This window comes from Nocardia sp. NPDC088792, from assembly GCF_044750615.1.
Classification (GTDB): domain Bacteria; phylum Actinomycetota; class Actinomycetes; order Mycobacteriales; family Mycobacteriaceae; genus Nocardia.
This window is the reverse complement of the sequence record NZ_JBIVKC010000006.1, coordinates 628,274-684,437: the sequence shown is the minus strand read 5'-3', so window position 1 is coordinate 684,437 and position 56,164 is coordinate 628,274. Positions and strand designations below refer to the sequence as shown.

At 66.5% G+C, this 56,164-nt stretch carries 57 protein-coding genes and 1 pseudogene (2 of these 58 cut by a window edge); 28 read left to right on the top strand and 30 right to left on the bottom strand.

Going from position 1 to position 56,164, the window contains the following annotated elements:
- The 10 genes from ACIP5Y_RS39435 to ACIP5Y_RS39390 all read left to right on the top strand — a co-directional run.
- Positions 1-1,079: the 3' portion of a lipopolysaccharide biosynthesis protein gene (locus tag ACIP5Y_RS39435; protein WP_400358081.1), read on the top strand. Its footprint begins 205 nt before the window's first position; only the last 1,079 of its 1,284 coding nucleotides appear in the window; the start codon falls outside the window, past its left edge; it ends in the stop codon at positions 1,077-1,079.
- Positions 1,076-2,080 carry a glycosyltransferase gene (locus ACIP5Y_RS39430; protein ID WP_400357896.1) on the top strand — a complete coding sequence of 335 codons (1,005 nt, stop codon included), beginning with the start codon at positions 1,076-1,078 and terminating at the stop codon, positions 2,078-2,080. The genes ACIP5Y_RS39435 and ACIP5Y_RS39430 overlap by 4 nt, the downstream gene beginning before the upstream one ends.
- 88 nt (positions 2,081-2,168) lie before the next feature.
- Positions 2,169-3,545 (top strand): hypothetical protein, encoded by a 1,377-nt coding sequence (locus ACIP5Y_RS39425; RefSeq protein ID WP_400357894.1) that lies wholly within the window; start codon positions 2,169-2,171, stop codon positions 3,543-3,545.
- Positions 3,536-4,837, top strand: a complete 1,302-nt coding sequence (locus ACIP5Y_RS39420; protein WP_400357892.1) for a Wzz/FepE/Etk N-terminal domain-containing protein — start codon at positions 3,536-3,538, stop codon at positions 4,835-4,837. The genes ACIP5Y_RS39425 and ACIP5Y_RS39420 overlap by 10 nt, the downstream gene beginning before the upstream one ends.
- Before the next feature lie 2 nt (positions 4,838-4,839).
- Positions 4,840-6,225, top strand: a complete 1,386-nt coding sequence (locus ACIP5Y_RS39415; protein WP_400358080.1) for a glycosyl hydrolase family 28-related protein — start codon at positions 4,840-4,842, stop codon at positions 6,223-6,225.
- A complete protein-coding gene (locus ACIP5Y_RS39410) occupies positions 6,222-7,409 on the top strand; it encodes a GNAT family N-acetyltransferase (protein ID WP_400357890.1) in 1,188 nt (395 codons plus the stop codon). Before ACIP5Y_RS39415 ends, ACIP5Y_RS39410 begins: the two co-directional genes overlap by 4 nt.
- On the top strand, positions 7,402-8,733 hold the full coding sequence (locus tag ACIP5Y_RS39405) for a glutamate-1-semialdehyde 2,1-aminomutase (RefSeq protein WP_400357888.1): 1,332 nt from the start codon (positions 7,402-7,404) through the stop codon (positions 8,731-8,733). The genes ACIP5Y_RS39410 and ACIP5Y_RS39405 overlap by 8 nt, the downstream gene beginning before the upstream one ends.
- Complete coding sequence (locus tag ACIP5Y_RS39400) at positions 8,730-9,875, top strand: glycosyltransferase (RefSeq protein ID WP_400357886.1); 1,146 nt, start codon at positions 8,730-8,732, stop codon at positions 9,873-9,875. Before ACIP5Y_RS39405 ends, ACIP5Y_RS39400 begins: the two co-directional genes overlap by 4 nt.
- Positions 9,876-9,945: 70 nt before the next feature.
- Positions 9,946-10,689, top strand: coding sequence for an SDR family NAD(P)-dependent oxidoreductase (locus ACIP5Y_RS39395; protein ID WP_400357884.1), 744 nt, complete (start codon positions 9,946-9,948; stop codon positions 10,687-10,689).
- 12 nt (positions 10,690-10,701) lie between these two features.
- Positions 10,702-11,550 (top strand): amidohydrolase family protein, encoded by an 849-nt coding sequence (locus ACIP5Y_RS39390; RefSeq protein ID WP_400357882.1) that lies wholly within the window; start codon positions 10,702-10,704, stop codon positions 11,548-11,550.
- Here the strand turns inward: ACIP5Y_RS39390 and ACIP5Y_RS39385 are convergent.
- Positions 11,511-11,999, bottom strand: a complete 489-nt coding sequence (locus ACIP5Y_RS39385) for a hypothetical protein (protein WP_400357880.1) — start codon at positions 11,997-11,999, stop codon at positions 11,511-11,513. The genes ACIP5Y_RS39390 and ACIP5Y_RS39385 overlap by 40 nt on opposite strands.
- A gap of 86 nt (positions 12,000-12,085) precedes the next feature.
- Positions 12,086-12,637 (bottom strand): Uma2 family endonuclease, encoded by a 552-nt coding sequence (locus tag ACIP5Y_RS39380; RefSeq protein ID WP_400357878.1) that lies wholly within the window; start codon positions 12,635-12,637, stop codon positions 12,086-12,088.
- Positions 12,638-13,103: 466 nt separating this feature from the next.
- On the opposite strand from ACIP5Y_RS39380, the gene ACIP5Y_RS39375 reads away from it, so the two are divergent.
- Complete coding sequence (locus tag ACIP5Y_RS39375) at positions 13,104-15,164, top strand: SDR family oxidoreductase (protein ID WP_400357876.1); 2,061 nt, start codon at positions 13,104-13,106, stop codon at positions 15,162-15,164.
- Between the two features lie 107 nt (positions 15,165-15,271).
- Here the strand turns inward: ACIP5Y_RS39375 and ACIP5Y_RS39370 are convergent, their stop codons facing one another.
- Positions 15,272-15,925, bottom strand: coding sequence for a cutinase family protein (locus ACIP5Y_RS39370; protein ID WP_400357874.1), 654 nt, complete (start codon positions 15,923-15,925; stop codon positions 15,272-15,274).
- Between the two features lie 269 nt (positions 15,926-16,194).
- Here ACIP5Y_RS39370 and ACIP5Y_RS39365 point away from each other — a divergent pair, with 269 nt between their 5' ends.
- Positions 16,195-17,613, top strand: coding sequence for a wax ester/triacylglycerol synthase family O-acyltransferase (locus ACIP5Y_RS39365; protein WP_400357872.1), 1,419 nt, complete (start codon positions 16,195-16,197; stop codon positions 17,611-17,613).
- Position 17,614: 1 nt separating this feature from the next.
- Here the strand turns inward: ACIP5Y_RS39365 and ACIP5Y_RS39360 are convergent, their stop codons facing one another.
- Positions 17,615-18,556, bottom strand: coding sequence for an alpha/beta fold hydrolase (locus ACIP5Y_RS39360; protein ID WP_400357870.1), 942 nt, complete (start codon positions 18,554-18,556; stop codon positions 17,615-17,617).
- A gap of 94 nt (positions 18,557-18,650) precedes the next feature.
- Complete coding sequence (locus ACIP5Y_RS39355; protein WP_400357867.1) at positions 18,651-19,460, bottom strand: expansin EXLX1 family cellulose-binding protein; 810 nt, start codon at positions 19,458-19,460, stop codon at positions 18,651-18,653.
- A gap of 298 nt (positions 19,461-19,758) precedes the next feature.
- On the opposite strand from ACIP5Y_RS39355, the gene ACIP5Y_RS39350 reads away from it, so the two are divergent.
- Positions 19,759-20,637: a cyclopropane mycolic acid synthase family methyltransferase gene (locus ACIP5Y_RS39350; protein ID WP_400357865.1), complete on the top strand. Its 879-nt coding sequence runs from the start codon at positions 19,759-19,761 to the stop codon at positions 20,635-20,637.
- An 82-nt stretch (positions 20,638-20,719) separates the two neighbouring features.
- Here ACIP5Y_RS39350 and ACIP5Y_RS39345 read toward each other — a convergent pair whose 3' ends face one another.
- Positions 20,720-21,736 carry a zinc-binding alcohol dehydrogenase family protein gene (locus tag ACIP5Y_RS39345; RefSeq protein WP_400358078.1) on the bottom strand — a complete coding sequence of 339 codons (1,017 nt, stop codon included), beginning with the start codon at positions 21,734-21,736 and terminating at the stop codon, positions 20,720-20,722.
- Between the two features lie 93 nt (positions 21,737-21,829).
- Between ACIP5Y_RS39345 and ACIP5Y_RS39340 the strand changes: the two are divergent.
- A pseudogene (locus ACIP5Y_RS39340) lies at positions 21,830-22,549 on the top strand (cupin domain-containing protein); the annotation flags it as partial.
- Here ACIP5Y_RS39340 and ACIP5Y_RS39335 read toward each other — a convergent pair.
- On the bottom strand, positions 22,546-23,652 hold the full coding sequence (locus ACIP5Y_RS39335) for an Lrp/AsnC family transcriptional regulator (RefSeq protein WP_400358076.1): 1,107 nt from the start codon (positions 23,650-23,652) through the stop codon (positions 22,546-22,548). The pseudogene ACIP5Y_RS39340 and the gene ACIP5Y_RS39335 sit on opposite strands and share 4 nt — an antisense overlap.
- A 101-nt stretch (positions 23,653-23,753) precedes the next feature.
- On the opposite strand from ACIP5Y_RS39335, the gene ACIP5Y_RS39330 reads away from it, so the two are divergent.
- From ACIP5Y_RS39330 to ACIP5Y_RS39310, 5 genes are read left to right on the top strand one after another with little or no spacing between them, the layout of a single operon-like run.
- Positions 23,754-25,184, top strand: a complete 1,431-nt coding sequence (locus tag ACIP5Y_RS39330) for an MmgE/PrpD family protein (RefSeq protein WP_400357863.1) — start codon at positions 23,754-23,756, stop codon at positions 25,182-25,184.
- Complete coding sequence (locus ACIP5Y_RS39325) at positions 25,181-26,044, top strand: oxaloacetate decarboxylase (protein ID WP_400357861.1); 864 nt, start codon at positions 25,181-25,183, stop codon at positions 26,042-26,044. Before ACIP5Y_RS39330 ends, ACIP5Y_RS39325 begins: the two co-directional genes overlap by 4 nt.
- A gap of 6 nt (positions 26,045-26,050) precedes the next feature.
- A complete protein-coding gene (locus ACIP5Y_RS39320) occupies positions 26,051-27,298 on the top strand; it encodes an aconitase/3-isopropylmalate dehydratase large subunit family protein (RefSeq protein WP_400357860.1) in 1,248 nt (415 codons plus the stop codon).
- An 8-nt stretch (positions 27,299-27,306) separates the two neighbouring features.
- Positions 27,307-27,849: a 3-isopropylmalate dehydratase gene (locus ACIP5Y_RS39315; RefSeq protein WP_400358075.1), complete on the top strand. Its 543-nt coding sequence runs from the start codon at positions 27,307-27,309 to the stop codon at positions 27,847-27,849.
- Between the two features lie 2 nt (positions 27,850-27,851).
- A complete protein-coding gene (locus ACIP5Y_RS39310) occupies positions 27,852-28,412 on the top strand; it encodes a YbhB/YbcL family Raf kinase inhibitor-like protein (protein WP_400357858.1) in 561 nt (186 codons plus the stop codon).
- A gap of 28 nt (positions 28,413-28,440) precedes the next feature.
- Here the strand turns inward: ACIP5Y_RS39310 and ACIP5Y_RS39305 are convergent, their stop codons facing one another.
- Both ACIP5Y_RS39305 and ACIP5Y_RS39300 read right to left on the bottom strand, forming a co-directional pair.
- Positions 28,441-29,079, bottom strand: a complete 639-nt coding sequence (locus ACIP5Y_RS39305) for a LysE family translocator (RefSeq protein ID WP_400357856.1) — start codon at positions 29,077-29,079, stop codon at positions 28,441-28,443.
- Positions 29,080-29,466: 387 nt separating this feature from the next.
- A complete protein-coding gene (locus ACIP5Y_RS39300; protein ID WP_400357854.1) occupies positions 29,467-29,784 on the bottom strand; it encodes a hypothetical protein in 318 nt (105 codons plus the stop codon).
- A gap of 107 nt (positions 29,785-29,891) precedes the next feature.
- Between ACIP5Y_RS39300 and ACIP5Y_RS39295 the strand changes: the two genes are divergently transcribed.
- The 5 genes from ACIP5Y_RS39295 (at position 29,892) to ACIP5Y_RS39275 (ending at position 34,860) form a co-directional block, all read left to right on the top strand.
- On the top strand, positions 29,892-30,896 hold the full coding sequence (locus ACIP5Y_RS39295; protein ID WP_400357852.1) for a helix-turn-helix domain-containing protein: 1,005 nt from the start codon (positions 29,892-29,894) through the stop codon (positions 30,894-30,896).
- A gap of 97 nt (positions 30,897-30,993) precedes the next feature.
- A complete protein-coding gene (locus ACIP5Y_RS39290; protein ID WP_400357850.1) occupies positions 30,994-32,373 on the top strand; it encodes a hypothetical protein in 1,380 nt (459 codons plus the stop codon).
- 221 nt (positions 32,374-32,594) lie between these two features.
- Entirely contained in the window at positions 32,595-33,350 is a 756-nt protein-coding gene (locus ACIP5Y_RS39285; RefSeq protein WP_400357848.1) for an alpha/beta fold hydrolase, read from the top strand.
- Positions 33,351-33,372: 22 nt separating this feature from the next.
- Positions 33,373-34,125, top strand: a complete 753-nt coding sequence (locus ACIP5Y_RS39280; RefSeq protein WP_400357846.1) for a MerR family transcriptional regulator — start codon at positions 33,373-33,375, stop codon at positions 34,123-34,125.
- Positions 34,126-34,197: 72 nt separating this feature from the next.
- Complete coding sequence (locus ACIP5Y_RS39275) at positions 34,198-34,860, top strand: lysophospholipid acyltransferase family protein (RefSeq protein WP_400357845.1); 663 nt, start codon at positions 34,198-34,200, stop codon at positions 34,858-34,860.
- Between the two features lie 300 nt (positions 34,861-35,160).
- Here ACIP5Y_RS39275 and ACIP5Y_RS39270 read toward each other — a convergent pair whose 3' ends face one another.
- The 15 genes from ACIP5Y_RS39270 to ACIP5Y_RS39200 form a co-directional block, all read right to left on the bottom strand.
- Positions 35,161-35,796, bottom strand: coding sequence for a TetR/AcrR family transcriptional regulator (locus ACIP5Y_RS39270; protein WP_400357843.1), 636 nt, complete (start codon positions 35,794-35,796; stop codon positions 35,161-35,163).
- Positions 35,793-36,374, bottom strand: a complete 582-nt coding sequence (locus ACIP5Y_RS39265; protein ID WP_400358073.1) for a TetR/AcrR family transcriptional regulator — start codon at positions 36,372-36,374, stop codon at positions 35,793-35,795. The genes ACIP5Y_RS39270 and ACIP5Y_RS39265 overlap by 4 nt, the downstream gene beginning before the upstream one ends.
- A gap of 59 nt (positions 36,375-36,433) precedes the next feature.
- Positions 36,434-37,198 (bottom strand): hypothetical protein, encoded by a 765-nt coding sequence (locus ACIP5Y_RS39260; protein WP_400357841.1) that lies wholly within the window; start codon positions 37,196-37,198, stop codon positions 36,434-36,436.
- Positions 37,199-37,208: 10 nt separating this feature from the next.
- Complete coding sequence (locus tag ACIP5Y_RS39255; RefSeq protein ID WP_400357839.1) at positions 37,209-38,159, bottom strand: MlaD family protein; 951 nt, start codon at positions 38,157-38,159, stop codon at positions 37,209-37,211.
- On the bottom strand, positions 38,156-39,163 hold the full coding sequence (locus tag ACIP5Y_RS39250) for an MlaD family protein (RefSeq protein WP_400357837.1): 1,008 nt from the start codon (positions 39,161-39,163) through the stop codon (positions 38,156-38,158). The genes ACIP5Y_RS39255 and ACIP5Y_RS39250 overlap by 4 nt, the downstream gene beginning before the upstream one ends.
- Positions 39,160-40,080 (bottom strand): MCE family protein, encoded by a 921-nt coding sequence (locus tag ACIP5Y_RS39245; protein WP_400357835.1) that lies wholly within the window; start codon positions 40,078-40,080, stop codon positions 39,160-39,162. The genes ACIP5Y_RS39250 and ACIP5Y_RS39245 overlap by 4 nt, the downstream gene beginning before the upstream one ends.
- A gap of 20 nt (positions 40,081-40,100) precedes the next feature.
- Positions 40,101-41,114, bottom strand: coding sequence for an MCE family protein (locus tag ACIP5Y_RS39240; RefSeq protein WP_400357833.1), 1,014 nt, complete (start codon positions 41,112-41,114; stop codon positions 40,101-40,103).
- Positions 41,111-42,118, bottom strand: coding sequence for an MlaD family protein (locus tag ACIP5Y_RS39235; RefSeq protein ID WP_400357831.1), 1,008 nt, complete (start codon positions 42,116-42,118; stop codon positions 41,111-41,113). Before ACIP5Y_RS39235 ends, ACIP5Y_RS39240 begins: the two co-directional genes overlap by 4 nt.
- A complete protein-coding gene (locus tag ACIP5Y_RS39230; protein WP_400357830.1) occupies positions 42,115-43,143 on the bottom strand; it encodes an MlaD family protein in 1,029 nt (342 codons plus the stop codon). Before ACIP5Y_RS39230 ends, ACIP5Y_RS39235 begins: the two co-directional genes overlap by 4 nt.
- A gap of 2 nt (positions 43,144-43,145) precedes the next feature.
- The gene (locus ACIP5Y_RS39225; protein ID WP_397004570.1) at positions 43,146-44,015 is read right to left on the bottom strand and encodes an MlaE family ABC transporter permease; all 870 of its coding nucleotides are present in this window, start codon (positions 44,013-44,015) and stop codon (positions 43,146-43,148) included.
- Entirely contained in the window at positions 44,015-44,845 is an 831-nt protein-coding gene (locus ACIP5Y_RS39220) for an MlaE family ABC transporter permease (protein WP_400357827.1), read from the bottom strand. Before ACIP5Y_RS39220 ends, ACIP5Y_RS39225 begins: the two co-directional genes overlap by 1 nt.
- Before the next feature lie 301 nt (positions 44,846-45,146).
- Positions 45,147-46,391 carry an NAD(P)/FAD-dependent oxidoreductase gene (locus tag ACIP5Y_RS39215; RefSeq protein WP_400357826.1) on the bottom strand — a complete coding sequence of 415 codons (1,245 nt, stop codon included), beginning with the start codon at positions 46,389-46,391 and terminating at the stop codon, positions 45,147-45,149.
- Positions 46,388-46,570, bottom strand: coding sequence for a rubredoxin (locus ACIP5Y_RS39210; RefSeq protein ID WP_400357824.1), 183 nt, complete (start codon positions 46,568-46,570; stop codon positions 46,388-46,390). Before ACIP5Y_RS39210 ends, ACIP5Y_RS39215 begins: the two co-directional genes overlap by 4 nt.
- Positions 46,563-46,751: a rubredoxin gene (locus tag ACIP5Y_RS39205; RefSeq protein WP_400357822.1), complete on the bottom strand. Its 189-nt coding sequence runs from the start codon at positions 46,749-46,751 to the stop codon at positions 46,563-46,565. The genes ACIP5Y_RS39210 and ACIP5Y_RS39205 overlap by 8 nt, the downstream gene beginning before the upstream one ends.
- On the bottom strand, positions 46,751-47,974 hold the full coding sequence (locus ACIP5Y_RS39200) for an alkane 1-monooxygenase (RefSeq protein WP_400357821.1): 1,224 nt from the start codon (positions 47,972-47,974) through the stop codon (positions 46,751-46,753). Before ACIP5Y_RS39200 ends, ACIP5Y_RS39205 begins: the two co-directional genes overlap by 1 nt.
- 124 nt (positions 47,975-48,098) lie before the next feature.
- Here ACIP5Y_RS39200 and ACIP5Y_RS39195 point away from each other — a divergent pair, with 124 nt between their 5' ends.
- On the top strand, positions 48,099-48,710 hold the full coding sequence (locus tag ACIP5Y_RS39195; protein ID WP_400357819.1) for a TetR family transcriptional regulator: 612 nt from the start codon (positions 48,099-48,101) through the stop codon (positions 48,708-48,710).
- A 26-nt stretch (positions 48,711-48,736) separates the two neighbouring features.
- Here the strand turns inward: ACIP5Y_RS39195 and ACIP5Y_RS39190 are convergent, their stop codons facing one another.
- From ACIP5Y_RS39190 to ACIP5Y_RS39180, 3 genes are all read right to left on the bottom strand, one after another.
- Complete coding sequence (locus ACIP5Y_RS39190; RefSeq protein WP_400357817.1) at positions 48,737-50,686, bottom strand: GMC family oxidoreductase; 1,950 nt, start codon at positions 50,684-50,686, stop codon at positions 48,737-48,739.
- A gap of 36 nt (positions 50,687-50,722) precedes the next feature.
- Complete coding sequence (locus tag ACIP5Y_RS39185; RefSeq protein ID WP_400357816.1) at positions 50,723-51,151, bottom strand: nuclear transport factor 2 family protein; 429 nt, start codon at positions 51,149-51,151, stop codon at positions 50,723-50,725.
- Between the two features lie 98 nt (positions 51,152-51,249).
- On the bottom strand, positions 51,250-51,864 hold the full coding sequence (locus ACIP5Y_RS39180; protein WP_400357815.1) for a TetR/AcrR family transcriptional regulator: 615 nt from the start codon (positions 51,862-51,864) through the stop codon (positions 51,250-51,252).
- A gap of 103 nt (positions 51,865-51,967) precedes the next feature.
- Here ACIP5Y_RS39180 and ACIP5Y_RS39175 point away from each other — a divergent pair, with 103 nt between their 5' ends.
- Positions 51,968-52,732 (top strand): acyl-CoA thioesterase domain-containing protein, encoded by a 765-nt coding sequence (locus tag ACIP5Y_RS39175; RefSeq protein WP_400357813.1) that lies wholly within the window; start codon positions 51,968-51,970, stop codon positions 52,730-52,732.
- A 6-nt stretch (positions 52,733-52,738) separates the two neighbouring features.
- Here ACIP5Y_RS39175 and ACIP5Y_RS39170 read toward each other — a convergent pair whose 3' ends face one another.
- Positions 52,739-53,653: a class I SAM-dependent methyltransferase gene (locus ACIP5Y_RS39170; RefSeq protein ID WP_400357812.1), complete on the bottom strand. Its 915-nt coding sequence runs from the start codon at positions 53,651-53,653 to the stop codon at positions 52,739-52,741.
- 8 nt (positions 53,654-53,661) lie between these two features.
- Positions 53,662-54,243 (bottom strand): hypothetical protein, encoded by a 582-nt coding sequence (locus ACIP5Y_RS39165; RefSeq protein WP_400357811.1) that lies wholly within the window; start codon positions 54,241-54,243, stop codon positions 53,662-53,664.
- A gap of 163 nt (positions 54,244-54,406) precedes the next feature.
- On the opposite strand from ACIP5Y_RS39165, the gene ACIP5Y_RS39160 reads away from it, so the two are divergent.
- Both ACIP5Y_RS39160 and fabG read left to right on the top strand, forming a co-directional pair.
- Positions 54,407-55,093 carry a hypothetical protein gene (locus ACIP5Y_RS39160; RefSeq protein ID WP_400357810.1) on the top strand — a complete coding sequence of 229 codons (687 nt, stop codon included), beginning with the start codon at positions 54,407-54,409 and terminating at the stop codon, positions 55,091-55,093.
- 164 nt (positions 55,094-55,257) lie between these two features.
- Complete coding sequence (gene fabG / locus ACIP5Y_RS39155; protein WP_400357808.1) at positions 55,258-55,977, top strand: 3-oxoacyl-ACP reductase FabG; 720 nt, start codon at positions 55,258-55,260, stop codon at positions 55,975-55,977.
- 72 nt (positions 55,978-56,049) lie between these two features.
- On the opposite strand, the gene ACIP5Y_RS39150 is transcribed toward fabG, so the two are convergent.
- Positions 56,050-56,164: the 3' end of an SDR family NAD(P)-dependent oxidoreductase gene (locus ACIP5Y_RS39150; RefSeq protein ID WP_400357806.1), read on the bottom strand. 650 nt of this gene lie beyond the right edge of the window; only the last 115 of its 765 coding nucleotides appear in the window; the start codon falls outside the window, past its right edge; its stop codon occupies positions 56,050-56,052.

Sequence of the window (56,164 nt, the reverse complement as noted above, 5' to 3'; positions counted from 1 at the left end):
GGGTGCACGCCGACGACGCCAGCGATGCCGAGATCAACGGCCTGCGCGGCACCTATCTCGTCATCCGGGCCACCACCCTGTGCCTCATCGGCGCGGCCTTGCTGGCGAGTCTGGCATTCGGGGTGTCACCGAAGCTGCATATGGTGCTGCTGGGCCTGTTCGCCGGCGGCTTCTGGTCGATCTCGGAGGACTGGCTGCTCATCGGCCAGGGCCGGTTCGGGTCCTCGACCATGTATCAGGGTGTGGGCCGCATTCTGTATCTGATCCTGCTGGTCGCCCTGTTGCCGCGCTTCCCGAGCGCCTCGCTGGCCGTCCTCTGCCTGCTCGTCTCGTCGATCGCCACGGTCGCCCTGACTTGGTGGGATTCCTTCCGCCACTACGGCAGACCCGCCAGACCGCACGGGTTGAAGGCGGTATTGCGCATGGCCGCACCGGTCTTCACCTCGCGGCTGCTGGTCACCGGCTACGGCCAGGGCTCGGCCGCGGTGTACGGCGCGGTGCTGGAGGCGGCCTCGCTGGGCCTCTATTCGGCCGGGGACCGCCTCGTGCGGGCGATCCAGGCGACGCTCGATCCCATCGGCTTCGCCCTGCTGCCGCGCATGGCGCGCCGCGGCACCCATGATCAATTCTGGCGCAATTCGATTCAGGCGCTGGCGGCCTGCGTGACGCTGGCAAGCCTGGCGGTGATCTCGGTGTGGACGCTGGCGCCCGTGCTCATCCACCTCATCTACACCCGCGATTTCGACGGGGCCATCCCGTTGCTGCGGGTGGAGGTGCTGATCCTGCCCGCCACCACCGTGACCTCCTATGTCACCACCGCGATTCTGCCGGTCAAACGGGACACCATCGGGGTGCTCGTCGGCGCGATCATCGGTACCTGTGTCGCGCTGTGCGGACTGGCCATGGCGGTGCGCACGCAGTCGGTGTGGGCGCTGGTCTACGGCACCGTTTCGGCGGAAATCAGTGTCGCGCTGTGGTACATCATCCGGATGCGGTGGCTCGTCGTGCGCGAACGTGCGCAGCGCCGCAGGGCGGTCGAACCGGCCGCCGTTCTGATCACCAAGGGGGACTTGGCGTGAAGATGCTCTTCGTCGGCGACGATTGGGTGGGCAGCAATGCCCGCTCCCTCGCCGATGGGTTCCGGCAGGCCGGGCACGAGGTGGTGGTGATCGATACGACACCGGTCACCCTGCCCGCGCGGCTGTCGCCGCCGTGGGTGTACACCAAGGTCGCGAAGCAGCGGGCGCCCTGGAATGTGGCGGCCCTGCATCGCGATATCGACAGCGCCGCTGCCGCATTCGCCCCGGATGTACTGTTCGCCTTCAAGGCGGTGCATCTGGATCAGCAACGGCTGCTGGACACTCCGGCCCGGCTGCACGTGCACTACAGCCCCGATGACGTATCCAACCCGTACAACACCAGCCCCGCTTATCTCGCGCACGAATCGCGGTGGGATCTCATCGTCACCACCAAGCAGCACAATGTCGAGGAGCTGCGGGCGCGGGGCGCGCGAGCCGTGAAATTCGTTCGTAGCGCATATGATCCGGCGCTACACCACTTGACGGCGCGGCGCCGGGCGCGGCGGTTCCTGGTCGGCTTCATCGGCGCGGTGCGCCCCGACCGGGAAGACCTGCTGGTCGCGCTGGCCCGGAAACACCACGGCGACATGCTGTTGCGCGGGCCCGGGTGGCGGCGGGTGCGCGCACTGTGGCAAACCGGGGCGCAGGTGGGCGGCGCGGTCTACGGTGAGCATTTCTCCGCCGCGGTCGCCGCGGTGACCGCGAACCTGGTGCTGCTCAACTCCGACAACCGTGACACCCATACCTGCCGCACCTTCGAAGTGCCCGCCGCCGGCGGGCTTTTCGTGGGCGAACGCACCGCGGAGCATGCCGAACTGCTCCAGGACGAGGACGAATGCTTGCTGTTCTCCGACCACGACGAACTGCACGAGATCCTCGCCCGGTGCGCCGCGCATCCGGAGCAGGCGGCCAAGGTCGCCGAGGCCGGTTATCGCCGGATCACCGGCGGCGGGCACCGGTATGCCGACCGGGCCCGCGAGATCACCACCGCGCTCGGATGATTCGGCGGTACGAACCGGTGGGATGGCGGCGGACAGCAGGTAACAACCTGCCCCGAGGGACTGACATATACGTGATGGAGGACAGCTGATGGCCCCCGCACAATTGGAAGTCTCCCTGGTCGCCGGTGCGCTGGCGACCATTGTCGTGGCCGCGATGTACCTGCCGGGCGTGGTCCGGGTATTCCTGATCGCGCAGTCGGCGCACTGGTCGCTGTCCTATGTGGGGCGGCCGGTGGTGCTGCTGTGGGTGCAGCCGACCCCCAATTACGGTGACAATATCCCGGATCCGCGGCTGGCCGATTACGGCTACGACGGGGGCATCGCGATGGTGCTGCACCCGGTGGTGTTCGGGCTGTGGGTGTATGCGGGGCTGATCGTCGCCTATGCGGTGTGGTCGCGGCTGCGCGGCCTCGATCCGGCCGCCCGGCCCGTACCTTTCGCCGGCAATCCGGAGTTCACCGGGACCCTGGTCGTGCTCTACGCCATCGGCACGCTCGGGCGGTTGGCGGCCTATGCCACCGGCACCTCGGGTAAGGCCGGGGAGCTGGAGAGCCCGAGCCCGATCATCAACCTGGTCACCATCATGGCCACCCTGGGCGCCATCGGGCTGATCGTCTTCTATCGCAACGACAGTGCCCGCACCACCATGCTCGTGGTGGGTGTGCTCACCGCCGGTGAACTGGTGTGGACGGCGATCGTGCAATCCAAGACGCCCATCATGGGCGCCGCCCTGGCCATCGCGGTGCGCTTCGCGCTGACCGGCTGGAACCGCGTGAAAGTGATCGGGGTGCTGGGGATCACGGGCGTGGCCATCGGCGGCTTCGGCTGGCTGCAATCGCTCAAGACCGATGCGGCGTCCAAGGCCGAAGCCGCTCAGGTCGATTCGCAGTACCCGGCTATCGTGCACCCGTTCCTGAGCATGCTGCGCCGCTTCGATCTGCTGGAGGCGGCCACCGATGCCTGGTTCGCCGGGCCGAACTCCTGGCTGTCGCCGAAAGATGTTGCGGTGCACGCCTTCCAGAGCCTCATCCCCACCCAGCTGCTGGGAGCGGAGAAGTTCCGGTCCGGCGCGGCCTGGGCCGAACAGGTACGCGGGCGGTCCGTGGACATGTCGACGGTCGAGGTGTCGCTGGCCGAGGGCAATATCAACGAAGGCTATGTGCTGGCCGGCTATCTCGGGGTGGCGATCGGGGTGACCGTCACCTTCATCTCGCTGCTGCTGTTCACGCGCGCCCTCTACAGCCGCTACCTGGCGGTGGCCATCCTGGGTTTGTCGGTCATCGAGGTGCCCGTGCTGTTCGAGCGCGGCGTGCTCGGCACGGTCGAAATGCTCGGCAAATACCTGCAGGCCGTCGTGGTGGCCTGGCTGGTCTATCTGATCGTCGGCGAATACCGCAGACGGGTGCGAGAGCTGTCGGGGGTACCGCTACCACCCGGGAAAACGAGGACTGCGCAATGGGTTTGATCGACTTCTGGCATCTGTTCCGGCGGCGCTGGCCGATCGTGGTGGCGGCGGTGCTGGTCTGCACGGCGGCGGGGGTGGCCTACGCGCGCACGCTACCGACCGTGTACACGGCCTCCAGTTCGGTGTACGTGTCCATGGCGACGGGCACCTCGGTCAATGACTCGTATCAGGGCGGGCTGGCCGCGCAGCAGCGCGTGCGCACCTACGTGGATCTGGCGACCAGCGTCACCGTGGCCACCTATGTGCACGATCAGCTCGGATTGTCGGAGTCGGTGAACGATCTGCGCGGCCGCATCACGGCGGTCGCGCCACCGGCCACCACCATCATCGTCATCTCGGTGCAGGACTCCACCGCCGCCGGCGCACGCATCCTGGCCGACCAGGTGGTCTCGCAGTTCCGCGCCCTGGTCTCGAAGCTCGAAGTCACCCAGGACAATGCCGCGCCGGCCGCGCGCGCCGAGGTGATCGACGCCGCGCAGACCCCGACCCAGCCCAGCGCACCGCAGAAGAAGCGGTACTACATCCTCGGTCTGCTGGCCGGGCTGGTGCTCGGGCTCGGCGCGGCACTCACGCGCGACCGGCTCGACAAGCGGTTGCACACCTCCAGCGATCTGGAGGCCATTCTGCCGGTGCCGATCCTGGGCATCATCGATGACGGAAGGCCCGGTGCGGCAGGCGAACTGCGGCGGCTGCGCACCCGGCTCACCGAGGATCCCGAACGCCATACCATACTGCTGACCTCCCTGTCGCCCGAATCGGAACCGGATGTCGCCATCGGGCTGGCCCGCACCTTCGCCGATACCGGCGCGCAGGTGGTGCTGGTGGATGCCGACACCAGCGGTCGCGGCTCCAGCCGCCGGGTGCCCGCGGGGTCCGGGTTCGGGCTGGCGGAATTGCTGCGCAACAATGCCGATCCCACCGCGGTGGTCTCGGACTGGCCGGAGACCGGCATCGCCGTACTGCCCATCGGCGGCATCGATCTGAACACGCCGGATCTGCTCGACTCCGAGCGCTTCGGTGAGATCCTGGCCAAGCTGACCGCCGACTTCGACCACGTGATCGTGGAGGCCGCGCCGGTGACCGCGGCCGCCGACGCCATCGCGCTGGCCCGCCGCTGCGATGCCGCCATCGGCGTGGTGGAGCTGGGACACACCACCGTCCCGCAAGTGCGCGGCGCGCTGGCCACTTTCGGGCGCGAGAACAAGCGGCTCATCGGTGCGGTGGTGATCTCGCGCGCGCCCAGCGGTTTCCGGCATGCGGTGCGGCATCCGCTGACACTGGTCCGGCGGTGACGATGCACGACGGGGGTACCGGAGATGACAAGCCGGGAGCGCGCCTGCGGCGCAGGCGCATGCTGTCCGCGGGCTTCGGGGCGGCGGCCGTCCTGCCGCTCACCGTGGCCTGTGGGGCCAAGGATTCCGGCAGCGGTCTCGAGTTCCGGTCCCCGCACGTGACCGATCAGCCCGCGGCCCGCAATATCCGGGATTTCGGCGCGGTCGGCGACGGGAAGGCCGATGAGACGGCCGCCTTCGCCGCCGTGGCCGCGGTCGGCGACCGGCCGCTGGTCATCTACATCCCGGCCGGGCAGTACAACGTGAAAAGCTTTCCGGCGCTGCCGGATTACGCCACCGTGCTGGGTGACGGCGCGGATGTCACGATGATCAACTACGACGGCAACGGCACGCTCATCGAGTTGCAACGCCGGCAGCGGGTCCGGTTCTCCCGCATCGGCTTCTACCTGTCCGGTCCCACCGCCACGGCGGTGCGGCTCTCGAACTGCTTCCGCTGCACCTTCGATCAGGTGGTGCTGCGCGGCAATCATCTCAGCGACAATGCCCCGCGCTTCGTGCAGCAGCGTGGGCTGGTGCTGGATCAGAACACCGGCGGCACCGCCGTGATCAATTGCGATATCAACAACTTCGGCTACGGGCTCGTCACCTCGTGCATCCAGAACTATGTGACAGCCTCGAAGTTCACCAACAACCACATCAGCGTGCTCGGCACCGGCGGCGATCACAATGCCGGATTGGCGCTGGCCAATGTGGAATTCGTCTCCGACACCGATCCCAGGACCACCGACCGCCACATTCTGGTGGACGGCCCCGCCAATGACTGGTGGCTGACCAATGTGTGGTTCGAGGGCGCCGACACCGCCCTGTCCATCGGCGGCAGCGCGGGCGGGCCCGCGCAATTCGGGATGGTCAACTGCAAGGTGGCCGCGCGCTCGGTGTGCCTGGACCTGATCTACTGCCGGCAGCCGTATCTGGCCAATGTGCAGTTCGATCCGGATCTGAACGCACCGCCGGTCGAGGTGCGGGTCGACAGCAAGAACGTGCCCGAGGGCACCGCCATCAATCTCGTCTCCGGGTCGTTCGACGACGTCGATCCGAAGGCCTTTCCGGACGGCTGGCATGTGATCGGACGCGGGGCGATTCACGGGGCACGGTTCGCGGGCACCACGGTGGCGCAGGCCACCACCGCCGATACCGACATCTTCCAGGCGCAGGATCCGGGCGGGGGCGTACAGTCCGCCATTCTCGGAAGTGGCGCCTTTCTATCCGATCGCACCGAAGGGGGAGTCGTGCTGAAGGATTCGGCAGGGACATATTGGCGGCTGTCGGTCGACACCGACGGCTCGGTCAAGACCTCGTCGCTGGGCAAGCAGCGACCGCACTCGTGAGTTCCGGTCTCGCGCGGAGACAGCTGGGTCCCGCCCAATTACACGGCTGCACGATGGTGCTGCGCCCGCCCCGCTTCTCCGATTTCGCGCAGTGGCGGCGATTGCGGCTGCACGACCGCAAGCTCATCGAGCCGTTCTGGCATTCCTCACCGCTCACCTGGGCCGAGCGGCATACCGAGAAGCATTGGGTGCGTGAGGTTCTCGAAACCCGCGCCTTCGCGCGCGAGGGCAAGCGGCTGGCCACCGTCATCGAGATCGACGGGCGTTTCGCCGGGCAGGTCGAGATCGGCAGCATCGATCCGCAACTCCGGCAGGGCGAGATGGGGATCTGGCTCGACGCCGCCCTGGCCCGGCACGGATTCGGCGGACTCGCAGCGGGTTTGATCCTGGACTTCGGCTTCGACACGCTCGGCCTGGAGCGCATCATCGCGCCCATCTCGCCGGCCAATATCGCGGCCGCGGCCGGGGCCATGGAACTGGGATTCGTGCCCGAAGCCCGGATGGCGCAGCATTTCGACGTGGGCGGGCAACGCACCGATCATCTGCTGTACGCCATGACGCGGGAGGAACTGCCGCCCAAGGGATTCACCGATATGTGGGTCGAGCGCATGCTCGACCGCGACGACGAACCGCCGCGGCTCGGGATCCCCATCCTCTACGAAACACCCGGCACCGCGGCCATTCTCGGCGTCTCCGCGCGCTTCCGCGCCGGGCAGCTGCGGCGAGCGGCCCAGCGGGTGCTGCCCGCCGCCCCGGTGCACCTACCACTGCCCGGCTATCCCGGTGCGCGCCTGCGCAGTCCGCTCGTATCGACCGGTCTGCGCTCCGCCGACGGACTGCTGTTCCACCTCGAGGTCGACGGCCGCAGGGCCGGGGAGGCCCGGCTGCTCGATATCGACCTGTTCGATCGCCATGCCCGGATGCAGATCCGGGCCGATCCCGCCCGCGCCGACGACGGCGTCCGCCTGGCGGCCACCTGGGCCCTGCTGGACCATGCGGTCCACGGTCTCGGACTGTTCCGGGTGTACTCGGCCATTGCCGTCGAGGACACCGAATCCGCAGCGGTCGCCGCACGCGCGGGACTGCTAGAGGAGGGAATCATGCGCAGCTACATCGGACTCGACGGACACCGCGGCGACCACGCCTTGTGGGCCGTGACGGCCGGAGGTGAGCACCGTGCGTAAATTCGCTCGCAGCAACAAGATCCAGGACCGGCTGCACCAGCTCGTACCGGGCGGGGCGCACACCTATGCCCGCGGCGCGGACCAGTATCCGGAGGGCATGGCCCCGATCCTGGTGCGCGGCCACGGCGCCCGGGTGTGGGATCGCGACGGCAACGAATACGTCGAATACGGGATGGGGCTGCGCTCGGTCACCCTCGGGCACGGGTACGCGCCCGTGGTGGAGGCGGTCGCCCGGACCATTGCCGACGGGGTCAGCTTCTCCCGGCCCACCGAGCTGGAACTGCTTGCGGCACAGGATTTCCTGGACCTGGTGCCCGGCGCGGACATGGTGAAGTTCGCCAAGAACGGCTCCGATGCCACCACCGCCGCGGTGCGCCTGGCGCGCGCCGTCACCGGACGCGAGACGGTGGCCGTCTGTAATCAGCCGTTCTTCTCGGTGGACGACTGGTTCATCGGGACCACCGACATGAACGCGGGCATCCCGACCGTCTCGACGGTGTCGTTCCGCTACAACGATCTCGGCTCGCTGGCCGAGGTGCTGGAATCGGAGCAGGTGGCCTGCGTCGTGCTGGAACAGGCCACGGCGCTGGCCGAACCGCAGCCCGGATTCCTGGAAGGCGTACGCGGCCTGTGCAACCGGCACGGGGCGCTGCTCGTCTTCGACGAGATGATCACCGGATTCCGATGGGCCGCGGGCGGAGCCCAGCAGGTGTACGGCGTGCGGCCCGACCTGTCCTGCTGGGGCAAGGCCATGGGCAACGGTTTTCCCGTCTCGGCGCTGGCGGGCAAGCGTGAGTACATGGAGCTGGGCGGCCTGCGCACCGATGCGGACCGGGTCTTCCTGCTCTCCACCACGCACGGCCCCGAGACCGCCTCCCTCGCCGCCTTCCGTGCTGTGGTGCACGCCTACCGGACCACCGATCCGGTCGCGCGCATGGAGGCCGCGGGCCGCCGCCTGGCCGACGGCGTGAATGCCATTGCCGCGGCGCTGGGTATCGCCGATCACCTCCAGGTCGTCGGCCGCCCGTCCTGCCTGATCTTCCTGACCAAGGACCCCGACGGGAACCCCTCCCAGCCCTATCGCACTCTCTTCCTCCAGGAACTCCTCGAGCGCGGCGTCCTCGGCCAATCCTTCGTCACCTCCGCCGCCCACACCGACGCCGATATCGACCACACCATCGACGCCTGCCACGACGCCGCCACCGTCTACCGCAAGGCCCTCGAAAGCGGCACCGTCGAAGGACTCCTCCGCGGCCGCCCGGTAGCCCCGGCCCTCCGCCGCACCGCCGCCCCCCGCCGCCTCCCGGACGGAGCGGGCCGTTGACCGCGCGCCGGATTGCCATCGTGCACGAGCGGTTCACCGAGTACGGCGGCTCGGAGGCGGTGATCGCCGAGTTCATGAAGACCTGGCCCGGCGCGCCGGTGTTCGCGCCGATCGTCGAGGACGACTGTGCGCGTGCCCTTTTCGCCGCCGTTCGGGACGGATCGCCTGCCACCGAGGTGGCTGCCGTGCGCGATACGTGGCTCTCCCGAGCGCACATCGCGTCCGGGCGGCGGTCGCATGCGCCGTTGCTGCCGTTCGTGCCGCGGGCGCTGCGTGGGCTGCCGTTGCGCGGGGAGTACGACGCGGTGGTGATCAGCCATCACGCGTTCGCCACGCAGGCGGCGCTGGCGACGGATGCACCGGTGATCGCTTACGTGCACAGTCCGGCTCGGTGGGCCTGGGACAAGGAGTTTCGGCAGCGGGAGGCCGGGGGGCGGGCGGGGCAGCTGGCGCTCACCGCGCTCGGGCAATTGGCGCGGCGCAGTGAGTTGCGGGCGGCGCCGCGGTTGACGCATGTGGTGGCCAATTCGCAGGCGGTGGCCGAGCGGGTGCGGGATTGGTGGGGGTTGCCGGCCTCGGTGGTGAATCCGCCTGTGCGCGTGGAGCGTTTCGCGCCGGATCCGGCGGTGGAGCGGGAGGACTTCTTCCTGTTCGCGGGGCGGCTGGTGCCCTACAAGCGGCCCGATCTCGCCATTGCGGCGGCGCGGCGGGCCGGAGTGCGGCTGGTCGTGCTGGGCGAGGGCAGGTTTCGCAAGCAGCTGGAATCGCTTGCGGGGCCGGAGACCACGTTCCTGGGGGCGGCCTCCGACGAGGTCCTGCTCGATATGTATCGCCGCTGCCGGGCCTTGCTCATGCCGGGGATCGAGGACTTCGGCATCGTGCCGGTGGAGGCGATGGCCTGTGGCGCACCGGTGCTGGCGGTCGGTGCGGGCGGCGCCCTCGACACCGTGATTCCGGGCATATCCGGCGAGCACGTGGCGCCCGGCAGCGACGAGGCGGTAATCGCCGGATTCGCCCGTATCATGCGGGAATTCGACCCCGCGGCGTACCCGCAGGAGACCATCCGCAAACATGCCATCGGCTTCTCACCGGAGGTGTTCCGCAGCCGGATTGCGGACATTGTGTCGCGCAACTGCCGCTGAACGACTATTCATGGAATTCGACGCATTTCGTGAGTAGCGAACAGCATGGACAGCGGAACAGGGTGAGGCAGTGGGAGGCGGGAGCGTGGGCCGGGCACTGGTGACCGGCGGCGCCGGCGATATCGGCCGCGCGGTGGCCCGGCGCCTGACGGCGGCGGGATGCGAGGTGATCATCGCCGATCTGGATTCGGATGCGGCGCAACAGCTCGCGGACGAACTCGGCCCGACGGCCGCTGCCTGCCACCTGGATCTCGGCGATCCGGACAGCATCGATGCGGCGGCGACCGCCGTACTCGCGGGCGGCACGCTGTCGGCGCTGGTGCACTGCGCGGGCGCGGCCATTGTGGAGCCCTTCCTCGACAGCAAGCCCGAGCACTGGGATCTCATGCTGCGGGTGAACCTGCGCGGCCCCATGCTGCTCACCCAGCGACTGCTGCCGACGCTGCAGGAAACCGCCTCCGCGCGCGTGGTTTTCGTCTCCTCGGACGGCGCCCGCGCCGGCGCCGCCGGGGAGGCCGCCTACGCCGCGTCCAAGTCGGGCCTGTTCGGATTCGCCAAATCGCTGGCCCGCGAGGTCGCACGGCATGATGTGACCGTGAATGTGGTGTGCCCGGGCCCGATCGAGGGCCGCATGGTCGCCCGCACCATGGCGGACCACCCCGGCAATCTGGACGCCCTGCAGCGCGCCATCCCCATGAAACGTCTCGGACAACCGGAGGAAGTCGCCGCCCTCATCGCGTGGCTGGCGAGCCCGGAAGCCAGCTACATCACCGGCCAGCTGATCAGCGTCAGCGGCGGCATCACCATGCACTAGGAGCGGCCCCTCATGACCAAGAATCCGATAGTCGACGCCCACCTTCATCTCTGGAAGATCACCGACCACCCCTGGTATCCCGGACTGACGCGCTTCCGCCCCGAGATCGCCGTGGACTTCCTGCTCGACGACTACGACCGCGCCGCCGGGGACACCGAAGTGTCCGCCCTCGTTCATGTCTCGGCGACCACCACACCGCACACCTATCTCGACGAGACACGCTGGGTCGACGAACTGGCCACCGCCGCGAACCGCACCCTCGTCTCGATCGGCACCGTCGATCCCACGCTCCCGCACCCGGAGCTGCTCGACCACCTCGAACAGCAGTCCCGCTCACCACGATTCCGCGGCCTCCGCGTCTTCGCGGGCCTGTCCCCCAACACCCCGGCAGCCGATGCGATAGCGAGCTGGCTCCAGGACCGCGACGCCGTCTTCGATCTGGTGACCCGCCCCGACGACATGCTGGACTGGATCGACTTCCTGGCCGGCTACCCCAACCTGCGCGTGGTCCTCGAACACCTCGGCATGCCCCGCAGCACCGAGCCCGACGACCGCGCCGCCTGGCACAACGCGCTCTCCTTGGCCGCCAAGGAAACCCAGTGGCTGTGCAAGCTCTCCGGCCTCGGCCTCATCTGCCCCGATCTGTCCTGGCCCACCCTCGAATACTGGCTCGAGTCCAGCGTCCACCTCTGGGGCTGGCGCCGCCTCATGTTCGGCTCCAATATGCCCGTCGACTCCACCGCGGGCACCTACACCGAACTCCTCGCCACCGTCGACCGCATGGTCACCGCCGACGCCACCGACCAGGAGGCCGACTTCTTCTACCGCACCAACGCCACCGACACGTACCGCATCTCATGACACACGAGTGGCAATGCCCCGATTACGCCGATCCCGCCGCCTTCACCGAACAAGAGGTGACGCTCGGGACCGGCCCGCTCGCCGTCCCCGGCACCCTGACCGTGCCGACGGCCGCGGGCCCGCATCCGGCCGTCGTGCTGCTGGCCGGGTCCGGCCCCAATGATCGTGACGAGACCCTCTCGCACCGTCCCTGGAACAAGACCTTCAAGGATCTCGCCTGGGGCCTCGCGACCAGAGGCATCGTGGTCCTGCGCTTCGACAAGATCAACCGCGTGCACCCGCAGTCGCTCGATCCGGAAACCTTCACTCCGACAGCCGAATACGCGAACGAGGCCCAGGCATCGATCGCCATCGCCGAAACCGAACCCTCCCTGGCCGGCCTGATCATCATGGCGGGCGGCACCCAGCCCCCGCACCGAGCCCGACAACCACCAGTTCTTTCCGGGCACCGGACTCTCCACACCCGCCTAGTACGAAGACGCACTCCACGTCGACCCGGCGGTCATCACCGATATCGCCGACTGGATCGCCGGGCTCACCCAGAGCTGAGCTGGGAGACGAGGCGGCTGCCGGTGAGTTTGTACTCGGAGCCGGTGAGTTCGTACATGCTGACGAAGCCGTCGAGGTCGTCGGATTCGGTGTCGCCGCGCACGATCCAGTAGTGCTGGATGCCGAGCATGGCGTAGACGCGGAGTTTGTCGATGGCCTCGCGGACCTGGGTGGGTTGCCAGACGGCTTCGACGACCGCGAAGAGGCTGGCCGGGTCGTGGGTGGTGCTGTGTTTGCCGGGTTGGTGGCCGAGCCGGAAGACGACGCCGTCGGCGACGAAGTTGTGGTGGCCGGTGTCGCCGCGGGCGAAGCCGGTGTCGGCGATGTATTGGTCGCCGGCGATCTCGTAGCCGTGGCTGCGCCAGAACTCGAGCACGCAGAACACGATCCGGGAGTACCAGAACGTGACGGGCATGACGCTCAGCTCCAATCGGCCGGATCGTAGTTCCCACGCCCAGCCGCGCGGCACCAGCGGCAGGGCCTCGAATTCGGCGCGGGTGCGGACGCCCGTGAGCGGTAGGTCGAGCTGTTCGCGCACGGCTCCCTCCGGTGGTTCACACGCCGACAAGACTGGAACACCATAACCTCACATTTGCCAGGCAGGCCGTTCACCAGCAGTTTTGCCGGTCAACAGGGCGATTCGGGCGGATGCCGGGCCGCCGGCCGCCGGCGATCGCCCGGCAAACCCGAGTGACCTGGTACACAGCGCGCCCAGCGGGTTAGCTGGTGAATTGCCTACTGCACCTTCCGGTTACACGAAAACCCTTGTTACACATAACAACTGAGATAGCGGCGAGGTGACCATTCACACACCGGTCAGCGGCCGGTTCCGGTTGTACGGCCAACCCGGCGCCCGTAAAGTTACTCACCAGTTAGGCACGAGGATGTTCCTACCCTCGGCCCGACTTCTGATAAGGGGGCCGATCACTTCACGTCCGCATCCACCGACGCATGTCGGACGAACAACGTTGGGCACCAACACGTTCGTAATTAAGGAGGGGACGATGGTTTCCTACATCGTCACGGGCGGCACCGGGTTCCTGGGCCGTCGCGTCGTCGCCGCGCTGCTGGAGCGTGATCCGCAGGCCGTGATCCACGCGCTGGTCCGCGAGGCCTCGGTCGCGAAACTGCGGGAGATGGCGGCCGGCTGGGGGGCCGAGGACCGCGTCTTCCCGCTCGTCGGCGATCTGGCCGCGCCGAGCCTGGGACTGCAGGGGGTCGAGGAACTGGGCTACGCGGGCGCGGCGCCGCACGCCGATCACGTCGTGCACCTCGGCGCGGTCTACGACATGACCGCCGACGAGGAGGTCACCTACGCCGCCAATGTCGCGGGCACCCGCGCGGTGGTCGACCTGAGCCGCGCCATCGGCGCCATGCTGCACCACGTCTCGTCGGTCGCGGTCGCGGGCGATCACAAGGGCAAGTTCTTCGAGGACGACTTCGATCTGGGTCAGGGCCTGCACTCGCCCTACCACCGCACCAAGTTCGAGGGCGAGAAGCTGGTGCGCGAGGCCGCGGGCGTGCGCTGGCGGGTGTACCGCCCGGCCATCGTGGTCGGCGATTCGCAGACCGGTGAGATGGACAAGATCGACGGTCCCTACTACTTCTTCCCCGCCATCGCGGGGCTGAGCGCACTGCCGTCCGAACTGCCCCTCCCGCTGCCGGATCTGGGCGCCACCAATATCGTTCCGGTGGACTACGTGGTCGCGGCCATGGTCGAGCTCATCAACAAGCCGGGGCTGGTGGGCCGTACCTTCCACCTGACCAATCCGGAACCGCAGCCGTTCACCGCGATCTACAACGCGCTCGCCCGCGCCGCCGGTGCGCCGACCGCCGCGGTCACGCTGCCCGGCTCGCATGCCGCGCTGCACGCGCTGGGCGGCCTGCCCGGCGTGCCCACCGTGCGCGATTTCCTGTTGGAGCGCTTCGGCATTCCCGCCGAGGTGGCCCCGCACACCGCCTTCGAGTCGGAGTTCGTCTCCGAGTCCACCCGGGCGCAGTTGCGCGGCACCGGCATCGAGGTCCCGGCCTTCGAGGACTACGCCGCGACCCTGTGGAAGTACTGGCGCGCCAACCTCGATCCGGATCGCGCCCGCCGCGTCGTCGGCGAACGCCTGGAGGGCCGCATCGTCCTGATCACCGGCGCCTCCACCGGCATCGGCCTGGCCACCGCGCACGCGGTCGCCAAGCGCGGAGCCACCGTGCTCATGGTGGCGCGCACTCCGGAGGACCTGGAGGCCGCCGCGGCCGCGGTGCGCGCCGAAAGCGGTGCGGCACAGGCGTACACGTGCGATATCACCGATGAGAAGTCGGTGGAGTTGCTCGTCAAGCAGGTGCTCGCGGATTACGGGCATGTCGATTACGTGGTGAACAATGCCGGCCGGTCCATCCGCCGCTCGGTGCTGAACTCCACCGACCGCATGCACGACTTCGAGCGGACCATGGCGGTCAACTACTTCGGTGCGGTGCGGTTGATCCTCGCGCTGCTGCCGTCCATGCGGGAGCGCCGCTTCGGGCATTTCGTGAACATCTCCTCCATTGCCGTGCAGACCAAGGTGCCGCGCTTCGCCGCGTATGTGGCGAGCAAGTCCGCGCTGGACAACTTCAGTGAGATCGCCGCGGTCGAGAACGCCGATGCGGGAATCACTTTCACCTCGGTGCGGATGCCGCTGGTGCGCACGGCCATGATCGCGCCGACGGATCTGTACAAGTCGATTCCGGTGCACTCGCCCGATCAGGCCGCCGATATCGTGGTGCGCGCGCTGGAGCACCGGCCGAGCCGGATCGACACTCCCATCGGCACGTTCGCGCAATTCGTCGACACCGTGATGCCGTCGGTGAAGCGCGCGATCCTGTCGCAGGGTTTCCGGATGTTCGGTGAGTCCAAGGCCGCCGAGCCCGGCGCCGTCCCGGCGCCCGAGGCGACCGAGCCGGCCGGGGACGCCCCCGCGAAGCGTGAATCCCGCAGCCCGCTGCTGGCTCTCGCGCCGATCGTGCAGCCGCTCATGGGCCTGCCCGCCCCGGCGGCGCGGTTCACCAACCGCATCCCGGGCCTGCACTGGTAGTCCTGTCGGCGTAATTCACTGCCTCACAATGGAATAAGCCCGGCGAGCGTACTCGCCGGGCTTATTCCTTTCGGGGATGCCCCTCCCCTTGCTCAGATCAGCAGCGATCAGACGTGGTCCGCGGCGAAGTTCGCCGCCATTCCCAGATCGCTCGCATAGGCGGTGTGCTGACTCGCGTCCACGCCGCCGCCGCAGATGGGATCGCCTGCCATGCACCAGTCTCCGGTGCGGCCGAGGAACTGATCCGGCACGCTCCAGCCCAGCGCCCGCATGGGGTCGCCGAAGAGCAGGATGGCCGCCACCTTGTCACCGAGGTAGTCGGGCAGCTGCACCCGTCCCGGGTACCAGGCGACCACACCGGTGCCCAGCGCCGCGTGCACGACGGCCGCGCCCTGCGAGTAGCCGACCAGGATGAACCGCTGCGCCGGGCACGAAGCCGCCTGCGCCGTCAGGTGATTCACCAGGTCCGCGCTGCCCGCGCCGATATTGAAGGTGAGGTCCGCCGGGTAGTTGACGGGGTACGCATCGGTGGAGACACCCAGCCGATCCTGCAATATGCCGTACAGCGGATCCCCGACTTCACTGCCGAGGTAGCCGGGTTCGCCGGTGCCGCGTGCCACCACCACGTCGATGTCCGCGCACGAATCCGCGCGGGCCTGCGGTAGCGGGAAGACGAACACACTCGCCACTAGTAAGGCGAGGGCGACGAACACCCAAGCTATACGCCATTTTCCAGACAGCAACACCTTCCGGTCGCCCATTGCTCTCACCCTCTCACGCCGTTATGAGAAGCTCGGTGACTCTTGTCAGTGACAAGAGACGCATCACCGGGCCATGTGACCCAAGGTAAAGACGACCTGAGGTGGCGGCAACGAGTTCCACTGGAGAGATACCCAATCGGAGCCCAACCGTATCCCATTCAAACTTGTTATCTACAAGCTACTTTGAGGCAACGAAGTGGATACGGATGGGATCGGGACCACACCGCGAACGGCGCGCAATGTAGAACCAGTTCTCATAGGGTGTTGGTATGGAACGACTTACAGGGCTCGATGCGAGCTTCCTCTATCTCGAAACAGACACTCAGCTCTTACATGTCTGTGCACTGCTGATACTCGACCCCGCCGCGGACGGCGTGGAGTTCGATCACGAAGTCTTCAAGGCCGAGCTGGGCCGCCGGCTACCGCTCATTCCGGCCATGACGCGGCGGCTGCACGCGGTGCCGCTGAACCTGGATCACCCGGTGTGGGTGCAGGATTCGCGCTTCGATCTGGACTACCACGTGCGCCGCGTCGGACTGCCGACGCCGGGCGGACATCGCGAACTGGCCGAGATGGTGGCCGACATTGCCGGCCGGCCGCTGGACCGCACGCGCCCACTCTGGGAGATGTGGCTGGTGGAAGGGCTTTCCAACGGCCGCGTGGCGGTCGTGTCCAAGTACCATCACGCCATCGTCGACGGCATCACCGGCACCAATATGATGATCCACCTGTGCGACACCCAGCCGGGCTTCACCGTCGGCGCGCCCGCCGAACCGGTTGCGGCCGAGCCCGAACCCAATGATCTGCTGCTGGCGGGCGAGGCGCTGGTCAAGTTCCCGGGCAGGCTCGGGCTGGTCGGCATGGTGCCCAAAACGCTTGGCATACTGGGCAGTCTGGTGCAACGGCGGCGTGGCGACGGACCGCGCGGTATGCCACTGCCGTTCACCGCGCCCCGCACCCCGTTCAATGGGGCAATCACGCGGCATCGCGCCGTCTCCTTCGTGCAGACCGAGCTGTCCGATGTCAAAGAGATAAAGAAGGCATTCGGGGTGAAGGTCAACGATGTGGTGCTGGCCGTGGTCGGCGGCGCGCTGCGCAGCTACCTCGAAGCACACGGCGAATTGCCCGAAACCTCGCTCATGGCCTCGGTTCCGGTGTCCACCCACGACACCTCACGGCACGAGGCGGGCACCAACAAGGTATCGACCATCTTCGCGCGGCTCTACACCGAGATCGAGGATCCGGTGGCCCGCGTGCTCGCGATCGCCGAGGACAGCCGCGGCGCCAAGGAGGAACACAACCTCATCGGCGCCGACTTCCTGCAGGACTGGGCGAAGTACGCACCGCCCAACACCTTCCAGCTGGCCGCCCGCGCCTACTCGTCGCTGAAGCTGGCCGAGCATCACCCGGTGGTGCACAACCTGGTCGTGTCGAATGTGCCGGGCCCCGACTTCCCCATGTACTTCCTGGGTGTGCGGGTGTCCTCGATGTATCCGTTCGGTCCCGTCTTCCACGGTGCGGGGCTGACCGCCACGGTCATCTCCAATAACGGCAACCTGGACTTCGGCTTCATCGCCTGCAAGGAATTGGTGCCCGATGTCGAGCGGATCGCCGACGCGGTGCCCGAGGTGATCACCGAGCTGCTCAAGGCGGCCCGGGAGCAGACCGGACCGCGCGAAAAGCACTGAGTTACTGCCGCTCCACGACCGCCGCAACGGCCTCGAGGAACACCGGGACAAAGACGTCCGCCTCGAGTGCACAGGCCGCGTGACCGGCCCTGGCGAGGAAGATCTCCGCTCCCGGAATCAGTTTCGCCATTTCCAGCTGACGAAAGACGGGCAGGGCCCGATCCCGCGTGGTGATCACCACGGCCGTCGGCACTTTCAGCGTCGGGAGCCATTCCGACGAATCGAACTGCCCCAGCACCACCAGGGCCTGCGCCAGCGCCCACCCACTGGTGGCGCGGAACTCCGCCATCGCCCAGCGATCCAGCCGGCCCACCGGCCAGGACGATTCCGGCAATGTCGGCAGCTTGTCGCGACGCAATTCCGCACGGCGGAAAGACCATTCGGAGAACGTCGTCGCCATGGCCGCCCAGCCACGATGGAACGCACGCTCCCGCCACTTCTCCTGGAAGCGGTAGGTGGTCGCGGCCAGCACCAGCCCGCCGACGCGGTCCGGATGCCGATGCGCGACCAGCTGCGCCACCACTCCACCCATGGAGTAGCCGGCCAGAATCGGCCGCTGCACGCCGATCACATCGGCCACGGCCACCACATCATCGGCGAGATCATCGAGATCGAAACGCTCGGAACGGATCCCGTGCCCGTGCCAGCGCTGATCGAACAACACCACCCGATACCGCTCATTGAGCTCACGCAACGACGGGAACCAGTTCAACATGGCCGTGGTGGCCATCCCGTGCAGCAACAGCACGGTCGGCGAATCCGCCTGCGGCCCCGGCAGATCCACCACATAGGTGCTGCCCCCGCGCCCCGGCAGCTCCACCATCGTGCCCGCAGGCACCGCGGTAAGGCGCGTGATCCGCGGCGAGAGCCGACGTCCCCGCCGGCCGTTCCCGTACTCCCCGCTGATGTGATCCGTGGACAGGTCCACGCTGCGGTCCGTCATCGAAGGCCTCCCGGCGCGCCGCCCCCTGCGGGCGAAAGTGGAACACGTTCCACCTGATGATGCCACACCCGCGCCCAGCGGTCCGGGACGGGCGCTAGTCCTTGCAGTCGTTGGGGGCGGGGATGACGGTGGTGACGACCACCGGTGAGGGGGGCGGGGCGGGAGTTGTCGATGGGACGGGGGCCGGATCGTTGTAGAGGCGGATTCCGGTCTGCTGCACCTGGCCCGGGGTGATCGCCACGCCGGGGATCAGGGCCGCGTGCGCGTAGGCATCGGTGACTCGGACGGTGAACGGGCCCGCGCCGGCGCCGGAGATCGTCCAATAGTTGTCGTAGCCGCGGCGCATGGGGAGCCAGTCGGTGCTCCCGGGGCGTTGCAGATCCACATGATCGATGGAGTTGCCGGTGCCGGAGACCAGCAGGCCCAGCCAGTCCACCGAAGAGCCCTGCTGGACGCGGTAGTACAGCTGTGGCGCGGGACTGGGGTCGTGCACGGCGGTGATGCGAATCGGGACCACCCCGTCGGCGGTGTTGGCGATAGCCGCGAAAGCCGTACGGCTCAAATCGTATTGATGCGCCGGGCAGCCCGGGCAGCGGTCCACGATCTGGGCGCGCACGCTGCCGAGCGGGCCGTCGATATTCACATACGAGCCACACGGTGCGGATCCGGCGTACTCGTCGGTGGGTACGCCCACGTAGTACCCGTCCAGCGGCAGATCCGGCAGTGAGCAGGCCACGCCCTGGTTGAAGGCGTAGAACCGCGCCTGCCCCTGCACGGTGGGCGCGGGCGCGACCGGTGGGATCTGCTGCGTGGTAGCCGAACTCGGTGGGGTCGGCGCGGGCAGGGTGACCACCGTGGTCACCGGCTCGGCATTGCGGCAGGACACCGGCTGCGGCCGAATCATCCAGCTCACCCCCGCTACCAATACCGCTGCCGCGAGCGCCGTCCACAACCATGGCCTGCCAGTGCGGACCTCTTCGTGTCCCGTGCGGTGCATGGCCGGTCCCCAACCTCCGAATTGCAGTTTGCTGAAGCGATGCTGGAACTACAATCAGGAAAGCAGCCACTGCCGTTACGCAGGGCGCGAATCGGAAACTCGCAATGAAAAACTCGGCGTGTTGGGCGGTGTGTCTCGAATGTAGAACCGGGACGCGTGATTCCGCCGTATCTCCTGACGTCCCCACCTCAGGAAGCTGCCCGCCATGTCCCCTCTCGCCCCCTTCTACCGGCAGGTGCAGGCCCACTACGACCTGTCCGACGAGTTCTACGCACTCTTCCTCGACCGCACCATGACCTACAGTTGCGCTTACTTCGCCCGCGACGATCTCACCCTGGAACAGGCCCAGCTCGCCAAGATCGATCTGGCGCTGGGCAAACTGGAGCTGGAGCCCGGCATGACGCTGCTGGACATCGGCTGCGGCTGGGGCGCCACCATGATCCGCGCGGCGCGCGAATACGAGGTACGGGTCGTCGGCCTCACGCTGAGCCGCAATCAGTTCGAGTACGCCCGCGCCCGCGTCGAACGGGCCGCGATCCCCAATGTCGAAGTGCGACTGCAAGGCTGGGAGGAGTACGACGGCACCGCCGACCGAATTGTGAGCATCGGCGCCTTCGAGCATTTCCGCAAGGAACGCTATCCGGAGTTCTTCCAGCGCTGCCACCGCATGCTCCCCGCCGACGGCCGCATGTTGCTGCACACCATCATCGGCCGCACCCTCGCCGAACTACGCACCATGGATATTCCGGTCACCCGGGAGGATGCCCTCTTCCACATCTTCATGAAGCGCGAGATCTTCCCCGGCGGCCAACTCCCCCAGCCCGGCACCGTGACCCGCACCGCCGAAGCGGCCGGCCTACACGCCGAACGCATCCAATCCCTCCAGCCGCACTACGCACGCACCCTGGATCTCTGGGCGGAATCCCTGCGCACCCACCGCGAGCAAGCCATCCGCCTCACCTCCGAGGAGGTATACGAACGCTACCTGAAATACCTCACCGGCTGCGCCCACTACTTCCGCGCCGGGCACCTGGACGTCATGCAGTTCACCCTCACGAATCGACCGCCCGGCGAATCGGCATAGGCGCTACGCGAAAGCGTCGAGGACATCAGCGGGCGGCCCGCAACCACATTCGCCCAGTGGGCCACCGATAACGCCGCGCGCTTCACCGCCGACCGACGGGAGGAACCAGCACCGCCGCGCCCGCGAAGCGGCCGTGCCGTAGATCCCGCAGCGCCCGATCGGCTGCCGCCAGCGGATACGGGTGGACTGTCACCTCCAGCCGATGGATACCGGCGAGTGTCAGGAATTCGCGAGAATCGTCGCGGGTATTCGCGGTGACCGACCGGATCTCGCGCTCCTGGAAGAGGTGCCGCTGATAGTTCAGCGCCGGAATGTCGCTGAGGTGGATGCCCGCTATGGACAGCACGCCGCCGCGGTCGAGCGCGGCCATGGCGGGCAGCACCAGGTCACCCACCGGGGCGAAGAGGATCGCCGAATCCAGTTGCACGGGAGGCGGTTCCGCCGCACCCTGCGCCGAGGCCGCACCGAGATCGAGGGCCAGGCGCTGGGCTGCGGGATCGCGCGTCATCACATGCACTTCCGCGCCCTGGGCGAGCGCCACCTGGGCGGCGAGGTGGGCGCTGCCGCCGAAGCCGTAGATGCCCAGGCGGCCGCCCGCGGGCAGGTCCGCTCGTTTCAGGGCGCGGTAGCCGATGATGCCCGCGCACAGCAGCGGTGCGAGTTCGGTGTCGTCGTAGCCCTGCGGCAGCGCCAGGGCGTAGGCCGCGGGGACGGTCGCGTATTCGGCGTAGCCGCCGTCGGCGTCCCAGCCGGTGTAGCGCGACCGCGGGCACAGATTCTCGTTGCCACGCAAGCAGAATCGGCATTGCCCGCAGGTGTGGCGCAACCAGGCGATGCCGACTCGATCACCGATCGCGAACTCCTCGCCCGCCGCCACACCGAGTGCCACGACCTCACCGACCACCTCGTGCCCCGGAACCACGCCCTCGCGGTGCACCGGCAGATCTCCCTCTGCCACATGCAGATCCGTGCGGCACACCCCGCAGGCGAGGACGCGCACCAGCAGTTCGCCGGCCGCGGGCTCGGGGACACCGATCTGTTCGAGCACGATCGGGCCGCCGTCGATCGGCCCCGGCTTCGCCACCCGCCATGCGCTCATCGATGCCATGTGCCGAGTGTCCTCCCTCGCCGGCCGACCGGCGTGCAGCCCCGGCGGATCGGGCAAAATGGATGTCGATCATCTCGTCCTTACATCGCGTTCCGCAGCGAGCGGCCCGAGGACTTCGCGCTGGCCAAGGCCATGGCTGCGATGACCGACGCGGTCCTGGGCAACGCCTACGACCTCGACACCGCCGACATCACCCGGATGCACCGCGACACCAGCGATCGGGCGCTCTCCCGGCGCGACGGGGATCCGGACGTGCCGTCCACCGCCTACTTCGACGACCCGCACAAGTTCGCGGTGGAAGCGATGAGCCCGCCGGTCGGCATCGCGGTGGGCGCGGTCCGCACCGCGCGCGTGCAGTTCTGGCCCGCGCTGCAGGATATGTCCATGTACTCGCTGCGGATCCGCGAAGACGGTATGCGCGAACCACATTGGCATCCGATCACCGCCGAGATGGGTTACGTCCACAAAGGCGGCGCCCGCATGACGGTGCTGGATCCCGACGGCAGCATCGACACCTGGTACATGCAGGAGGGCGATGTGTACTTCGTGCCGCGCGCGTACCCGCATCACATCGAGGTGGTCGATGCGCCCGAATTCCACTTCGCCATCTTCTTCGATCAGCCCACACCGGCCGATATCGGCTATCGCACCTCGATCAGCGCGTACTCGCGGGAGGTGCTCGCGTCGATGTTCGGCACCCATATCGACGGCCTGCCGGACTTTCCGTTCACCGGTGAAGATCCGCTGATCGTCAAGCGCCGCAACCCACTCGACGCACACGGCATCGGCGAGACGGGCGCCTAGGATTCCGGGTTCTCGACCGCGGTCGAGGCCCACGGGTCCACCGGCACCACCCCGACGGCATGCCCGTCGGCATCGAGCAGCCGGCCCAGCGACTTCACCGGGCGCAGCACCAGCCGTTGATCGGTCACCACCGCCTCGGGCAGGGTGTCGTGCACGCGGGCGAGGATCCCGGCCAGGTCGTTCACCCGATGCACCTGCACCATGACCATCAGATTCGCCGGGCCCACGATGGCCAGGCAGATACGGGTGGCCGTCCAGCTCGCGATCTCGGCGCCGTAGTCGGCGAGCCGAGGTTGGGGTACCGCGAACCACAGCACGAACTCCGCGGGCCAGCCGCCCTCGGTGCGCGCGAAATCTGTTCGGAAGGCCAGGATTCCGTGTCGCACGAGCGCGTCGAGCTGTCGCCGCACGGCGTATTCGGAGGTCCCGACGACCTGTGCGAGATCGCGGTAGCGGGCACGCCCGTCGCGTTGCAGCGCGAGGAAGAGCGCGTGATCGGCCGGCCCGAAGGTCCGGGTGCGGGTGGCGCGCTTCGGCGCCGGCTCGGCGTCCTCGGTGACCGAGCGCTGCTGTTCGGCATCCATGGCGCCCAGCCGCCAATGCACACCGCTGAACCATTCCGTACCGACATGGGCTGTGCCCGAGGCTATTCCGGGGACCGCGGGCAATCGCTCGAGCAGCAGCGAGCTCAGTGCGGGCATGTCGCCGGCGAAGACGAGCGCGGTGAGGTCGCACCGGCCGCCGGTCGCGTAGACACTGACGACCTGTGGAATATCGGCCAGGGCCCGCGCCACCTCGAGGATGCGGCCGGGCCGGGCGCACACCTCGTACACCGCACCCGTCAGCGCGAGGCTGGGTCCGGGCACCGAGGACACCCAGGCCCGCCCGGATTCGGATAGCCGCTGCCAGCGCCGGGCCACGGTCGCGGGCGAGATGCCCAGCACCGGGCCCAGCTTCTCGAAGCTGACCCGGGGATTGGCGTGCAGGGCATCCAGCAGCATGACGTCGACCTCGTCGACACCGCCCTGAGCCGGGCGTTTGGCGGTCACCACGGGCTCTATCCAAGCATGCTGACCGTGCGGATAGCTGTCCAATACCTGCACCAGTGACAACTTGGCCGATGATATCCATCATCGGACGCCACCACTCTCCAGTTTTCCCTCAATATCCGGGCCTCGGGGCATGCAAGACGTTGACTGATCACATGAGCGAATTGGCAACGTCAGGGGTAACCGTCCCGCTGGCCGAGTGGATCGAGCGGCTGAGCTTCGACACGATTCCCGAACGGGTCCGGGTTCGGGCCAAGCATCTCCTGCTCGATGGTGTAGCCGCCGGACTGGTCGGCGCGCAACTCCCGTGGTCGCGCGTCGCGACACAATCCGTGCTCGCGCTCGAAGGCAGCGGGGACGCCGTGGTCATCGGCACCGGGCGCACCACCAGCGGGCCGGCGGCCGTACTGCTCAACAGCACCTTCATCCAAGGCTTCGAACTCGACGACTTCCACCCGCTCGCACCGCTGCACAATGGGTCGCTGGTGGTGCCGGTACTGCTGGCCACCGCGCAACAGCTCGGCGGGGTCGCGGGGGCGCAGGCGCTCACCGCGGCCATCGCGGGATTCGAGGTCGGGCCGCGAGTCGGATTGGCACTGCACGGATCTCAGATGCTGTCGCGCGGCTGGCACAGCGGCCCCGTCTTCGGCACGCACACCGCGGCCATGGTGGCGGGCAAGCTGCGCGGGCTGGACGCGGCCCGGCTCGAGGATGCGCTCGGCATGGCCGGTACGCAGTCCGCCGGGCTGATGGCGGCGCAATACGAGGCCATGTCCAAGCGCATGCAACACGGATTCGCCGCGCGCAACGGGTATTACGCGGCCGGGCTGGCCGCGGGCGGTTACACCGGCATCAAGCAGGTGTTCGACCGGCCTTACGGCGGCTATCTCTCCGTGTTCGGCGAGGGCCACGAGCCGGACGCCGCACAGGTGATCGCCGGGCTCGGCGAGAGCTGGCACACCGAGGTCATCATGGTGAAGTCCTACGCCGCCCAGGGCGGGCTGCACGGCACCATCCAGGCTGCGCTGGAATTGCGCGCGGAGCACGACATCGATCCGAAGGCCGTCTCGCACCTCGAGATTCGGGTGGGACACACCATCTATCACCACGGTTGGTGGGAGCCGGAGCGGCCGCTCACCAGCATCGGTGCGCAGATGAACCTCGGCTATGCGGCCGCGGTCGCGCTGCTCGACGGGCAGGTGCTGCCCGCGCAGTTCACCGAGCGGCGGCTGAATGCCGACGACGTGTGGGAACTGCTCGGCAAGGTGGATGTGCTGCTGGACGAGGAGATTCAGAACGGGCCGCCGCTGGAGCGGTTCGCCACCGTACTGACCATTACGCTCGATGACGGCACCGTATTCACGAAGCGGATCGCGCAACCGCACGGCGGGCCCAGCGATCCGGTCACCGATGACGACATCATCGCGAAGTACCGGGCGCTGGCCGGGCCGCTGGTCGAGACGTCGCGGCTGGATGCCATTCAACGGGCCGTGCTGGGTCTCGACGAGCTCGCCGATGTCCGGGAGCTGGCCGACCTGCTGGCCGCACCCGTCGCTGGAGCGCTGGACGAGGAGCAGGATCGATGAATGCTCGTCGCGCGTTGCGCGCCGCTCTGGGCGACGACATCATTGTCGCCCCAGGGGTTTTCGACGGATTGTCGGCTTCGCTGGTCCGGCGTCTCGGGTTCACCGCCGCCTATATGACCGGGGCGGGCGTGGCGGCCTCGGGGTTCGGCGTGCCGGATATCGGGCTGCTCACCCAGACCGAGATGGTCGAACGCGCACGGATGCTGGTCGGCGTGCTCGGCGATATCCCGCTCATCGCGGATGCCGACACCGGGTACGGCGCGCCGCTCAATGTGATTCGCACGGTGCAGCAATACGAGGCGGCGGGTGTCGCCGCAATTCAGTTGGAGGACCAGGCATTTCCCAAGAAGTGCGGTCACCTGCCGGATAAGGAACTCGTCAGCAGCGATGAATTCGTCACCAAACTGACCGCCGCGCTGGAGACGCGCACCGATCCCGATCTGGTCATCATCGCCCGCACCGATGCGCGGGGACCGCTGGGGATCGACGCCGCCATCGAGCGCGCCAATGTCTATGCCGCGGCGGGTGCGGACGTGCTCTTCGTGGAGGCGCCGCGGGGCGCCGGCGAGATCGAGCGGATCGCCCGAGAGGTCGAGGCGCCCTTGCTGATCAACCTCGTGCTGGGTGGCCTGACGCCGCTGGAGTCCACTGCCCGGCTGCGAGAACTTGGTTACGCCATAGCCATTCACCCGTCCCTGCCGCTGGGCGCTGCGGCCTACGCCATGCTCACCACCCTGGCCGAACTCGCCGGGCGCGATCCGAAGGCGTTATTGCCCGCGTCGCCCGCCGAATTCTTCAATCTAGTCGGCCTGGCCGAATGGTCCGCGCTCGGTGAGCGCTACCGTATCGAAGGAGCCTGAAACACCATGGGCATGACCATGATCGAGAACCTGCTCGCCCGCAAGGCCGGGGTCGAGCGGGTCCGGCCGGGTGACATCGTCACCGTCGAGGTCGACATGTGCGTCATGATCGACTTGCAGTTCGCCACCCTGTGGATTCCGCCGACCCGCATTCACGATGCCGACAAGGTCGCGGTCATCATGGACCACGCCGTCCCCGCGCCCTCGCTCAAGGATGCGGCCGGCGGGCCGAAGGCGCGTAAGTTCGTCGCCGACTTCGGGATCGAGAAATTCTTCGATGTGGGCCGACACGGCATCTGCCATCAGGTCATCGCCGAGAACGGGCTGGCGCGGCCCGGAGAAGTGCTGGCCTGCACCGATTCCCACACCTGCGCGGGCGGCGCGTACAACACCGCGGCCCGCGGGCTCGGGCCCGCCGAGGTGTACTCCATCCTGTGCACGGGCTCCACCTGGTACCAGGTCGCGCCGACCGTGCGTTACGAGCTGACCGGGACATTGCCGACCGAGATCAGCGGCAAGGACGTATTCCTGTATCTCGCAAACGCTTACGGTGACGCCACCAACCAGAACCTCGAATTCGGCGGCCCCGGACTGGCCGGCGTGCCCTTGAACGATCGCCGCACCATCGCCACCCAGGCAGCCGAAATCTCCGCGGACTTCGCCACTTTCGGCGTGGATGATCTGCTCGCCGACTTCCTCGCCGAGCGCGGCGTCCACGACTACGTACCGGCCGACGCCGACCCGGACGCCGACTACCTCGATGTCCGCACCATCGACCTGAGCGCCCTGGAACCCTATGTGGCGCGGCCCGGTACGGTCAGCCACAACGGCGTCCCGGTCTCGCAGATCGAGCGACGCAAGCTGGACCAGGCCTTCATCGGTTCCTGCGCCAACGGTCAGCTCGACGACCTGCGCATCGCCGCCGGGATTCTGCGCGGCAGGACGGTCGCGCCCGGTGTCCGCCTGTTGATCACCCCCGCCTCCCAGCAGGTCTACCGAGAAGCCATGCGCCTGGGCTACCTCCAGGACCTCGCGGACGCCGGTGCCGTGGTCACCAATTCGACGTGCGGCGCCTGCTTCGGCTACCACATGGGCGTGGTCGGCCCCGGCGAAGTCTGCCTCACCTCCAGCACCCGCAACTTCACCGGCCGCATGGGCAGCACCGAAGCCGAAATCTACATGGCCTCCCCCGCCACGGTGGCCGCCTCCGCCATCACCGGCTACATCACCGACCCCCGGAGCGTCACCGCATGAAAACGACCATCACCGGCCGGGTCTGGCTCTTCGGCAATTCGGTCGACACCGACGCCATGTACCCCGCCTACGCCATGAAACTCGACCTCCCCGAAGCGGCCCGCCACGTCTTCTACCAACTCCGCCCCGACTGGACCACCCTCGTCCAGCCCGGCGATATCGTCGTGGCAGGCCGCAACTTCGGCGTGGGTTCCTCCCGCCCGGTAGCCTCCCTCTTCCGCCACCTGGGCGTAGCAGCGCTCATCGCCGAAGACTTCAACTCCCTCTTCTTCCGCAACGCCATCAATGCCGGCCTCCCCGCCCTCACCGTCCCCGATGCCACCACCCTCTTCACCGACGGCGACACCGCAACCTTCGACCTGGCCACCGGCACCTACCGCAACGAAACCACCGGCACGAGCGGCCGAACAGCACCCCTACCGGACCTCATCCTCGAAATCCTCACCAGCGGAGGCATTCTCGCCCGCCTCGCCACCCAGGGCTTCCTGCCCCCGGAGATGCGAGACCTACTCTCCTCAGGCGTACCCGTCGACACCGGATCGAGCGCATAACCATGCCCATTCGCCCACTCGCCCGCCTCCTGCGCCCCGTCCGCGCCGGAATCAACCGCACCACCTGGCATCACCCCGCCACCGTCGGCGCCCCGGAAACCATCAAACTCACCAGCGACGCCTTCCACGAGGACGCCCCGATCCCGATCCGCCACGCGGGCAAGGGTGTCGGAGACGACATCTCCCCCCACCTCCGCTGGACCGGTGTCCCACCCGGCACGGCAGAACTGGTCCTCATCATCGAAGACCCCGATGTCCCCCTCCCCCGCCCGATCGTGCACGGAGTATTCACCGGAATAGATCCCTCCCGCACCGAAATCGCCGAAGGGGCACTCGCTCTCGGTACCGGAATGCGAGTCGGCACCGGTGCATTCGGCCGCCGAGGCTACGCGGGCCCCCGCCCCATCCCGGGCCACGGCCCCCACCACTACATCTTCCAGCTGTATGCGCTGGATAAGCGGTCGGACCTACCGGACGGCGCTTCCCTCACCGACACCCTGGCCGCCATCGACGGTCACATCATTGCGCGCGGCAGCCTGACAGGCACCTACGAGCGCCCCTGACCACGGCTGCCAGCAATCCCGGGACCACTCAATCCCTCCGGCCGCTCACTGCGACAGCAACACCAAGGGTGATCATCGTGAGTCCACCGACACCGCCGACCAGGGACAACCGCCGCGGTGAGCGACCGAACCAATCCCTCGCCGACGCTGCCGCCAACCCCCACACGCTGTCGGAAACGACTCCGAGAACAGTGAAAACCAAGCCCAGCAACAACATCTGCAAGGCCTCGTGCCCCTGATTCCGATCAACGAACTGCGGCAGAATCGCCACGAAGAAAACGATGGTCTTCGGATTGCTGACCTCGACCACGAACCCATCGCGCAACGACCGCACAACCGACTGCTCGACACCGCCTCCCGCGACCACGGACTGCAATGACCTACCGTGCCACAGCGCCACGATCCCCAGATAAACCAAATACCCAGCGCCGGCGAGCTTCAGCACCGTAAATGCCAGCACGGACCGCTCAACAATCGCCCCGACACCGAACGCCACAGCCGCCACCAGCACATAAGCCCCGACCGCACTCCCCACAACCGTAGCAAGCGCAGTGCGCCGCCCATACGCCAACGCCCGCCCGATCAAAAACACCACACTGGGCCCCGGAATCACAAGCACCAGCAGCGACACTGCCGCAAACGCAACCAACCGATCAGCCGACACCACACCAAAACCCTAACCCTCCGCGACCGGGAACTGGTTGCGGCAAATCACGAGATCCTCCCACCACCAGTTCCCGCTCGATGACATTTCAGAGTGCGAGTCCAACTCGCCTCGTGCCAGTCGCAGCGGAACGGACGTGTGAAGGTGCCGCCAACCGAATCTCCCAGTGAAACATGGGTTTCCTCAGAACGTGAACCGCTTGCCCTTGGTCGCCCACAGGACGCGTCCACGCTGAGTGAGCTGCCATCCGCCGTATAGCATCGTCGCTCAGCGACATTCCCGGGCCGGACGGCGGCAGCAAAGCGACGGCCGCGACCTGTTCGACAGTCTGCACTTCACCTGCTGTGCTCAGCGCACCCAGCACCGCGTAATCGGCCAGCGCGAGCGGTGTCACGCTGGGCACCCATGCCGCCCTCCGACGTACCGCGCGAACGTCTCACGCGGTAGCGCCGTCTCCACATCGCAGGTGTACATGAGCCGATCCAAGGTCAACGCATCGACATGCAGGCTGGACGGGATAACCACGGCGTCCACGTCCGATTCATGCACCAGGTCAACAAGATTCAGCGCCGACCCCTCAGCAGGTCCCCAGATCAGTTCGTAGCCCAGACGGCGTGCCAGTCTGGTCACCTGCGCCCGATCCCATTGCACCCCAATACCCGACCGTTCGTCATCGACATATCCGAGTGCTGTCGGTCGTGCTCTCATGACCGCCCCTTTCGTGAATGTCCTTGATCAAGGCTTGCGCACCAGATGGGCGAATCGATTCCGAACAGCGTCTACAAACGTCTACAACTGGCCCTACGATGTTCGGCATGGGCGGGCGGGCAGTATCCGGTGCGCGGTTGCGGGCGGCGCGGGAAGCGGCTGGGCTGAGCCTCGAGGCGCTCGCGGCACGAACCCTCTACAGCAAGCCGTTCCTGGGGCTCATCGAAACCGGCAAGCGCAAGGCCAGACATGAACACTTGGTTGCCTATTCGCGTGCCCTGAACGTCTCGGTGGAAACCCTCGAGGCGCCGGCGACCTCTCCTGTGCGCGCGGCCCTGGAATGGCTCACCGCCGACTCTCCGGCAGCCCGGCACACCAGGGCCGGGCGAAGGGTCGGCACGAGCTTGGCGGGTGAACTCGAGGCCCGAGTGGTGGAGTTGCGGCACCTGGACGATTCGATCGGTGGCCGTGACCTGTTTCCCACCGTGCACACCGAGCTGGCGACCGCACAGGCGCTGGTGGACTGCGCGAGCTTCACTGAGCCAGTAGGACGTCGGTTGTTTGTCGCGGTGGGGGAACTCGCGCAACTGGCCGGGTGGGTTGCTTCGGACGCGGGCCGCTACGCCGACGCTGCCCTATTGGCTCGCGCCGCTGCCGCGGGGGCGGCCCAGGATGCAACGCCGATCGTTCGTGCCTTGCTGCTCGAGCGGCTCGCCTGGGCCGACGCCCGCGCACGCGACACCGAGGGGGCGCGTCGCGCATTGGACGCCGTGAACGACGCGTACGAATCAAGGTCGCCCGATATCCCCGAACCGGAATGGGTGTACTGGCTCAACCGGGCCGAAATCGACGTGATGGCTGGGCGGTGCTTCGTGGAACTCGGCGACGCTTCGCGCGCCGAGCCGCTGCTGTCTCGCGCGATCGACGCCTATCCGCCCGAGCATGCCCGAGAAGTGGCGCTCTACCGGACATGGCTGGCCGCCGCCTACGCCCGCACCGGCGACCTGGACGCCGCTAGAGAGACCATCAAGCTCGCCAAACGAGCTGCCGCACAGGTGAATTCTTCACGCCTGGATCGGCGTATCAATGAAATCGATCGATCGGTGGCCTGACAGCCGGACAACTCCACCGGGTGGTCCGGTGTATTCGGTACCCTCCCTGCAACGGTGTGCGCAGCGTCGGGCGCCGCCTATCGCAGGGGGGCGATCGATGATCACCAGAGGAAGATCGGCTCGAAAGGGCGTTGCTGCGCCTGGCTTTCGGAAGGCGTCGTTCTGGGAGCTCTTCGTTTATGAGGCTCGATACTTGACGTCGACGGGTTACAAGGTCGATGCCGGGATATCGTTGGGCACGCTGGGTGTTGGACTTGCGATCGCTGTCTCGAATCTGGTTCGAACGATCTCCGGACCTTATCGGGTCGCTTCGATACTTCTCGTGTTGTACGGGGCTGCAATGCTTTTGCGGAGTTTCGTGCAGTTCGTTGTGAAGTATCTCAGGCTCGAGAGACTGACTGAAACGGACAACCACGTCACCGAAGATGTCGTGGGCAACCTACGGCTTTCGCCGGAGGAGGATGGCGCGGAGTACGAGGTGGTCGCTGTGGCGGACCGCCACGACGCGTACCTCCGGTCGCAGGCGGTCGACTGCTATCTATTCGAGAACTCGGACCGGGTGCTGATACGGCGGGATCGCGACTGCGCCGACGCGGTCAGGGAGCGCATCCGAAACGACGTGGCGGTCAACGCGAAGATACTGCGCTCCACTTTCAAGCAGGCGCGGCTGAACCGCAGGATGTTTCGCAATGAGCGGAAGATCGGACTGGATTCGACGCCCGTGGCCGGCGGGACCGAGGTGGCGTGCTTCGAGACCGATTACTTCTCCGCAAGGCTCACCAATGAGCGAGCCCGATTCGACTATTGCGACAGCCAGGACCTGGCCGTTTCCCGCGCGCACGAGGAATTCCCGGCGGCAGAGTTCCACCGCAACCGCCCCGCCGTACTCCAGGAGCTCCGCAGAACTCGCTTCTCCAACAACATAGGGGTGAGCGTGCTGGCGATCACGTCGGACGGTGAACTTGTGCTGTGGAAGCAACGGGATCGTGCGATGCAGAGCGGAAACCTCATCGTCCCGACCGGATCCGGTTCCGTTGACTACGACGATCTCCGCCGGTCGACAAATCTGCGGGAACTGCTGACCACTGCGATGCTGCGCGAACTGCGCGAGGAGACGACCCGATCGAAGGGAGTAATGCCGGACGCCGACGACTTCGCGGAGGTTCGAATACTCGGATACTTCCGCTGGCTCGGCCGTGGCGGGAAGCCGGATTTCGTCGGCGTCGCACGGCTCGACGCTCCGAGTAAATCGCTGCGGCCCAATCTCTCCGAGGTCGTCGCAGCCGATTCTCGCGATTTCCCGACGGTCTGGCGTGCACAGTCCGCATCCGACCTGTCGGCCTCGATCAAGACTCTGCTCGACGAGAAGGCGCCACGATTATCTCTCCCACTGGTGGCGAACCTGCGCGCACTGGACTTCGCCATGCGGTCCCAGCCTGCCGAAATGACGACCCTGTTGTGGCCAGGGACGTCATGAGCCGGGGTTGCTGGTGTGAGGGCTTGACTCTGACCCTGCGTTAGGGTTGCAGCCTTGCTGCATGAGTAAGAACATCGGTTTCGAGGGTCGGTTCGCTCCGCTGGTCGGAGGCTTCCAGCGGGTCGAGGGGCGTCGGGTTTTCGTGTCGCGGTTGGGTGGTGGCGGGCCGGCGGTTGTGTTTCTGCCGGGTGCGGGGGGCGGTTGGGTTGGACTATTTCGGGGTGCAGCAGGGTGTTTCGCAGTTCACCACCGGCATTGTGTACGACCGGGGCGGCACGGGGTATAGCGATTCTGTTCCGCTGCCGCGTACCGCTGCCGCAGTCGCCGGGGAGTTGCATGGGTTGTTGCAGGTCGAGAAAATCGCCGCGCCTTATGTGCTGGTGGCGCACTCCCTCGGCGGCGCGTACGCGCATCGGTTTGCGCAGCTGTATCCGCGGGAGGTGGCGGGGATGGTGGGTGTCGATGCCTTTCATCGTGATTGGGATCAGTTCGTGCCTGCTGTGGTGAGTCTGGCTGCCAGCGCGCAGATCGGACCTGATCCGGCGCAGGTCCGGCAGATGCGGCCGGCGTTGCGGGAGATGTACGGCGAGCTGTTGCGGGACTATCCGCAGGGGGTGCGGGAGGCGCTGGTCGATGCGCATGTGAGTGAGGAGTGGCTGCGGGTCGGGGTGGCCGAGCGGGGCAGCTTGGTCGCGCTGGCGGACGAATTGCGGGGCGGGCCGGGGCTTCCCGACGTGCCGGTGGTCGCGCTCACGGTGGAGAGCGTCGACGCCGGACCGCAGCCGCCGATTCCGGAGCAGCTGATGCGCGAGATACAGGAGGGTATGCGGAGGATGGGTGCGGCCCTGGTGAGCGCGGTCTCGCACGGGGAGCACCGCATCGTGTCCGGTGTCGGCCACAATCGGGTGTGTTTCGAGCGCCCTGACGTCGTAATCCAGGCGATCCGCGACGTCGTCGTGGCGGCGGGGCGCGCCTAGACTCGCGGACGAGTCACGTTTCATGACGGACCGAGGACGGACGGTGCTCACGATAAGTCAGCTCGCGGCGACAGCCGGCGTGACTGTGCGCACCGTGCGTCACTACCACGAAATCGGGTTGTTGCCCGAGCCCGAGCGCGATCCCTCCGGCTATCGCCGCTACGACGCGCAAGCGGCAGTGGACCTCATTCGGATCAGGACCCTCGCAGAGGCCGGAGTCCCGCTGGCCCGTATCGACGCGATGCTGCATGCCCAGCCGGACGAATTCTCCTCGGCCATCGCCGATATCGACGCCGAGCTGCGGCGCAGGATCGACCAGCTCGCCGAGCACCGCCGCCGGATCGCCGAATTGGCGGGCGGCGAAAGCCTTGTCCTGCCTGCCGAAGTAGTTGCCGTCCTGGATCGGTTGCGCGGTTACGGGGTCAGCGAACGGACGGTGCGGCTCGAGCGCGACTGGTCGATCTTGCTGCAGGCAACCGACCCACACGCTGTACCGCAATGGATTCGGAACAAGCACGCCGGATTCGACAACCCCGAGTGGATGCGCCTATATCTGGCTTGTGATCAATCGGTCGACTGGGATCCGCATGATCCACGCGTGGACCTGCTCATCGACGACCTGGAAACCTGGACGATCGAAAACGAAGACGCCAGCAGCCGGCCGGAGAATCTGACGCCGGTCTTTTCCCTGATCGTCGAGGGATCACCGGCGCTGCAACGCATCATCGATGTACTCACCCTCCGCACCAAGCGACGCAGAGTGGTTGGGCGCTGAGTAGTTTCACGGTGCCCACCGATCACGATCGCCGCAAGGATGGGTCGTGTCGTTGATCGGAGGGGGAAGTGGATGAACCACGAAAAGACGCGCCGGCCCAGGGGTTTGGGCAAACGGGCCTGGGTGACCACGCAGCTGGTGCGCCGGGTGTTGCGAATGCTGGCGTGGTCGAACTTCGTGCACGTCACGGTGATCGGTCGTGAGCGGGTGCCGAAGACCGGTCCGGTGATCGTGGCGAGCAATCACATTTCGATGCTGGACGCGGTGTTCCTGTGGGGTGCGCTGCGTCGGCGGGCCGTCGCACTCGCCATGGCGGAACTGTGGTCGTGGCCGGTGGTCGGATGGCTGGTCCGCCGGCTCGGGCAGATTCCCGTAGTGCGGCGCAACAGCGAGTCCGGGCATTCCGCGATGGCACAGGCCGAGCAGATTCTCCGCCACGGCGGCGTCCTGATCATCTATCCCGAAGGACGCCTGGTCACATCCGGCGAGACGGAACCCTACAAGCCCGGTGTCGCGAAACTCGCGCTGGCAATAGGCATTCCGATCATTCCGGTCGGGACCGCCGGTACCGACCGAGTGCTGCCGATGCGGCGCACGCGTGGCGCCGGCCCGGCCTTCGATCGCCACCAGCAGGTGACCGTCCACTTCGGTGAGCCCATCGATCCGACACAGTTCGACGATCCCGGGAAGCTGCTCGATCACTTACGCCAGCGCATCGAGAATCTACGACAGTAGATCCCGATATTCGGGGCCGGCGGCGTGGAATCCGCTTCGAACTGCGAGGCCGTGCGGCGTGCGGTTCGAAGCGGCCACGACTGTCGGTAACCGGAAAACGGCTGTCAGAGCCCGAAAGCGCCGAGGATTGCGTTGGCTAGGCCGTTGCCGAGGCCCCAGCCCAGCCCGTTGGCGAGGCTGTTGACGAATGTGCTGATCAAATCTCCCATATCGGTCATAACCCTTCATCTCAGGAATTGTTCTGGTCGCGAACGCTCCAAATATCCAGCCGCAGGGGCGATCCAGGCAATCATCCCACCTTCAGCCGGGTGCACCCAATGCCGAGCGGAGGAACGCGGTGCTCTGGGTGCGGACGCGATCCTGGGTGAGACCGTCGGAGCCGGCCCGCAGCGCGGAGAGCAGGGCCGAGACCAGGACGGAGAGCAGCACTTCGCCCGCTATTCGAGGGTCCAGCTGAGGATCGAGATAGCCGCGCGTTATGCCCCGGCCCACCTGCCGGACCGCCTGGGCGGCGTACTGACGGGCATGGGACATGCACCGTTCGATGACACGGTCGTCTATCGAAGAGGCTTCCAGCAGGAAGAAATTCACCAGGCCGGGTTCGGCGTCGACCAACTCGTAGCACCGGTCGACCACGCGGCTGTAGCGGGCGCAGAAGGCGTCGAGCGTTTCGGGGTCGTCCCCGGACTCCGGCCCCAGGAGGCGGTCGCGCAGCAGGTCGAAGCAGTGGTCGATGACCGCGTCGAGAATGTCGCGCTTATTGGAGAAGTAGTTGTAGAACGTGCCGTGGCTCACCCCGGCCGCGGCGGCGATATCGTCGACGCTGATGGTGCGGAAGCCGCGGGTGGTGACCAATTCGTAGGCCACGCGAATGAGTTCGGTGCGGCGTTGTTCGAGGCGGGCGGTGCGGCGGGGCAGGGGTGCGGGATTCGTCATGATGCCGCTTTCCTCGGGGGTAGCACTCTTTCCAGCATCTCCATCACCGAACGGGTGGTGCGCGCACGCACTTCCGGTTGGCTACCGCCGAGCAGTTCCCGCACGATCCAGGGGCCGACCAACCCGAAGATGATGTGGCCCAGCACCTGGGCATCGATATCGGGGTCGATCCAGCCGCCCGCCACACCGCGCGCGAGCTCACCCGCGATCAGCGAGGCCGCGATGGCCTCCAGCCCGAACAGTCGCCGGGACAGTTCCGGGTCGATCGCCCCAGCCTCGACCAGGACCAGACGCAGCACGCGCGGCTCCCGATCCACCAGGTCGTAGAGCCGATCCACCGCGGCGCGCGTGGCCTCGATCAGTTCCGCGACGCTGTTCGAGCCACCCAGCAGCGTCGGCAACTGGATCGAGTCCATGATCTTGTCGACGCCGAAATCGATGACGTGGTCCAGGATTTCGCGCTTGCTTCCGAAGTACCGGTATACGGTGCCCTGCCCGATACCGGCATACGCGGCCACCTCGGAGATTGCGGTGGATTCGTATCCGCGGGCGGTGAATACCTCGAAGGCGGCTTCGATTATCTGCCGGCGCCGCCGCAGCGAAAGCTCGCGCTGCGGCGGCCGGCCGTGCCGTGAGGTTATTTCGCGGCCCCGTTCGCGGCCGGATCAGTGCTCGGCGCCGGATTGCCGGTCGGCGCCGGATTGTTCGCGGGCGCTGGGGCATTCGCCGGGTTCTTGGCTGCCGGGTCCTTGGCCGGTGCGGGATCCTTCGGGCCGTAGTCGGTCACCAGCCACTGGCCGCCGTCCTTGGCCACGGTCAGCACCAGCAGGTTGGGCACGGTGGCCGGATCCGGCTGCTGGATGTTCTGGGTGCGCTGGGTGGCGTAGACGGTGACCTCGAACTGGCCGTTGCCACGGGCCTCCACCGAGGTCCCGGCGACCTGTCCGGTCGCGACCACCTGGGCGTCGGTCATGATCTTGGCGAGCGTGTCGTGGACCTGGGTGTAGCGGTCCTTCAAGGCATCCGAGGTGCCGCGCTCCACACCGTCGAAGAACGCCGGGAGGTTCTTGTAGTCGTAGGTCAGCGAGCGCAGCGTGTAGTCGCGCGCGATCTCCGCGGCCCGATCCCGGTCGGAATTGCTGGTCTTCAGCGCATTCAGATCGTTCGAGGTGCTGTGCCAGGAGTAGCCCAGCACCAGCGCCACGACCGCCAGCACCGCGGCGGCGATCCCCGCCAGCGGATATCTGCGTAACTCTGAGACCTTGGCCCGCAACGGAATCTTGGGCTGCACCGGGTCAGCGGCCGACTCGGCCGCACTCTCCTCCGGCTGTGTGGTCTTCGCCGCGTCCTCGACCTTGTCGAGCACGGCAACCGCTTCCGGGGACTTGTCGATATCGAACACGATTGCCTCTCTATCGGGGAACGCTGACGCCGACATGCGCGGCGCCGTCGCCGGGGAACACGGTGGACAGCAGGTCCACAATGGATCCGGCGTCCACGCGAATGGGTTTGATCACGCTGGTCGCGGGCTTCAGAGCGGTGGCGATATGGCCCAGGTCCGGGCCGATCAGCTGGATGTATTGGTCGATCTTGGTGACCAGCGGCCCGATCGGGTCGTCCCAGATGTTCTCGCCCACATACGAGTAGTTCTGGAACGCGCCGATGATGTGCAGCAGCTCGGGCATGCCGGTGTCGATATCACCGGCGGCGGCGCTCAGGGTCGGCGCCCGGCCGTCGAGACGGTCGCCGAGGGTCTGCACATTGATGTACAGCCGCGCGATCTCATCCCGCTTGTCGCGCAACAGATTCGCGGTGCCGACCAGCGCCTGGGTCAGATTGGCGACGTCGGCGGCGCGGCCGTCGAAGCCCGCGGCGACCGTGGACGCCAGATCCTGCAACTTGGCCGGATCCAGTTGCGCCGTCAGCGCATCCAGCTTGGCCAGCGCATCACCCACGGTGGTCGCGGTCTTCACCTGACGGGTGGGCACGATACTGCCGTCGTGCAGGAACGGTCCCGCGGTGCCGGTGGGCCGGAAGTCCAGATACTGTTCACCGGCGGCGGACAGGTTGGCGATCTGCACGCCGCTGTCCACCGGAATCCGGTACTTGGCATCGTATTCCAGCGTCACCTGCAGCCCGGTGGCCGTCGCGGCGATATCCCGCACCTTGCCGATCGGCAGCCCGCGCAAGGTCACCTGGGAGGTCTTCATGAGACCGCCGGAGGAGTCCAGCAGCACCGTCACGGTGTTGTTCTGCCGGCGCGGATCCAGATTCAGCACGTCCACGGCCATATAGCTGCCGCACACCAGCGTCAGGACCAGCAGCAGCACCAGCGAAACCGGTCCGGAGAGTGAGAGTTTCATGGCACCATCCCGATCGAGCGCAGTGTGGTGATCAACTGGTCGGCCTGCACATCCGACGACACCTTCCGCACATTCACATTCGGGGCGTCGAAGAACGGAATCAGCTTGTCCCGCAACAGATTATGGAAGGCATCCAGATCCGAGGCCAAGGTCAGATCCGCGTACCCGGCCGTCACCGCGGTCGGCGCGAGAATCGACACGATGGACTGGAAATCCCCGACATGCGGTAGCAACAAGGCCCCGGCGTTACGGGCCAGCGGACCGCCGCTGATAATCAGCTTCACGACCCCGAACAGCACATCCGACAGACCCGCCGCCCGGCTGGGGCCATTGGTGAGAATGTCGTCCACCGCCGCCCGCCCGGCCGCCAGCTTGTCCGAGATCTGCTGTGCCCCAGCCAGAATCCGATCGATATCGGCGGTGTGCGAGGCCATATCGTGCAGGGCGGCCCGCCCGGCATTGCTGATCCGGTCCAGCTCGGCCGGATCCGACGGGAAGGCCGCGTTCACATTGTTGACCAGCCGCTGCACATCCGCCCAGCGGCCGCCGGTGATCAGATCCGACAGTGAGCGCAGAATATCCTCGACGTTCGCCGCGGGAATGGTCTGCGTCTCGGGGATCACATCACCGTTCTGCAGGAAGTTGTTGTCGGAGTTCCTCGGCGCCTGCAGCGCGATATGGATATCACCGAGAATGGTGTCCTGCTGCAGTTCCGCGGTGGTGGTCTTGGGCAGCTTGGCGTCGGTATGCAGCTTCACCGTCGCCACCGCGGTATTGCCCACCAGGTCGATATGGTCGAGCATGCCGACCTCTACACCGTCGGCGACCACCTTGGCCCGATCGGGCAGATTCAGCACGGAACCGAATTCGATACGCACGCTGTAGGTGTCACCGCTGGGATAGGTGCCGGGAATCGGAAGGTCGGTGGCCTTCACCCCGCATCCGGTGAGCACCAGCGCGGCCGCGGTCAGCGCCGGAACCAGTTTGACGAGAGTACGTTTCATCGGGCGCCCGCCTGCGGTAGCACGGCGGCCAGCGGCGGCAGATGCGACAGCAGATCGCTGATATCGCCCTCGTGCTGCTGGGCGAAGGCGTGCACCTGCGGGAGCACCTGATCCAGCAGCGCGTAGACCTGCTTATCGTATTTGCCGACATTGCGGGCGATCACCGGCAGGAATTCCACCGCGAGATCCACCGCACCGGCGAACTGCGCCGAGAACTGACCGATCAACTGCAACCCGGCGCGCAGATTGTCCAGCACCTGCTGCATATCCGGCCAGTTGCTGACGAACATGGTGGTGAGCGAGTCCAGATTGTCGACCAGGCGCCGGAAGACCACATCCTTCTGATTCGGATCGCCGACCACCGCGGACAGCCGCTGCAGCAGGGCATTCCATTGCGGCCCGGTGCCGGAGATGGCCTGATCGGCCGCGGTGAGGGTGTCGTCGATCAGGGTGTCCGGCTTGCCCGGCGTGGTCGGTCCGGTGAGATCGCCGGCCAGCTTGCCCATGGCGTCCAGCGCGTCACTGATGCCGATCGGCGTCTTAGTGCTTTCCAGCGGAATACATTTCGAGGTATCGAAACGCGGTCCGCCGGTATAGGTCTTGCTGAGCTCCACATGCCGATCGGTCACGATCGAACTCGACATGGTGACCGCCTGGATATCGGCGGGCAATTTCACCGACTTCTTGATATTCATGGTGACCCGCATGCGGTCACCGAGCGATTCGATCGTCTTGACCGAACCGATCTCGACGCCGAGCATGGTCACGCTGTTGCCCTGATAGAGGCCGACGGTATCGGTGAATTCGGCGCAGAGGCTCTGCTGCGGATTGCGCTCGCTGTTCACCCACCGCACCCCGACGACCCCGGCGGCCACCACCGCCACCGCGACGCCGGCCGCGAGAACCGTTCTGCCCAAGGCTCTTCTGTTCCACCGCATCAGCACGCCTTGCCGTCGTAGGGAATGCAGATCTGAATGCCCTCGGCGGGTTTGTCCACCTTGATCTGGGTGCCGAGCATGCCGTTCAGCTTGTCGATCACCCCGCGCAGGCCGGTGATCACGGTGTCGATCCGATTCGGATCATCGAAGACCTTGGAGAACAGCTGTTCCAGCTGCGCGACATTCGGTTCGAGAGTGTCGCCGTAGGCCATGATCGGGCGGTCCAGCACCACCAGTAGCCGCTTGATCAGGTTGAACACCGAGACGATGTCGTCCTTGCGATTGCCGAGCTGATCGGCCACCTGGCCCAGCTGTTTGACGAAGTCGGCCAGCAGCGCCTTGTCATCGGCAATGGCGGCGATGTATTCGTCGGACACATTCAGCGCCGAATTCAGCTGCTGGGTGCGATCGGCCAGCAGGCCGGTCAGATCATTGGCATTGCCGATCAGGTCGCGCAGCGCGTTCGGCTGCTGGTTGAGCGCCTGATCCAGCTGGCCGATGGTGCCGCGCATGGTGGAGGCGTCGATCTTGCTGAAGATCGGCGTGCCCTTGTCCAGAATGTCGCTCAACTGGAAGGGAGTGGCGGTGCGCTCCTTCGGAATGTGGGTCCCGCCCAGATCCTTGTCGCCGGCCGGGGACAGCGCCAGATACTGACCGCCGATGGGCGTCAGCATCTTCACCTCCACCGCCGACCTGTCCCCCACTCGCACGTCGTTCTTCACCGTGAACTGCACCTCGACGTGATCACCGACCAGGTCCACGGCGCGGATCTTGCCGACGCTGATACCGGCCACCCGCACCTCGTCCCCGGATCGCGCACCGCCGGAGATGGCGAAATCGGCGGTATAGCTGCGCTCCCCGAACGGGATCACATACAGCGCGCCCGCGATCGCCAACGTGATCACACACACCACGACACCCACTACGCCCCAGCGCAATTGGGTCGGCTGGTCGCCGCGACCGGTGAGGGTCTCGCGCACGAGCTCACCGATATAGCTGATCAGAGCCTTCATTGGCACACCACCAGGTTCTGCGTGGACAGGATCGCACCCACGGCAGCGGGCAGCGCCGCCTCACCGGTCGAGCACGTGATCCGCGGCTTCACGCCATTACCCGGCACCGACTGGTTCAGCCCGGTGATGAGCTGCGGCGTGATGGCCAGGATCTGGGTGAGCTGGTTCGTCTCCGGAACCAGCCGGCGCAGCAGCCCGTCGATCGGGCCGTACGCCGTGTCGTAGGCGCTCTGGCCTTCTTCGAGAATCGGAATCAATGGCGCGAGTGTGGCTTTCGCCGAATCGATGGCACTCAGCACGGTCTGGGTCTTGCTGGTGAACTGGCGCAGGATATCCGCCAGCTGCTGCACCAGGTCGCCGACCGCCTTGGACTTGCCGCCGATCTCGTCGGAGACCAGCCCGAGATTGCGGATGAGCAGTACGATCACCGATTCGCTGCTCTTGGCGTGCTGGACCAGATTGTTCACATCCGCCAGCACCGGGCCGATGCCGGCGCCGTCACCCTGGATGACGCGCAGCAGATTGGTGCCGAACTCGTTGAGCTGCGCGGGATCCAGCGTGTCGAACATGGGTTTGAAGCCGTTGAACAGCTTCGACACATCGAAGCTGGGGATGGTGTGATCCACCGGAATAGTCGCTCCCGCAGGCAGTTTCACACCGGCCGCACCGGTGGTGAGGAGCTCGACATAGCGCTGCCCGATCAGGTTCTGGTAGCGCACCGCGGCCTGGGTGTTGTCGTAGACCGGGCGATCCGACTGGACCGTGAAGTGCACCCGGGCGTGCACGCCGTCGAGCGTGATGGAGTCCACCTTGCCCACCGCGACCCCGGACATGCGCACCGAATCACCGGTGAACAGGCCGGATACGTCGGTGAATACCGCGTCGTAGCCGGTCTTGTGGCCCGGTATCGGGGTACGCAGCGCGGTCACGATGAAGGTGGTGCAGGCCGCCACCACGAGCAGGAACACCGTGAGCTTGATCGAGGACTTGACGATATCGTTCACCGCTGCCCTCCCCCGAGTGAATCCGCCAGGTACGGCATGTTTTTCGCGATGATGTCGAGTTGCAGCTGCACCTTGCCGTCGACCACCGGGAAGGCGCCGTCCATGGCCTTGATCAGATTCGGGATCCGGTTGTAGGCCGGGGCCACCGTGCCCAGCGAGACGCTGATGGGCACCGCGAGATCCAGCACACCGTCGAGCGTCTTCTCCAGGTCCGGATTGTTGCGCTGCAGCAGATCCGAAACGCCGATCAGCACCGCCTGATTCACGCCGTCCGTGGCCTTGTTGGTGCGGGCCTGAGCGTCCGGCGCGCCGAAGTAGGCGCTCTGATCGAGCACCGAGAGAATCGCGTGACCGGCCGATGGCGTCAGGTCACGGAACGCGCCGGTCATATCACCGCCGATGCGCAGATAGTGCGCCAGCGAATTCTGCTGATCGTCGGCGAACATCTTCGCGGTCTCGAAGAACGTCTTCAGCGTCGGGCCGATGGCATCGGCATTGTTGAGCATGAGATCGATGAGCCGGTGCACGGTGGCCGAGTCGAGCACCTGGGTGAGCCGCGCCGCGCGCCGGAACACCCCCGCCACGGTGGCATTGGTGGAGCCCGCACCGATCTGCAGCACCGAGCCTTCGCGCAACGGCTTCCCGTCCGTACCCGGCACCAATTCGACTGCGCTGGAACCGAAGACGTTCGACGAGGTGAATCGCGCCGTCGCATCGGTGGTGAGCGCCTTGGCCTGATTCCGGTCCAGCTGCAGCTCGATGCGCTGCTGCCCGTAGCCGACCGTCTCCACCTTGTGCACGGTGCCGATGGCGTAGCCGCGGAACTTCACCTCCGCGCCCGGCGCCAGCCCCTCCCCGAGCGTCGCCGCGTCGATGGTGAGCGAGAACTTGTCCGCGAAAGACCCACGCGCATAAGCACTCACCACCATGAACACGACCACCAGCACGATCGCGACCACCAGCCCGCGCGCCCGCAGCGCCCATTTGCCGGCACTGCGACCGGAATGATCCTTGAATACCGCCATGACTACCCCGAGATCCGGATGCCGACATCCACGCCCCAGATCAAGATCGTGAGGATCATGTCCAGGATTACGACGCCCACCAGGCTGGCGCGAATGGCCCGCCCGGAGGCCCGGCCCACGCCCTCCGGCCCGCCGGAGGCATAGAAGCCCTGATAGCCGTGGATGAGAATGATGGTGACCACGAAGATCGTCGCCTTGAGCAGCGAAGCGAGCACATCGCCCGGTTGCAGGAACGCGTCGAAATAGTGGTAGTAGGTGCCCGGGGACTGCCCGTGCAGCACGTTCACCACGGTCGCGCACGACAGGTACGACAGGATCAGCGTGAGCAGTTGCAGCGGAACGATGGTGATCACGCCCGCGATCACGCGGGTGGTCACCACGAACGGCATGGGCCGGATGCCGATGGCCTCCAGCGCGTCGATCTCCTCGGAGATGCGCATTGCCCCGATCTCGGCCGTCATGCGGCAGCCCGCCTGGGCGGCGAACCCGATGGCGGCGATCATCGGCGCCATCTCCCGGGTATTGGCGTAGGCCGAGACGAACCCGGTGAGCGGGCCCATGCCGACCATGTTCAGCGCGGAAAAGCCCTCCACACCAATGGAACCGCCGACCGCGATGCCGAGAAACGCCAGGACCGCCACGGTGCCGCCACCGACGATGATCGCGCCGGAACCCCAGGTGATGTCGGACAGGATAAGCATGGTCTGGCGGCGATACACCTTCAGCGTGTGCGGTATCGCGGCCAGCACCTCGTAGACGAAGGTCGCCTGATGCCCGAGCGATTCGAAGATCGACATGGGCGCCTGGGCGCCGCGTTCCACGGTGCGGCCGACCACACCGAGCGGCATATAGCGTGCGGGAACCTGAGTCATCAGCCCACCTGCGTCGGGATGAACATCGAAACCAGCTGCGTGATGACCAGATTCACGCCGAACGCGGCGATCACACCGATCACCACCGCGGCGTTCACGGCATTCGCGACACCCTTGGGTCCGTGCGTGGCCTCCAGACCGCGCTGGCAGGACACGATCAGCACGATGATCCCGAAGATGACGGACTTCACTATGGCCACTACCAGATCCGACATCTTCGCGAAGGATGCGAAGGCGGACAGGTAGCTGCCGGGCGTGACGTCCTGAAAGCCGACCGCGATCACGTAGCCGGTGAACACGCCCATGAAGATGATCAGCATGCACAGCAGCGGCGTGAGCACGAGCATGGCCGCGAGACGAGGCGCGACCAGCCGGCGTACCGGATCGATGCCCATGACGCGCAAGGCATCCACCTCGTCGCGAATGGTGCGAGCCCCCAGATCCGAGGCGATGGCGGATCCGGCCGCACCACCCAGGAGCAGGGCGGTCACGATCGGCGCACCCTGGCGAATGACGCCCAGACCGCCGGCAGCTCCTGAGACAGAGCTCGCGCCGACCTGCTGAGTCAGGCTGCCGACCTGCACGGCCACGATCACGCCGAACGGAATCGACACCAGCACAGCGGGAATCGCCGTCACGCTGACTATGAACCAGCCCTGCTGTAGCGTGTCACGCCACGGATGCCGCAGCTTGACGATGTCCACAACCAGGAATTTGAAGGCTGCCACCGCCAATTGAATGGTGCGTCCGAATGTCCGCAACCCGGAGAGAACGAATTCGATTGCCTGCCGTATCAACGGCTCGGGCCCCCGAATGACCTTGTCGACCAATGCCTACCACCCCACAGCCCCGCTATCTGGCCGATGCCGACCGGCCCCTCTGCTTGACCGGTCTCAACTGACCGAGACAGTAATACAGATCACGGACTGACGTGTCAGTCTTCACGGAAATGATTTTGGGCTTGACCGGGTCGGCGTGTCGGTGAACAATGCGCGGCCCGCCCGTAGATACGGGCTTCCACCAGCAGCTTTCAGCAATGGCCCCGCAAATGCGAAAGGCCGACACGTCACTGACGGACGGGTCGGCCTTTCGGATTTTGCGGGCGGTTAACTCGATTGCGGGCGCGTGCCCTCAGGACTGTCCGGACAGTGCGGTCACCGCACCCAGCGGCCGTGCCGGATCCGCACACTCCGCCGAGTCCAGCACCACCCGGCGCGCGATGAGATCCCGGGCCGCACGGATCTCGGCCGGACGCCCCACCCCGACCGCACCGACCAGTCGGCCTCCGTCCAGACCGAGCACGGTCACATCACCGGCCGCCGCATCACCCCGCACGATCACCTCGTGCTCGGGCCGAATCATGCCCGCGAACTGTAGGTTTCGCCCATACTGCTGAGACCAGCCCCACGAAATCTCCTCAGGCACGGCCGGCAGCCCGAGCATCGACCGCGCCGCGGCCGCGCCCTGCGCCTGCGCACTGTTCCAATGCTCCTCGCGCCGATACTCACCCGATTCGGAATCGAGGCGGCTCGCGGCATCACCCGCGGCGAAGATCCCGGCAGCCGAGGTCCGATACCGCTCATCGACGCGAATGCCCTCCTCAATGGCAAGCCCAGCCCTCTCCGCCAACCGAGTGTCCGGGACAGCACCGATGGCAACCAGCGCCGCCGACGCCACCCACCTGCGTCCGTCCGCGGCCACGGCCGTCACGCCCTCACCGTCCTCGAGGCGATCCAGCATTACCCCGGTCACCACCTCGACCCCATTGTCCGCGTGCAGCTTCCGGTAATACTCGCCGACAACCGCAGGCGCGACCCGATCGAGCAACGTCGCTCCGGCATGCAAGATGGTCACCCGTGCCCCGAGCCCCCGCGCGGTCGCCGCCACCTCGCACCCGATCAACCCGCCGCCCACGATCACCAGAGATCCACCCGCCGAGAGAACCGAGCGCACCCCACCCACATCACTCCGCAGACGCAGCGTGTGCACGCCCGGACCTTCCAGGCCCTTCGATGCCGCAGTCGCACCGGGTAGTCGGCGCGGCAGCGCACCCGTGGCCAGCAGCAGGCTGTCGTATCCGATCGCGGTGCCGTCGGCCGGCCAGACCAGTTGCGGGACGGGGTCGATGCGCTCGACCGTGGTTGCGGTGCGCAGGTCGATGGCGTGGTCGCGCCAGAATTCGGCGGGCTGCAGCAAGGTTCGGCGTTCTGCTGCCGTGCCGGCCAGGAGTTCCTTCGAGACCATGGGCCGGCGGTACGGGAGCGAGGGTTCGGCGCCGAGCAGGAGGATCTCGCCCGAATAGCCTTCCGTGCGGAGGGTTTTCGCCGCGGTGGCGCCCGCGACGCCGGTGCCCACGATGACGATGCGGCCGGTCACGCGCGGCTGACCTCGACCATTTCGAAATCGGATTTGGCGGCGCCGCAATCGGGGCAGGACCAATCGTCGGGAATGTCGGTCCAGCGGGTGCCGGGGGCGATGCCGTCCTCGGGCCAGCCTTCGGCCTCGTCGTATTCGAAACCGCATTGCAGGCAGCGGAAGAGTTTGTAGTCAGTCATGACGGGGTCCTGTCGGGGTGGAAGTGGGTTCGAAATCCAGCTTTTCGCGTACGCCGCAGTCGGGGCAGCACCAGTCGTCGGGTACCGACGACCACGGGGTGCCGGACGGGAAGCCTTCGCGCGGTGCACCTTTGGACTCGTCGTAGGTGTAATCGCAGACGGGACAGCGGTAGGCGGACATCAGGCCACCCCGTACTTCGCCAGCACGCGGGATCGCTTGCGGGGCTGGATGTTCACGCGGGTGATGTCACCCCCGTAGTGAGCCAGCACCCGGTGATCCATCACCCGGCGCCATAGGGGCGGGAAGTAGGCCAGCGAGATCATGCTGGCGTAGCCGCTGGGCAGGTTCGGGGCGCCGTCCATACTGCGCAGGATCTGGTAGCGCCGAGTCGGATTCGCGTGGTGATCACTGTGCCGCTGCAGGTGGTAGAGGAAGATATTGGTGACGATGTGGTCGGAGTTCCAGCTGTGCTCGGGGGTGCAGCGCTCGTAACGGCCGGCGGCCGTCTTCTGCCGCAGCAGCCCGTAGTGCTCGAGGTAGTTCACCGTCTCCAGCAGGGCGAAACCGTAGACGGCCTGGATCACCAGATACGGCAGCACGCTCACGCCGAAGACCGCGATCAGCGCGCCCCACAAGACCACCGACATGAGCCAGGCATTGAGCACGTCATTGCGAATCGTCCACGGGCGCTTGCCCAATCGCTCCAGGCGCTTCGCCTCCAGCTCCCAGGACGAGCGCAGGCTGCCCCAGACGCTGCGCGGCAGGAAGCTCCAGAACGTCTCGGCGAAACGGGCGCTCGCCGGATCCTCGGGCGTGGCGACGCGCACGTGGTGACCGCGATTGTGCTCGATGTAGAAGTGCCCGTAGAACGTCTGGGCCAGCGTGATCTTCGAGAGCCAGCGCTCCAGATCGTCCTTCTTGTGGCCCAATTCGTGTGCGGTATTGATGCCGACGCCGCCCATGACGCCCACGCTCAATGCCAGGCCGATCTTGGAGATCAGTCCCAGACCGCCGTCGATGCCCAGCCAGGACAGGTTCGAGGCGGTCCACAGGTAGCCGGCGAAGAACAGGCTCAGCACCTGGAAGGGAATGTAGGCGTAGGTGCAGTAGCGGTAGTACTTGTCGTTCTCCAGGTACTCCATCACCTCGTCGGGCGGGTTCTGGCCGTCCGGGCCGAAGAACCGGTCCAGGATCGGCAGCAGCACGTAGACCAGCATGGGACCGATCCACCACCACACCGGCGAGACGGCCCGCCAGCCGAGCCCGTTGAACGCCCGGACCAGGCCGATGGCCAGGAACAGGGCGGTCGGGGGGACCAGGCCGAACAGCCATAGATACCGCTTGCGATCGCGCCACTGCGGAGGTGCCGAATACCCCTGCTCATGGGTGCGAGACGTCGTCATTGTCGATCTCCTAACAGCCTGACCTCGACTGTTTACACTTTGCCGAGATGTGTATTCATTACATACACATCACACTTCATTGTCAATGATGAGACGTATCCGCAGCTCATGTACGATCGCTGGCGTGGATGAAGCGCCGAATTTCCAGAACGAGATGCGTCTCCTGCTGCGCGAACGAGTCATCGAGACCGCGCGCCGGATCGTCTGCACCGAAGGCTGGGGCGCGGTGAACATGTCCCGCGTCGCCAAGGAAGTGGGCGTCAGCCGCCCGGTGCTCTACAAGGAGATCGGCAAACGCGAGGACCTCGCCGAGGTGGTCATCCGGCAGGAGGTCGACACCTTCCTGGTCGGCATCACCGGAAGTCTCGCCGCCCACCCCGGCGATGTCCTGGCCGGCCTGACCAGCGCGGTCGACTACACGCTGCGCACGGGCGCGGACAATATCCTGCTGAAAGCCGTGCTCTCCGGGCGGTCGGCCACCGATACCGAACTACTGCCCACCCTGATGACCGAGCCGGAACCCGTACTGGGACGGGCGATTACGGCGGTGACGGCCGCGGTCCGATCGCAGTACGGACTGACCGAAGTGAGCGATGCCGAATTGGCCTCGCGCGCCGAGACGGTGGTGCGGCTGGCGCTGAGCCACCTGTTCCAGCCGACCGGGCCCATCGAGGGCGCGGTCGGCCAGATCGAACTGGTGGTGGTCAGCCTGTTCGCACCGCTACTCGCGCGATAACTGCAACTCCCCCAAGCGTTTTCGGCTCAGCCGAGACGCGCGGCCAGCCGCGAGGCATTCATGTAGGCAATGGCCTCGATGCTCACCATGGGGTTCACGCCCGAGGCGGTCGGGAAGCAAGAACCGTCCGCGACCACGATATTCGGCACATCCCAGGTCGCACCATCGGGATCGGTGGCCGAATCCGCAGCCGAACCGCCCATGCGGGCGGAACCCATGATGTGCAGCGCAGCCAGCGTACAGCGGCCCGGGCCGTAACCGGCCTCGGCGCAGGCAGCCACGAACTCCTCGTGCGAACCGCGCTTCCCGGGCTCGTAACTCGGTCCCGCCTGATGTCCGGAGAAGATGCGGTTCGCCCCGGCAGCCTCCAGAATGCTTGCCGCACCGCCGATTCCGGTGTGCAGGTGAGCGGCGTCGCGGGCGGAGAGGCGGTAGCGCACCACCGCGTCACCCTTGCGGTCCGTTTCCACCGCGCCGTGGTCACGATCGCGGGTGATGATGCCGACGGCCACCGTGTTCGCGAGACCGGCCATGTTCTCGCGATGCGCGGCCGAACCCGTCCAGGATTGGAAGCCGATCGACATCCCCGGAGTCATCGGGCCGGTCTCGTAGATGACGCCGTAGCCATTACCGTCCAGATCGCGGTGCTGCTTCGAGTAGCGCGTCTGCATGCCGCCTTCCCAGGGGCGGATCTCCTCGTCGAAAACACCGAAAACCGCTGTCGCGGGATGCAATCGGAGGAAATTGCCGATATTGCGGTTGGCCAGGCCGGAGCGGCGCAGTAGGGCCGGGGTCTGGATCGCGCCCGCCGCGACCACCACCGCCCGCGCATGCACCCACACCGAATGTCCCTCGGCGGTACGCGCTTCCACACCGGTAGCCTGGCTATTGCTGATCTGGATGCGCCGCACCTCGGTGCCGACCAGCAGACGCGCGCCCTGCTCGGCGGCATCCACGAGCCAGGTCTTTGCCACCGACTGCTTGGCGCCCAGACGGCAACCGAAACCACAACGCCCGCACTCCACTCCGGCGTCACAATTCGTGACGTTCCGGGGCAACGGCTCGACATGCCAGCCGAGCTCGCGCAACCCCCGCTCGAGCATCTCGTCCCGCTTGGACGCCGGGGAGTGATCGACATTCACTCCGATACGGGCGACCACGGCATCCAGCGCCGCCGTGTACTCCGCCTCGGCGAACTGCCGCGCACCGACCCGCGCCCACTCCTCGCGCACATCATCGGGCGTGCGGAAGGACGTGCTGAAATTGACCACCGTGCCACCACCCAGGCATCCGCCCGCGACCAGACCCAGCTGGCCCTCGGCGGTGGCGGCCGGGCCGGGGGCGTAGAGGTTGATGAAGCCTTCCTTCTCGCCCGTGCCGAAGTCCGGATCGTCGAAGTACCCACCACGTTCCAGCACGACCACGTCCAACCCCGCCTCGGCCAGCACCGCGGCAGCAGTCCCGCCGCCCGCGCCGGAACCGACCACCACCACATCGCACACGATCGTGGTGTCTTCGGCCGGACGCTCGGGGCTCAGTCCACGCTGCGCACCCGCCAGGGGACCGAAAGCCGGCGAGATGCCGATGTGCTCCCAGACCGGATTGGCCCCGGTCGGGCCCGGCGTCAGATAGTAGGAGGTGACCGCCGCGCCTTTCAGCGCTTGAAACAGGGCCCGCTTCTTCTCGATTCGCGAATTCGCCAGGCCCAGCAGCAACTGCTCGCGATCGGCCTGCGTGAGCGCCGAGAACTTCCGCCAGCCCGCACCATTGAGCAGCCCGAACAGCCGCGTGTTCCACACCCGCATGAGGAGATCGAACTGCTGCCGCTCCGCCGCCCGCGGATTGCGGTCGAGCAGCTCCTGCACGGTATCGGCGACACCCAGCACCGAGGCCGGCAGCAGTTCACCCCCGTCCCCCGGGGCGAAAGTGTCACAAACCATCTCGAGAACGGCACGCCGCGCCGCGTGTGAAGCCATGCCGTCATCATGCGGCAAGGTGGGGCACCTGTCTTCTCAATCCTTCACAAGAGCCCACTTCCAGTGCTGGGTGTCGGCGTACTCGCGCATCTCCGCGATCCTGCCGTCCCGGATCATGAAGACCGCGCTGTTCTTCTGGTCGTAGCGCCGCCCGGTCTTGCCCATCCCCCACGAATCCCATTCCGCGAACACCTGTTGCCCTTCGCCGAAGAGGTTCGTCACCCGCAGCCCCACCGCGTACTCCGGGTCGAAGTGGTCGAAGGCGGTGGCCAGGAACCCGCCGAGCACCTGATCGCGCCCCTCCCAGCGACCCGAGATCGGCAGATCGCCGCCGTACCAGCAGCTTCCATCCTCGGCCCACGAATCCCGGATGGTGTCCTGGTCCCCTGCCGCGAGCGCCTCGAAGTAGCGCCGGACAACGGTCTTGGGAGCGAGAACAGTCTCGGCGGTGAGTTCGGTGATCATGTCGCGCCTTCCGTCGTTGTGCTGCTTACGGATTCGAGTCAACCGTCTCCGGCATCGTCGATCGAGCCCGGATCCGCACTCGGAGCGATCGCGAATACTTATCGTTGCTGATGAGCAGTGTCGGTCAGGAGGCCGATGAGGCGCTGGACCTGCGGGACGTAGCGGGATTCGAAGTCCGGATGCGTGGGCGGGACACCGAAGAGGCGTTCCACCAGAGCGGGCATGGTGGCCGCGACGGTGACCATGCCGGTGATGGCGAGCAGGAGGGCGGCTTCATCCAGATCCGTTGGGAGCTCACCGCGTTCCTTGCGCACGCGCAAGTTCTGCAAAGCGCGCGCGGTGGTGGGGGTGGTCTCGGAGCTGTCGCGTTCATCCCAGTAGGACAAGCGGGTGGCGCGTGGATCGGCGAGGACCTGCCGCAAGTAGCGCACCGTCACCTCCGCGAGGGGGAGGTCATCGTCGGTGAGACCTTGCTCGTGCGTTCGCCATTGCTGCAGGACCTCGGCGTAGAGGCCGTCCTTGCCGCCGAAGTAGTAGCTGATCAGCTGTTTGTCCACGCCCGCACGGGTAGCGATCTCCTGCACCCGGGCGCCGGAAAGTCCTTTGGCCGCGAAGATCTCGCTCGCCGCCTCCAGGAGCTGCGCCCGGGTGCGATCCGCATCGCGCCGGCGGGCATCCGGACCGGGTGCACGGCGTGCCGCTGAACCGCTCATGGAACTATCCTCCGTCCTATGGACAGTATCCACCAAATGGTGGATAGTCGGACGGGTGGTCGGATTCTTTACAGCGGAAAACGGGTACTACCGTGCAACCGCAATGGCGCTCAGCCCCTGGGCGCCGAACCAGCTCGGTGGCACCGGCGTCTGCGGATTGCTCGCACACGAGCTCGAAATCCACTCCCCCGGAGCCGGATTCGTGCCCGCACGGTTCACGGTCGACCTGTTCCGCCCGGTACTCGACGAGCCGATCCGGCTTTCCAGTGAGATAGTGCGCGACGGCAGCCGCGTCCGGATGGTGGATGCAGCGATCGTGCAGCGCGACAGTGTGCGAGCCCGCGCCAGCGTGATGTACCTGGCAGCCACACAGGATCCGCCCGGCGAGGTCTGGCAGCCGATCCGCCGATTACCCGCTCCCACAGCACCATTGGATATGCCGGGCGGCTGCCCGCCCCTGTTCAAGTCGGGCGAGCAGGACTGGACGGGCGATTTCGCCTCCGGTCAGAACAATCAGCGCAAGGCCGCCTGGCACAACCTGCCCCCACTGATCGACGGCGAACCCATCACCCCCTTCCAGCGGGCCGCCTTCGTGGCCGATGCCACCAGCCTGGTCTGCAATTGGGGAACCGAGGGCGTCGGCTACATCAACAGCGACGTCACCCTGACGCTCACCCGCCTCCCCGAAGGCCCGGAACTGGGATTACAAGCCCAAGACCAGGTTTCATCCAACGGCATAGTCGTGGGCACCGCCCTGATGTACGACCGCACCGGCCCCCTCGGCACCACCGTCATCACCGGCCTGTCCAATGCCCGCCGCCAGGTCGACCTGGCCGCCTTCGCCGCCTCCCGCTCGTTCGCCGAGTGAGGGCTCCTACTTCACGGTCCCACCGAACGTGCCACTGACATAGCGCAGGTCGCCCATCCGCATCTCGTCGTCCTTCAGCGATGAAAAGCCATTGGCAGCGAACAGGTCTCGGATACTGACCCCATCCAGCGCCCAGCCACGTTCCGCCAGATACGGCCCCGCCTCGTTACGCGCACCGAAATAGCGCAACCTCGCCATATCCGGAGCGTAACCGTGCCCGCTCCAGCGTTCCGAGATCCGCTGCAGCCCTTCCTTCGTGCTGTCCTCATCGCCCGGTCGCGGATTGGGCTTGCTTTCGGTCGCCACCCGGCTTCCCGGAGCACTGAGTTCAGTGATGGTGTCCAACAGCCCATCCTGTGCCTCGGGCGGCAAATACCCCAGCAGCCCTTCAGCACTCCAAGCAGTCGGCCGACCCGGATCGAATCCAGCGGCCCGCAGCGCGTCGGGCCAATCATCCCGCAGATCCACCCCAGCCACTCTCCGATCCGCAGTAGGCACAGCACCCAACTCACCCAATATGCGCGTCTTGAATTCGACTACCTGCGGCTGATCAACCTCATACACGACGGTCCCAGCCGGCCAAAGCAGCCGATACGCCCGAGAATCCAGCCCCGAACCCAGAATCACAACCTGCCCGATACCCGAGTTCGCAGCACCAAGAAAGAACTCGTCATAGAACTTGGTCCGCACCACAGCAATATCGACCCACACCTCCTCAACAGTGTCGCCCGCCTCCCCACTCGCCAGCCGACTCAGAAACTCGATACCCACCGCCCGCACCAGCGGCTCAGCAAACCGATCATCAATAAGCCGCCCATCCCCACGACTCGCCATCGCCCGCACCGCCGCAGCCATAGTGGCAGTAGCGCCAACGCCGGACGCCGGATCCCACGCATCCCCGTCACATCTACTGAAACTCATGTTCTCCCTCAACCGTTATTGAGGGCCGCAAGCAGCCCGTCGGGATCGGCGACATCGTAGAAAGCGAACGCGGGTACACGTTTCCCCGCAGCGATCTCGTCAGCGAACATCCACCAGCGGCCACACTCTCCGATGGCCACACTGACATGGCGCCCGTCGCGACTGTGCCGAATCGACATCGGCAAGCTGGGCAGCGGCACCTCCCGCAGCGTCCGAGTGCCCTCGGCAATCAATGCGCGCCCGGTAGTGACGGCATAGCCCGTCCGCCGCCTGAGTCGCCCTTTGAGAAAGAACTTGCCGACAAGCGGGTACGCGCCGACGCACAGCGATGGCACCCCGACCACCAAGGGAATCAGAATGCCGGAAGCGATCATCCATGCCAGAAAGGCAGTCCAGCCCGCGACCCACACCAGGTAGAACGGAATCACGAACACATCCGCCGGGGTGAACCGGACGCCGGGATCAGGCCCGCCGAGCCACAACACCTGTTCCCCCGCACGCAGATGCCGAAAGATCCGCGATTCGCCCCCACCCCCAACCCGGTCAACAGAACCCGGCACCGGAACGAAGTCGTCGTAGCTCTCCCCCACTGACCCTCCTGAACCGAACTTCCGAATGCATTGCAACAGCGACCTTCTCCCCCTCACCGTTACGTCACGACAGTAGCGAACGGCACCGACAAGGGTGGCACCCTCGCTTCTTCACTACGATGTTCAAGTTGCGTTGGTGATGAGGACAAGGAGTAATGGTTCGATGGTCCGCTCGGGCGATCAGATGCACGTCTACCTCGTCAACCAGGTCAACCAGATATTGCGTCGACTGAGCATGTTCGGCGGTGAGCCTGCCCTCTGGACGACGTTCGATCATCTGTACTTTCTCGAAGGCGACGAGAACGGCATCGAGAAGCTTCGACAATCCTGGCGTGATCGCAACGCGTTTACCCCCACGGGCGTGAAAGGCGCTTTGCAGCAACAGCTTCCACACAGTGGAATCGAGGACGCCCTGGCCTCCATGTACGCCGAGGTCGCCCGGAACAGGGGTTGGCTGAGGCTGGACCGAACGCTGACCGCCGACGAGTACACGACGTTACGCACCGAGATCGCACCCTTTACCGAACACGACCGTACCTTGACAGACGTCGTCGACGCCTTCGGAGAGCCCAGTGTCTTGTTCGGCGGATCGAATCCGCGCTACAGCAAGTCGTTGGCCTACGCGACCACGGACGTCAGCGATCCAATGGTGATATTCCATCTCTGGAATGGTGTAGACCCTGGCACCGAGCCGAGTTGGCCTCCGCAGTATCCGGAGCCGATCCTGCTGGCAACCCGTTGCGGTGCAGGCGCTTTCCCCACTTCCTTCTCTTTCACCCCGCAAGGCCACAGCCGCCGCGCCCACGTCTGGCCTACAAGGCATGGCCCGCAGGGCGAACCCGGAAGCTAGTCGAGCGCGGCTTGTCCGAGAAGCGTGGACTCTACGAAGTGGGTGGGGGAAGTCTGGAGCGTTTTGCCAATTGCTTCAAGATCGCACCGTCGCAAGACTTTTCAGTCGACGCCCCGCGTATGCGACTGCGGGCGTTGCTCAGCTGAGGTGACGAAAGGGATCTTGTGTCGAATTGCGCTACATCGCGATCGGTTCTGATTACAGGGGGAAATCGGGGAATTGGGCTCGCAGTTGCCCGGCGGCTGAGTGCCGAGGGGCATCGGGTCGCTGTTACGCACCGCGGCTCGGAGGCGCCTGACGGATTGCTGTCAGTAGCGTGCGATGTGAACGACACATCATCGGTCGACGAGGCGTTCGCGGAAGTCTCGCGGCGGCAAGGCGATGTGGAGGTGCTTGTCGCCAATGCTGGTGTTACCGACGACATGCTGTTCACGCTCATGCGGGAGGATACGTTCACGGACGTCATCGACACCAACCTCACCGGAGCCTTCCGGGTCGCTAAGCGCGCCAGCCGAGCCATGTTGCGTGCTCGCTGGGGGCGCATGATCTTCCTCGGATCTGCGGTGGGAATGCTCGGTACACCGGGCCAGGCCAATTACGGCGCATCGAAAGCGGGTTTGATCGGTCTCGCACGCTCGATCACCCGAGAGCTCGGCTCCCGCGCGATCACCGCCAATGTGGTCGCGCCAGGGTTCATCGATACCGATATGACTCGCGCGCTCGATGAGAAATACCGCAGCCTCGCACCCGAAGCCATCCCGATGCAGCGCATCGGTCATCCTGACGAAGTTGCCTCCGCCATAAGCTTTCTCGCGTCGGACGATTCGAGCTATATCTCCGGCGCCGTCATTCCTGTCGACGGCGGTCTGGGGATGGGGCATTGACCGACTCGCTCCCCTCCGACTAACCGGTCATGCCTCGGTCGATGACCCGGGTCGGCGCTGCCGGGTGAGGTGTCAGCGCTTGTAGCGCTGGCCTTCCGCGAGCTGTGCGGTGATCTTCTGCATGCCCATGCGGCGTTGGACAGCGGCCGACACGGTGGGGGTGATCGCGCCGGCCAGGGTTGCCAGG

What these genes read in the sequence shown, in the direction of transcription:
- ACIP5Y_RS39425 (WP_400357894.1), top strand. Translation starts at nt 2,169, where the DNA reads ATGGCCCCCGCACAATTGGAAGTCTCCCTGGTCGCCGGTGCGCTGGCG.
- ACIP5Y_RS39420 (WP_400357892.1), top strand. Translation starts at nt 3,536, where the DNA reads ATGGGTTTGATCGACTTCTGGCATCTGTTCCGGCGGCGCTGGCCGATC.
- ACIP5Y_RS39415 (WP_400358080.1), top strand. Translation starts at nt 4,840, where the DNA reads ATGCACGACGGGGGTACCGGAGATGACAAGCCGGGAGCGCGCCTGCGG.
- ACIP5Y_RS39390 (WP_400357882.1), top strand. Translation starts at nt 10,702, where the DNA reads ATGACCAAGAATCCGATAGTCGACGCCCACCTTCATCTCTGGAAGATC.
- ACIP5Y_RS39375 (WP_400357876.1), top strand. Translation starts at nt 13,104, where the DNA reads ATGGTTTCCTACATCGTCACGGGCGGCACCGGGTTCCTGGGCCGTCGC.
- ACIP5Y_RS39370 (WP_400357874.1), bottom strand. Translation starts at nt 15,925, where the DNA reads ATGGGCGACCGGAAGGTGTTGCTGTCTGGAAAATGGCGTATAGCTTGG.
- ACIP5Y_RS39365 (WP_400357872.1), top strand. Translation starts at nt 16,195, where the DNA reads ATGGAACGACTTACAGGGCTCGATGCGAGCTTCCTCTATCTCGAAACA.
- ACIP5Y_RS39360 (WP_400357870.1), bottom strand. Translation starts at nt 18,556, where the DNA reads ATGACGGACCGCAGCGTGGACCTGTCCACGGATCACATCAGCGGGGAG.
- ACIP5Y_RS39355 (WP_400357867.1), bottom strand. Translation starts at nt 19,460, where the DNA reads ATGATTCGGCCGCAGCCGGTGTCCTGCCGCAATGCCGAGCCGGTGACC.
- ACIP5Y_RS39350 (WP_400357865.1), top strand. Translation starts at nt 19,759, where the DNA reads ATGTCCCCTCTCGCCCCCTTCTACCGGCAGGTGCAGGCCCACTACGAC.
- ACIP5Y_RS39345 (WP_400358078.1), bottom strand. Translation starts at nt 21,736, where the DNA reads ATGAGCGCATGGCGGGTGGCGAAGCCGGGGCCGATCGACGGCGGCCCG.
- ACIP5Y_RS39330 (WP_400357863.1), top strand. Translation starts at nt 23,754, where the DNA reads ATGAGCGAATTGGCAACGTCAGGGGTAACCGTCCCGCTGGCCGAGTGG.
- ACIP5Y_RS39325 (WP_400357861.1), top strand. Translation starts at nt 25,181, where the DNA reads ATGAATGCTCGTCGCGCGTTGCGCGCCGCTCTGGGCGACGACATCATT.
- ACIP5Y_RS39320 (WP_400357860.1), top strand. Translation starts at nt 26,051, where the DNA reads ATGGGCATGACCATGATCGAGAACCTGCTCGCCCGCAAGGCCGGGGTC.
- ACIP5Y_RS39310 (WP_400357858.1), top strand. Translation starts at nt 27,852, where the DNA reads ATGCCCATTCGCCCACTCGCCCGCCTCCTGCGCCCCGTCCGCGCCGGA.
- ACIP5Y_RS39300 (WP_400357854.1), bottom strand. Translation starts at nt 29,784, where the DNA reads ATGAGAGCACGACCGACAGCACTCGGATATGTCGATGACGAACGGTCG.
- ACIP5Y_RS39295 (WP_400357852.1), top strand. Translation starts at nt 29,892, where the DNA reads ATGGGCGGGCGGGCAGTATCCGGTGCGCGGTTGCGGGCGGCGCGGGAA.
- ACIP5Y_RS39290 (WP_400357850.1), top strand. Translation starts at nt 30,994, where the DNA reads ATGATCACCAGAGGAAGATCGGCTCGAAAGGGCGTTGCTGCGCCTGGC.
- ACIP5Y_RS39280 (WP_400357846.1), top strand. Translation starts at nt 33,373, where the DNA reads ATGACGGACCGAGGACGGACGGTGCTCACGATAAGTCAGCTCGCGGCG.
- ACIP5Y_RS39275 (WP_400357845.1), top strand. Translation starts at nt 34,198, where the DNA reads ATGAACCACGAAAAGACGCGCCGGCCCAGGGGTTTGGGCAAACGGGCC.
- ACIP5Y_RS39270 (WP_400357843.1), bottom strand. Translation starts at nt 35,796, where the DNA reads ATGACGAATCCCGCACCCCTGCCCCGCCGCACCGCCCGCCTCGAACAA.
- ACIP5Y_RS39255 (WP_400357839.1), bottom strand. Translation starts at nt 38,159, where the DNA reads ATGAAACTCTCACTCTCCGGACCGGTTTCGCTGGTGCTGCTGCTGGTC.
- ACIP5Y_RS39250 (WP_400357837.1), bottom strand. Translation starts at nt 39,163, where the DNA reads ATGAAACGTACTCTCGTCAAACTGGTTCCGGCGCTGACCGCGGCCGCG.
- ACIP5Y_RS39240 (WP_400357833.1), bottom strand. Translation starts at nt 41,114, where the DNA reads ATGAAGGCTCTGATCAGCTATATCGGTGAGCTCGTGCGCGAGACCCTC.
- ACIP5Y_RS39230 (WP_400357830.1), bottom strand. Translation starts at nt 43,143, where the DNA reads ATGGCGGTATTCAAGGATCATTCCGGTCGCAGTGCCGGCAAATGGGCG.
- ACIP5Y_RS39225 (WP_397004570.1), bottom strand. Translation starts at nt 44,015, where the DNA reads ATGACTCAGGTTCCCGCACGCTATATGCCGCTCGGTGTGGTCGGCCGC.
- ACIP5Y_RS39210 (WP_400357824.1), bottom strand. Translation starts at nt 46,570, where the DNA reads ATGACTGACTACAAACTCTTCCGCTGCCTGCAATGCGGTTTCGAATAC.
- ACIP5Y_RS39205 (WP_400357822.1), bottom strand. Translation starts at nt 46,751, where the DNA reads ATGTCCGCCTACCGCTGTCCCGTCTGCGATTACACCTACGACGAGTCC.
- ACIP5Y_RS39200 (WP_400357821.1), bottom strand. Translation starts at nt 47,974, where the DNA reads ATGACGACGTCTCGCACCCATGAGCAGGGGTATTCGGCACCTCCGCAG.
- ACIP5Y_RS39190 (WP_400357817.1), bottom strand. Translation starts at nt 50,686, where the DNA reads ATGGCTTCACACGCGGCGCGGCGTGCCGTTCTCGAGATGGTTTGTGAC.
- ACIP5Y_RS39185 (WP_400357816.1), bottom strand. Translation starts at nt 51,151, where the DNA reads ATGATCACCGAACTCACCGCCGAGACTGTTCTCGCTCCCAAGACCGTT.
- ACIP5Y_RS39180 (WP_400357815.1), bottom strand. Translation starts at nt 51,864, where the DNA reads ATGAGCGGTTCAGCGGCACGCCGTGCACCCGGTCCGGATGCCCGCCGG.
- ACIP5Y_RS39175 (WP_400357813.1), top strand. Translation starts at nt 51,968, where the DNA reads ATGGCGCTCAGCCCCTGGGCGCCGAACCAGCTCGGTGGCACCGGCGTC.
- ACIP5Y_RS39170 (WP_400357812.1), bottom strand. Translation starts at nt 53,653, where the DNA reads ATGAGTTTCAGTAGATGTGACGGGGATGCGTGGGATCCGGCGTCCGGC.
- ACIP5Y_RS39160 (WP_400357810.1), top strand. Translation starts at nt 54,407, where the DNA reads ATGGTCCGCTCGGGCGATCAGATGCACGTCTACCTCGTCAACCAGGTC.